This window comes from Reyranella sp. (genome assembly GCF_965229815.1).
Lineage (GTDB): Bacteria > Pseudomonadota > Alphaproteobacteria > Reyranellales > Reyranellaceae > Reyranella.
The window spans coordinates 671,746-727,003 of sequence record NZ_CBDDJN010000006.1; the positions used below are offsets into that span (position 1 = coordinate 671,746).

The 55,258-nt window shown below is 69.1% G+C and carries 55 protein-coding genes and 1 tRNA gene (2 of these 56 running past the window's edge); 28 read left to right on the top strand and 28 right to left on the bottom strand.

Features of this window, described 5'->3' with window-relative positions; genetic code table 11:
* From plsX to ACO073_RS14635, 5 genes are all read left to right on the top strand, one after another.
* Positions 1-681 carry the 3' portion of a phosphate acyltransferase PlsX gene (gene plsX / locus ACO073_RS14615; RefSeq protein ID WP_422002145.1) on the top strand. 375 nt of this gene lie to the left of the window's left edge, so the window shows 681 of its 1,056 coding nt (coding positions 376-1,056); its start codon lies beyond the left edge, outside the window; its stop codon occupies positions 679-681.
* On the top strand, positions 678-1,649 hold the full coding sequence (locus ACO073_RS14620) for a beta-ketoacyl-ACP synthase III (RefSeq protein ID WP_421998291.1): 972 nt from the start codon (positions 678-680) through the stop codon (positions 1,647-1,649). The genes plsX and ACO073_RS14620 overlap by 4 nt, the downstream gene beginning before the upstream one ends.
* Positions 1,650-1,777: 128 nt before the next feature.
* Entirely contained in the window at positions 1,778-2,089 is a 312-nt protein-coding gene (locus ACO073_RS14625; protein ID WP_421998293.1) for an integration host factor subunit alpha, read from the top strand.
* Between the two features lie 22 nt (positions 2,090-2,111).
* A complete protein-coding gene (locus ACO073_RS14630; RefSeq protein WP_421998294.1) occupies positions 2,112-2,645 on the top strand; it encodes a MerR family transcriptional regulator in 534 nt (177 codons plus the stop codon).
* 282 nt (positions 2,646-2,927) lie between these two features.
* Positions 2,928-3,140: a hypothetical protein gene (locus tag ACO073_RS14635; protein ID WP_421998295.1), complete on the top strand. Its 213-nt coding sequence runs from the start codon at positions 2,928-2,930 to the stop codon at positions 3,138-3,140.
* Here the strand turns inward: ACO073_RS14635 and ACO073_RS14640 are convergent.
* Together ACO073_RS14640 and ACO073_RS14645 are read right to left on the bottom strand one after the other, a co-directional pair.
* Positions 3,103-4,332, bottom strand: a complete 1,230-nt coding sequence (locus ACO073_RS14640; protein ID WP_421998296.1) for a TCR/Tet family MFS transporter — start codon at positions 4,330-4,332, stop codon at positions 3,103-3,105. The two genes, ACO073_RS14635 and ACO073_RS14640, sit on opposite strands and share 38 nt — an antisense overlap.
* 31 nt (positions 4,333-4,363) lie before the next feature.
* Positions 4,364-4,440, bottom strand: a tRNA-Pro gene (locus ACO073_RS14645).
* Positions 4,441-4,542: 102 nt separating this feature from the next.
* Here ACO073_RS14645 and ACO073_RS14650 point away from each other — a divergent pair.
* Complete coding sequence (locus ACO073_RS14650; protein WP_421998297.1) at positions 4,543-5,829, top strand: MFS transporter; 1,287 nt, start codon at positions 4,543-4,545, stop codon at positions 5,827-5,829.
* 3 nt (positions 5,830-5,832) lie between these two features.
* Here ACO073_RS14650 and ACO073_RS14655 read toward each other — a convergent pair whose 3' ends face one another.
* The 9 genes from ACO073_RS14655 to ACO073_RS14695 all read right to left on the bottom strand — a co-directional run bounded on the left by ACO073_RS14655 (position 5,833) and on the right by ACO073_RS14695 (position 14,782).
* Positions 5,833-6,441: a glutathione S-transferase family protein gene (locus ACO073_RS14655; RefSeq protein WP_421998298.1), complete on the bottom strand. Its 609-nt coding sequence runs from the start codon at positions 6,439-6,441 to the stop codon at positions 5,833-5,835.
* A 60-nt stretch (positions 6,442-6,501) separates the two neighbouring features.
* Positions 6,502-7,839 carry a Rieske 2Fe-2S domain-containing protein gene (locus ACO073_RS14660; protein ID WP_421998300.1) on the bottom strand — a complete coding sequence of 446 codons (1,338 nt, stop codon included), beginning with the start codon at positions 7,837-7,839 and terminating at the stop codon, positions 6,502-6,504.
* A complete protein-coding gene (locus ACO073_RS14665; RefSeq protein WP_421998301.1) occupies positions 7,839-9,173 on the bottom strand; it encodes a Rieske 2Fe-2S domain-containing protein in 1,335 nt (444 codons plus the stop codon). The genes ACO073_RS14660 and ACO073_RS14665 overlap by 1 nt, the downstream gene beginning before the upstream one ends.
* Before the next feature lie 18 nt (positions 9,174-9,191).
* Positions 9,192-10,484, bottom strand: coding sequence for an O-acetylhomoserine aminocarboxypropyltransferase (locus ACO073_RS14670; RefSeq protein WP_421998302.1), 1,293 nt, complete (start codon positions 10,482-10,484; stop codon positions 9,192-9,194).
* Positions 10,485-10,547: 63 nt separating this feature from the next.
* The gene (locus ACO073_RS14675; protein WP_421998304.1) at positions 10,548-11,090 is read right to left on the bottom strand and encodes a TetR/AcrR family transcriptional regulator; all 543 of its coding nucleotides are present in this window, start codon (positions 11,088-11,090) and stop codon (positions 10,548-10,550) included.
* Between the two features lie 2 nt (positions 11,091-11,092).
* The gene (locus tag ACO073_RS14680; protein WP_421998305.1) at positions 11,093-11,542 is read right to left on the bottom strand and encodes a DUF4442 domain-containing protein; all 450 of its coding nucleotides are present in this window, start codon (positions 11,540-11,542) and stop codon (positions 11,093-11,095) included.
* Positions 11,543-11,616: 74 nt separating this feature from the next.
* The gene (locus tag ACO073_RS14685) at positions 11,617-12,678 is read right to left on the bottom strand and encodes a lactonase family protein (protein WP_421998306.1); all 1,062 of its coding nucleotides are present in this window, start codon (positions 12,676-12,678) and stop codon (positions 11,617-11,619) included.
* A gap of 69 nt (positions 12,679-12,747) precedes the next feature.
* Positions 12,748-14,130, bottom strand: coding sequence for an ATP-binding protein (locus ACO073_RS14690; RefSeq protein ID WP_421998307.1), 1,383 nt, complete (start codon positions 14,128-14,130; stop codon positions 12,748-12,750).
* Complete coding sequence (locus tag ACO073_RS14695) at positions 14,108-14,782, bottom strand: winged helix-turn-helix domain-containing protein (RefSeq protein ID WP_421998309.1); 675 nt, start codon at positions 14,780-14,782, stop codon at positions 14,108-14,110. The genes ACO073_RS14690 and ACO073_RS14695 overlap by 23 nt, the downstream gene beginning before the upstream one ends.
* A 170-nt stretch (positions 14,783-14,952) precedes the next feature.
* On the opposite strand from ACO073_RS14695, the gene ACO073_RS14700 reads away from it, so the two are divergent.
* Positions 14,953-16,464, top strand: coding sequence for a DegQ family serine endoprotease (locus ACO073_RS14700; protein ID WP_421998310.1), 1,512 nt, complete (start codon positions 14,953-14,955; stop codon positions 16,462-16,464).
* A gap of 205 nt (positions 16,465-16,669) precedes the next feature.
* Here ACO073_RS14700 and ACO073_RS14705 read toward each other — a convergent pair whose 3' ends face one another.
* Together ACO073_RS14705 and ACO073_RS14710 are read right to left on the bottom strand one after the other, a co-directional pair.
* Positions 16,670-17,674: an LLM class flavin-dependent oxidoreductase gene (locus ACO073_RS14705; RefSeq protein WP_421998311.1), complete on the bottom strand. Its 1,005-nt coding sequence runs from the start codon at positions 17,672-17,674 to the stop codon at positions 16,670-16,672.
* A 67-nt stretch (positions 17,675-17,741) separates the two neighbouring features.
* A complete protein-coding gene (locus ACO073_RS14710; RefSeq protein WP_421998312.1) occupies positions 17,742-18,230 on the bottom strand; it encodes a CoA-binding protein in 489 nt (162 codons plus the stop codon).
* A 13-nt stretch (positions 18,231-18,243) separates the two neighbouring features.
* Between ACO073_RS14710 and ACO073_RS14715 the strand changes: the two genes are divergently transcribed.
* Both ACO073_RS14715 and ACO073_RS14720 read left to right on the top strand, forming a co-directional pair.
* Entirely contained in the window at positions 18,244-19,401 is a 1,158-nt protein-coding gene (locus ACO073_RS14715; RefSeq protein ID WP_421998313.1) for an NADH:flavin oxidoreductase/NADH oxidase, read from the top strand.
* Between the two features lie 112 nt (positions 19,402-19,513).
* Positions 19,514-22,417: a DUF4114 domain-containing protein gene (locus ACO073_RS14720; protein ID WP_421998315.1), complete on the top strand. Its 2,904-nt coding sequence runs from the start codon at positions 19,514-19,516 to the stop codon at positions 22,415-22,417.
* A 6-nt stretch (positions 22,418-22,423) separates the two neighbouring features.
* Here the strand turns inward: ACO073_RS14720 and ACO073_RS14725 are convergent, their stop codons facing one another.
* From ACO073_RS14725 to ACO073_RS14745, 5 genes are read right to left on the bottom strand one after another with little or no spacing between them, the layout of a single operon-like run.
* Positions 22,424-23,257, bottom strand: coding sequence for an ABC transporter permease (locus tag ACO073_RS14725; protein WP_421998316.1), 834 nt, complete (start codon positions 23,255-23,257; stop codon positions 22,424-22,426).
* A complete protein-coding gene (locus tag ACO073_RS14730; protein WP_421998317.1) occupies positions 23,254-24,168 on the bottom strand; it encodes an ABC transporter permease in 915 nt (304 codons plus the stop codon). The genes ACO073_RS14725 and ACO073_RS14730 overlap by 4 nt, the downstream gene beginning before the upstream one ends.
* Positions 24,161-25,246 (bottom strand): ABC transporter ATP-binding protein, encoded by a 1,086-nt coding sequence (locus ACO073_RS14735; RefSeq protein WP_422002147.1) that lies wholly within the window; start codon positions 25,244-25,246, stop codon positions 24,161-24,163. Before ACO073_RS14735 ends, ACO073_RS14730 begins: the two co-directional genes overlap by 8 nt.
* A gap of 29 nt (positions 25,247-25,275) precedes the next feature.
* Positions 25,276-26,388: an ABC transporter substrate-binding protein gene (locus ACO073_RS14740; RefSeq protein ID WP_421998318.1), complete on the bottom strand. Its 1,113-nt coding sequence runs from the start codon at positions 26,386-26,388 to the stop codon at positions 25,276-25,278.
* 31 nt (positions 26,389-26,419) lie between these two features.
* Positions 26,420-27,736, bottom strand: a complete 1,317-nt coding sequence (locus tag ACO073_RS14745) for an NtaA/DmoA family FMN-dependent monooxygenase (protein WP_421998319.1) — start codon at positions 27,734-27,736, stop codon at positions 26,420-26,422.
* Positions 27,737-27,881: 145 nt separating this feature from the next.
* Here ACO073_RS14745 and ACO073_RS14750 point away from each other — a divergent pair, with 145 nt between their 5' ends.
* Positions 27,882-28,643 (top strand): class II aldolase/adducin family protein, encoded by a 762-nt coding sequence (locus tag ACO073_RS14750; RefSeq protein WP_421998320.1) that lies wholly within the window; start codon positions 27,882-27,884, stop codon positions 28,641-28,643.
* Between the two features lie 42 nt (positions 28,644-28,685).
* Here the strand turns inward: ACO073_RS14750 and ACO073_RS14755 are convergent, their stop codons facing one another.
* The 4 genes from ACO073_RS14755 to ACO073_RS14770 all read right to left on the bottom strand — a co-directional run bounded on the left by ACO073_RS14755 (position 28,686) and on the right by ACO073_RS14770 (position 31,435).
* Positions 28,686-29,855, bottom strand: coding sequence for a multidrug effflux MFS transporter (locus tag ACO073_RS14755; protein WP_421998321.1), 1,170 nt, complete (start codon positions 29,853-29,855; stop codon positions 28,686-28,688).
* Positions 29,852-30,310: a MarR family winged helix-turn-helix transcriptional regulator gene (locus ACO073_RS14760; protein WP_421998322.1), complete on the bottom strand. Its 459-nt coding sequence runs from the start codon at positions 30,308-30,310 to the stop codon at positions 29,852-29,854. The genes ACO073_RS14755 and ACO073_RS14760 overlap by 4 nt, the downstream gene beginning before the upstream one ends.
* An 86-nt stretch (positions 30,311-30,396) precedes the next feature.
* Positions 30,397-30,573 carry a hypothetical protein gene (locus tag ACO073_RS14765; RefSeq protein WP_421998324.1) on the bottom strand — a complete coding sequence of 59 codons (177 nt, stop codon included), beginning with the start codon at positions 30,571-30,573 and terminating at the stop codon, positions 30,397-30,399.
* Positions 30,574-30,640: 67 nt separating this feature from the next.
* Entirely contained in the window at positions 30,641-31,435 is a 795-nt protein-coding gene (locus ACO073_RS14770; RefSeq protein ID WP_421998326.1) for an enoyl-CoA hydratase, read from the bottom strand.
* Positions 31,436-31,540: 105 nt separating this feature from the next.
* On the opposite strand from ACO073_RS14770, the gene ACO073_RS14775 reads away from it, so the two are divergent.
* From ACO073_RS14775 to ACO073_RS14800, 6 genes are all read left to right on the top strand, one after another.
* Positions 31,541-32,485: a class I SAM-dependent methyltransferase gene (locus ACO073_RS14775; RefSeq protein WP_421998327.1), complete on the top strand. Its 945-nt coding sequence runs from the start codon at positions 31,541-31,543 to the stop codon at positions 32,483-32,485.
* A 37-nt stretch (positions 32,486-32,522) separates the two neighbouring features.
* Entirely contained in the window at positions 32,523-32,936 is a 414-nt protein-coding gene (locus ACO073_RS14780; RefSeq protein WP_421998328.1) for a PaaI family thioesterase, read from the top strand.
* A 115-nt stretch (positions 32,937-33,051) separates the two neighbouring features.
* Positions 33,052-33,516, top strand: coding sequence for a 50S ribosomal protein L13 (rplM, locus tag ACO073_RS14785; RefSeq protein ID WP_421998330.1), 465 nt, complete (start codon positions 33,052-33,054; stop codon positions 33,514-33,516).
* Position 33,517: 1 nt separating this feature from the next.
* Positions 33,518-34,000, top strand: coding sequence for a 30S ribosomal protein S9 (rpsI, locus tag ACO073_RS14790; RefSeq protein ID WP_421998331.1), 483 nt, complete (start codon positions 33,518-33,520; stop codon positions 33,998-34,000).
* A 106-nt stretch (positions 34,001-34,106) separates the two neighbouring features.
* Positions 34,107-34,643: a gamma carbonic anhydrase family protein gene (locus ACO073_RS14795; protein ID WP_421998332.1), complete on the top strand. Its 537-nt coding sequence runs from the start codon at positions 34,107-34,109 to the stop codon at positions 34,641-34,643.
* 71 nt (positions 34,644-34,714) lie between these two features.
* On the top strand, positions 34,715-35,905 hold the full coding sequence (locus ACO073_RS14800; RefSeq protein WP_421998333.1) for an acyl-CoA dehydrogenase family protein: 1,191 nt from the start codon (positions 34,715-34,717) through the stop codon (positions 35,903-35,905).
* On the opposite strand, the gene ACO073_RS14805 is transcribed toward ACO073_RS14800, so the two are convergent.
* Positions 35,844-36,380 (bottom strand): MarR family winged helix-turn-helix transcriptional regulator, encoded by a 537-nt coding sequence (locus ACO073_RS14805; RefSeq protein WP_421998334.1) that lies wholly within the window; start codon positions 36,378-36,380, stop codon positions 35,844-35,846. The two genes, ACO073_RS14800 and ACO073_RS14805, sit on opposite strands and share 62 nt — an antisense overlap.
* Before the next feature lie 58 nt (positions 36,381-36,438).
* Between ACO073_RS14805 and ACO073_RS14810 the strand changes: the two genes are divergently transcribed.
* Positions 36,439-37,956, top strand: a complete 1,518-nt coding sequence (locus ACO073_RS14810; protein WP_421998336.1) for an FAD-dependent oxidoreductase — start codon at positions 36,439-36,441, stop codon at positions 37,954-37,956.
* A 560-nt stretch (positions 37,957-38,516) separates the two neighbouring features.
* Here the strand turns inward: ACO073_RS14810 and ACO073_RS14815 are convergent.
* The gene (locus ACO073_RS14815; RefSeq protein ID WP_421998337.1) at positions 38,517-40,331 is read right to left on the bottom strand and encodes a PHA/PHB synthase family protein; all 1,815 of its coding nucleotides are present in this window, start codon (positions 40,329-40,331) and stop codon (positions 38,517-38,519) included.
* A 201-nt stretch (positions 40,332-40,532) separates the two neighbouring features.
* Here ACO073_RS14815 and ACO073_RS14820 point away from each other — a divergent pair, with 201 nt between their 5' ends.
* The 7 genes from ACO073_RS14820 (at position 40,533) to clcA (ending at position 47,715) form a co-directional block, all read left to right on the top strand.
* Positions 40,533-41,198 carry a hypothetical protein gene (locus ACO073_RS14820; protein ID WP_421998338.1) on the top strand — a complete coding sequence of 222 codons (666 nt, stop codon included), beginning with the start codon at positions 40,533-40,535 and terminating at the stop codon, positions 41,196-41,198.
* Positions 41,199-41,218: 20 nt separating this feature from the next.
* Positions 41,219-42,475 carry an LL-diaminopimelate aminotransferase gene (locus tag ACO073_RS14825; RefSeq protein ID WP_421998339.1) on the top strand — a complete coding sequence of 419 codons (1,257 nt, stop codon included), beginning with the start codon at positions 41,219-41,221 and terminating at the stop codon, positions 42,473-42,475.
* A gap of 26 nt (positions 42,476-42,501) precedes the next feature.
* Positions 42,502-43,794 carry a homoserine dehydrogenase gene (locus tag ACO073_RS14830; RefSeq protein ID WP_421998340.1) on the top strand — a complete coding sequence of 431 codons (1,293 nt, stop codon included), beginning with the start codon at positions 42,502-42,504 and terminating at the stop codon, positions 43,792-43,794.
* A gap of 39 nt (positions 43,795-43,833) precedes the next feature.
* Entirely contained in the window at positions 43,834-44,826 is a 993-nt protein-coding gene (gene glpX, locus ACO073_RS14835; protein WP_421998342.1) for a class II fructose-bisphosphatase, read from the top strand.
* A 13-nt stretch (positions 44,827-44,839) separates the two neighbouring features.
* The gene (locus ACO073_RS14840; protein WP_421998343.1) at positions 44,840-45,331 is read left to right on the top strand and encodes a hypothetical protein; all 492 of its coding nucleotides are present in this window, start codon (positions 44,840-44,842) and stop codon (positions 45,329-45,331) included.
* Positions 45,332-45,425: 94 nt separating this feature from the next.
* A complete protein-coding gene (locus ACO073_RS14845; protein ID WP_421998345.1) occupies positions 45,426-46,301 on the top strand; it encodes a dienelactone hydrolase family protein in 876 nt (291 codons plus the stop codon).
* A 55-nt stretch (positions 46,302-46,356) separates the two neighbouring features.
* Positions 46,357-47,715 carry a H(+)/Cl(-) exchange transporter ClcA gene (gene clcA, locus ACO073_RS14850; protein ID WP_421998346.1) on the top strand — a complete coding sequence of 453 codons (1,359 nt, stop codon included), beginning with the start codon at positions 46,357-46,359 and terminating at the stop codon, positions 47,713-47,715.
* Between the two features lie 13 nt (positions 47,716-47,728).
* Here clcA and ACO073_RS14855 read toward each other — a convergent pair whose 3' ends face one another.
* Genes ACO073_RS14855 through ACO073_RS14870 form a run of 4 tightly spaced genes read right to left on the bottom strand, consistent with a single transcriptional unit; the run spans position 47,729 to position 52,437 of the window.
* The gene (locus ACO073_RS14855; RefSeq protein WP_421998347.1) at positions 47,729-48,691 is read right to left on the bottom strand and encodes an NAD(P)-dependent oxidoreductase; all 963 of its coding nucleotides are present in this window, start codon (positions 48,689-48,691) and stop codon (positions 47,729-47,731) included.
* Positions 48,691-49,734, bottom strand: a complete 1,044-nt coding sequence (locus tag ACO073_RS14860) for a hypothetical protein (RefSeq protein WP_421998348.1) — start codon at positions 49,732-49,734, stop codon at positions 48,691-48,693. Before ACO073_RS14860 ends, ACO073_RS14855 begins: the two co-directional genes overlap by 1 nt.
* Positions 49,734-50,702: a peptidyl-alpha-hydroxyglycine alpha-amidating lyase family protein gene (locus ACO073_RS14865; RefSeq protein WP_421998349.1), complete on the bottom strand. Its 969-nt coding sequence runs from the start codon at positions 50,700-50,702 to the stop codon at positions 49,734-49,736. Before ACO073_RS14865 ends, ACO073_RS14860 begins: the two co-directional genes overlap by 1 nt.
* A gap of 31 nt (positions 50,703-50,733) precedes the next feature.
* The gene (locus tag ACO073_RS14870; RefSeq protein ID WP_421998350.1) at positions 50,734-52,437 is read right to left on the bottom strand and encodes a GMC family oxidoreductase; all 1,704 of its coding nucleotides are present in this window, start codon (positions 52,435-52,437) and stop codon (positions 50,734-50,736) included.
* Positions 52,438-52,605: 168 nt separating this feature from the next.
* Here ACO073_RS14870 and ACO073_RS14875 point away from each other — a divergent pair, with 168 nt between their 5' ends.
* The 4 genes from ACO073_RS14875 to ACO073_RS14890 all read left to right on the top strand — a co-directional run.
* The gene (locus ACO073_RS14875; protein ID WP_421998351.1) at positions 52,606-53,016 is read left to right on the top strand and encodes a nuclear transport factor 2 family protein; all 411 of its coding nucleotides are present in this window, start codon (positions 52,606-52,608) and stop codon (positions 53,014-53,016) included.
* Positions 53,016-54,734: an N-acyl-D-amino-acid deacylase family protein gene (locus ACO073_RS14880; RefSeq protein WP_421998352.1), complete on the top strand. Its 1,719-nt coding sequence runs from the start codon at positions 53,016-53,018 to the stop codon at positions 54,732-54,734. Before ACO073_RS14875 ends, ACO073_RS14880 begins: the two co-directional genes overlap by 1 nt.
* On the top strand, positions 54,731-54,976 hold the full coding sequence (locus ACO073_RS14885; protein WP_421998354.1) for a hypothetical protein: 246 nt from the start codon (positions 54,731-54,733) through the stop codon (positions 54,974-54,976). Before ACO073_RS14880 ends, ACO073_RS14885 begins: the two co-directional genes overlap by 4 nt.
* A gap of 125 nt (positions 54,977-55,101) precedes the next feature.
* Positions 55,102-55,258 carry the 5' portion of a GIY-YIG nuclease family protein gene (locus ACO073_RS14890; RefSeq protein WP_421998355.1) on the top strand. 137 nt of this gene lie beyond the right edge of the window, so only the first 157 of its 294 coding nucleotides appear in the window; the start codon lies at positions 55,102-55,104; the stop codon falls past the right edge of the window.

Below are 55,258 nucleotides of genomic sequence, written 5' to 3' on the forward strand. Positions count from 1 at the left end.
CTCGCCTCGTTCCTGCCGACGGCGCGCGGCGAGACCGTGATGCTGGACCTCGGCGCCAACCTCGAATGCGATGCGGACAATCTCGCCGAGTTCGCCGTCATGGGCAGCGTGTTCGCGCAGGTGCTGCTGGGCCTCGACCGGCCGCGCGTCGGCCTCCTGAATGTCGGTTCCGAGGAGCTGAAGGGACACGAGGAGCTGCGCCTTGCCGCCGCCCTGCTGCGCCGCGAGGGTTCGCCGATCGCCTTCGAGGGCTTCGTCGAGGGCAACGGCATCACATCCGGCACCTTCGACGTCGTGGTGACCGACGGCTTCACCGGGAACGTCGCGCTGAAGTCGATCGAGGGCACGGCCAAGCTCTACACACAGTTCGTGCGCGATGCGTTCCGGACCTCGACTTTCGCCAAGATCGGCTACCTGTTCGCTTCGGGCGCCTGGGTGAAGCTGCGCAAGCGGGTCGATCCAAGACGCTACAATGGCGGCGTGTTCCTCGGTCTTGACGGTGTCTGCGTGAAGAGCCACGGCGGCACGGATGCGCTGGGCTTCGCCTACGCGATCGGCGTGGCGGTCGACCTCGTCCGCTACGAATACAAGAACAAGCTCGTCGAGGGGCTGGGCCGGCTGCGGCAGCTCTCCTCGACGGCCGAGGCGCCGGCGCTGCAGGCGACCGGAGGGGCCGAGTGATACGTTCCGTGGTTCAGGGGTGCGGCGCCTATCTGCCGGACAGGGTCGTTACCAACGAGGAGCTCGCGAAGAAGGTCGACACGTCGGACGAGTGGATCCGTCAGCGCACGGGCATCCGCCAGCGCTACATCGCCGCCGAGGGCGAGTTCACCTCGCATCTCGCGATCAAGGCCTCGGAGCGCGCGCTCGAGCATGCCGGCCTCAAGGCTGCCGACGTCGACCTGATCGTGCTGGCCACCGCGACGCCCGACGAGACCTTCCCCGCGACGGCCACCCGCGTCCAGGCCTCGCTCGGCATGACGCGCGGCGCCGCCTTCGACGTCCAGGCCGTGTGCGCGGGCTTCGTCTACGGCGTATCGGTCGCCGACAGCATGCTGCGCACCGGCCTCGCCTCGACCGCCCTGGTGATCGGCGCCGAGACCTTCTCCCGGATCCTGGACTGGAACGACCGCGGCACCTGCGTGCTGTTCGGCGACGGTGCCGGGGCGATCGTGCTGCGGGCCGAGGAGGGCAAGGGCACCGCGGAGGATCGCGGCATCCTCGGCAATGCGCTGCATTCGGACGGCCGCCAGCACGACATCCTCTACGTCGACGGCGGCCCGTCCTCGACCCGGACGACCGGCTTCCTGCGCATGGAAGGCAAGGAAGTCTTCAAACATGCCGTCGTCAACATGGCGGCAGTGGTGGGCGAGGTCCTGGAGAAGGTCGGCCTGACGCCCGCCGACATCGACTGGCTCGTGCCGCACCAGGCCAACAAGCGGATCATCGACGGCACCGGACGCAAGCTCGGCCTGCCGCCGGAGCGGGTGGTGGTCACCGTCGACCAGCACGCCAACACGTCGGCGGCCTCGATCCCGCTGGCCCTCGACACGGCCGTCAAGGACGGCCGGATCAGCAGGGGCGACCTGCTGCTTCTCGAGGGAATCGGCGGCGGACTGGCCTGGGGCGCCTCGCTGGTCCGCTGGTAGACCGGCGGCCCCTGCGCGCCGCAACGGAACAGGAACAGGTCCTGATTCAAGGCCACGCTCTATCCCACTGATATTGACCGCTTTCCCACCTTAGAGTAAGGATTAACTGGGGGAAGGAAGGGTACCGGATGGAAGGCCGGACTATCACGCGCGCTGATCTGAGCGAGTCGGTGTTCCAGGAAGTGGGCCTGTCTCGCAACGAATCCAGCGATCTGGTCGAGACGATCCTCTCGGAGGTCGTCGAGGCTTTGGCGCGTGGTGAATCGGTGAAGATCTCCTCGTTCGGGAGCTTCACCGTCCGCGACAAGGGACAGCGGGTCGGCCGCAATCCGAAGACGGGCCAGGAAGTACCGATCCTGCCGCGTCGCGTACTCGTCTTTCGCGCGTCGAACGTTCTCAAGACACTGATCAACGGGGCACCCGAAGAGGATCAGGGGTAGTCGGCAATGAGGGGGACAAGTCATGGCCGCATCGGTTCAGGCGTCGGACAGGCGCGTTGAGAAGTCCGCACAGGCCTTTCGCACGATCAGCGAGGTCGCGACCGAGCTCGACGTGCCGCAGCACGTCCTGCGCTTCTGGGAAAGCAAGTTCAGCCAGGTAAGGCCGCTGAAGCGCGGCGGCGGCCGGCGCTACTATCGCCCCGAGGACGTCGATCTGTTGCGCCGCATCCGGACGCTCCTCTACGAGGACGGCTACACGATCAAGGGCGTGCAGCGCCTCCTGAAGGAGGGGCGCGGTCGTCTGCCCCAGCAGCAGCGCCTCGACATCGCCGCGGAGAGCGCGCTCGAGAGCCTGCGCATCGTGTCGGCGCGGGCGGAGGCCATGGCCGCGCAGGGCGCCCGGCAGCCGCTGCCGCGCACCGGCCCGCAGCCCTCCACGACGACGCCCCGGGCGGCGATGCTGGACCTCCACAAGCGCCGCGAGATCGAATCGGTGCTCGAGGACCTGGAACAGGCGCTGACCCAGCTTCGGAGCACGCTGAAGGCCGGAAATTAGGCGGCGTCAAGATTCGGGCTTCGCGCGTTCGCACAAGAGCTTGGCGGCTGACGAGCAGACAGCCACCAGATCGGGTGTGAATTTCAGCAAGATACAATAACTACCTGATTTATCTTTGTTTTTTGTTCGGCAAAGGTATCCTCTGCATTGAGGGACCGTTAACCGGCATCGTCAGAGGGGGACGCCGCCGTGTTTGCCAGTAGCAAGATTGCGCGTCGGCGAGGCAAAGCCGCCGCGCCCATTCCAAGCAACGACAATGAGTTGGAGGTCATCCTTCCAACTTTGCAGGAGCTGCTTTACCTGCGGCGGGGCGTTTCCCAGGCCGGCGGCAAGCTGCCCCTGTTCGATCTCGACGGCCAGGCGGTGGCGCCGGCGATCGTGCGTCACTGCCTGAAGCGCGGATGGGCAGAGCCATGGTTCGCCAATCCGCTGAAGCCCGACTGGCTGGTGTGCAAGCTCACTGACGAGGGTCGGCGGCTGGCGACGTCGTCGTAGACCCGTCCGCGCCGGCGGCGATCCGCCAGGCCAGGCCGGCCGCCATCACCAGCAGCGCTGCCGCCAGCAGGAAGGCCGCTCCCGGCAGCCAGCCGATCAGGTGGGCGAAGGTCATGGTGAACAGCGGCGGCCCGAGCAGGGCGGCAATGCTGCGCGCCGCGCTGTTGGCCCCCTGCAACTGCCCCTGCTCGGACTCGCCGACCCGCCGGGTCATGAGATCCTGGATGGCGGGTCCGACGACGCCCCACAGCGCCATGATCGGCACGCCGAGGAGGAACCAGGCACCGGTCGGGGCCAGGCCATAGATCGTCATGCCGAGGGCGCCGCACAGGAGGCCTGCGAGAAGCGCCCACCGCGTCCCGAGCCGGGCCACAGCCGGCCCGATCACCAGGCCCTGGACGACGGCGCTGCAGAGGCCGACCAGCGCAAGGGCTAGTCCTACCGCGGTCTCGTCCCAGCCGTAGCGATAGCCGGCGTAGAGGACGGCCACCGCCGGCAGGACCTGGTGGGCAAGGTTGACGATGAAATCGACCGCCGCCAGCCCGATCAGCTGGCGATGGGACAGCAGCAATCGCAGCGCGCCCACGGGATTGGCGCGCGACCAGGCGAAGGCCATGCGCCGCTCCGGCGGCAGCGATTCCGGCAGGACGAACCAGCCGAAGGCGGCGTTGAGAAGGCTGGCGGCTGCGGATACCCAGAAGGGCAGGCGCGGCTCGACGCCGCCCAGCAGCCCGCCGATCGCCGGCCCGAGGACGAAACCCAGGCCGAAGGCCATGCCGATCAGGCCGAACGACCGGGCGCGTTCCTCCGGTCGGGTGACGTCGGCGATGTAGGCCAGGGCGGTGCCGATCGTGGCCGCGGTGATGCCGGAGATGATCCGCCCGACGAACAGCAGCGCCAGGGAGGGCGCCAGGGCCATGAAGATGTAGTCGAGGCCCATGCCCAGGCACGAGACCAGGATCACCGGGCGGCGCCCGAAGCGGTCGGACAGCATGCCGAGGAACGGCGAGCAGATGAACTGCATCAACGCCCAGACCGCGGCGAAGGCCCCGAAGACATTGGCCGCTTCGGCGGTGTCGCCGCCCATGAACGCGAGCACGATGGACGGCAGGACCGGGATCATGATCCCGAGCGCCAGCACGTCGAGCGACACGGTGCAGAAGATGAAGGCCAGCGCGCGGCGGGAGGTCATGGCGACGGCGCGGCCTTCCAAGGAAAGCGAATGGTCGGGGCGACAGGATTTGAACCTGCGACCCCCAGTCCCCCAGACTGATGCGCTACCAGGCTGCGCTACGCCCCGACCGGTGCCGCGGTCGCCCGCGGCAGAGGGGCTTTAGCGCGAATGGCAGCGATGCCGCAAGCCGGGCTTGCGCCGTCCCGGGGCGGGGACGATACAGGCGCCATGACGATTCTCCCCGGCGATCCGGCCGACACGGCGATGGGCCGGCGTGTCCTGGTCTTCTCCTCGATCGGACATGCCCTGATGCACATGATGACCGCCTTCTATGCGGTGATCGTGCTTACCCTCGCGGTGGCCTGGAAGCTGCCGGCCGAGCGCCTGCTGGAGCTCTATGCGCCGGCGGCGGTCCTGCTGGGCGTCATGTCCCTGCCGGCGGGCTGGGCATCCGACCGGTTCGGCGCGCCGCGCATGATGGTGGTGATGTTCGCGGGCCTCGGCCTGTCGTCGATCGCCTGCGGCCTGGTGCCGGAGGGCGACACGGTCGCGCTCATGCTGGCGCTGTGCGGCATCGGCACGTTCGGCGCCTTCTACCATTCGGTGGGGATCGGCTGGATCATCCGCACGGCGCGCGAGCAGGGCCACGCCATGGGCGTGAACGGGCTGTGGGGCAGCGCCGGCCTCGCGCTGTACGGCATCGTGCCGGGCGTGCTGATCACGCTCGCGTCCTGGCGTGCAGCCTTCATCGTCCCGGGACTCGTCTGCCTCGTGGTGGGCGCGGTGCTTGCCTGGGAGATCCGGCGCGGCCGGGTCGGTGACCGGCCGATGCCGGCGACCCCCGGGCTGCGCGCCGGACGGCGCGAGTTCTGGCGGGTCTTCTCGGTGCTGTCCGTGACCATGGCGTTCGAGGGCGTCATCTGGGCCGCCGTCATGTTCGGCGCCGCCCTGGTGTTCGAGACGCGGCTGGCCGGCGACATCGCCAGCGTGCGGGCGCAGGTGGCCTCGTGGGGCTTCGCGACCGAGGCGGTGCTGTGGGTCGGCCTCGCCACCTCGATGATCTACGTCGTGTCGGGCGTCGCCCAGTACGTCATGGGGCGCACCATCATCGACCGCTATCCGCTGAAGTCGACCTACGTGACGGCATCGGCGCTGCAGGTGTTCGCCATGCTGGCCCTGGCGATGGGCAACGGCTACCTGGCGCTGGCCGGCGCGATCGGCTCGGCGGTTCTGAGCGCGGCCTCGGGGCCGATCGAGAACATCCTGATCGCCCGCTACACGCCCTCGCGCTTCCACGGGCTGGGCTTCGGCGCCAAGTTCGTGGTCGCGCTGGGCGCGAGCCCGATCGCCATCATGCTCATCGCCTGGGTGCGCGAGACGACCGGCAGCCTGGAGCCGCTGTTCCTCGGCCTGACGGGGCTGGCCGCCGCCATCACCCTGGTCGCGCTGCTGCTGCCCGGCGGCGAGCGCTCGCTCCGGGTCGAGGCGCCCGTCCAGCCGGCGCCGGCCGAGTAGTCTCTACTTGTTGCCGCGCGCCGCCTTGTAGGCCGGACGCGACAGGCAGCGGTCGAGCCAGGCCGCGACGTTGGGGAAGGGCGCGAAGTCGTACTTGATCGGCTTGGCCCAGCTGCAGATCGAGGCGAGGTTGAGGTCGGCCACCGTGAAGGCCGGGCCGAGCAGGTACTCGCGTCCCGCCAGCGCCTCGTTCAGCACGCCGAACGGCTTGGGAAGCGCCTTCTGCGCCTCGGCGACGGCGTCGGGCTTGCGCTTGTCGGGGGCCGTCATGAACATGTCGATCAGGATCGTGAGCAGCGACTTCTCGACTTCCGTCATGCCCCAGAAGCTCCACTGGTTGACCAGCGCCTGGTCCTCCAGCCCCGACGGGTAGAAGCCGTCCTTGCCGTACTTGGCCGCGAGGTAGATGTTGATCGCCATCGATTCGAAGAGCTTGAAGTCGCCGTCGACCAGCGCCGGCACCTTGCCGTTCGGATTGACCTTGAGGTAGTCGGCGCTCTTGATGTCCTTCATCTCCACGGGAACGTGCTCGAAGGGAATGCCGAGCTCGTGCACGATCCACAACGCGCGCGAGGCGCGGGAGGCGGTCGGCCCATAGATCTTGACGGTCACGTTGGTCTCCCCAGTCTCGAAAGCGTCGCGACGATAGAGCAGGGCGCCGTCACGGTCTAACTATTCTCCCAGCCCGTGCTCGTGGCCGACATAGCCATGACGGTGGCCGAAGCGTTCGGTCATCACGGCGGCGAGATCCTTGGCTGGATCGGCGACCCAGCCGCCGGAGCGGACGGCGTAGCGTTTCGCAGCGCGCGTCGCGCGCGGCTCCTCGCCGCGCTGCAGGGCGCGGGCGGCGCCCATCACCAGCTTGCGGAACTCGACGATGCCGATGTCGGTGGGACCGAGATGCTCGCGGGTACGGTCCTGGACCGGGCCCTGGCTGTCCTGGATGGCGGCATCCTGCTCGGACACGCCCTGGATGCCGGTGAAGGTCTCGCGCTTCTGGATCTGGCGGTCGAGCAGGTAGTCGTTGCGCAGGTTCCGCAGCGGCATGTAGTCGGAGTCGACCTCGGCATGAACGCCGAAGCCGCCCGCGAACTGCGTGCGCTCGGCGTTGGTGAAGGGCCGGTCGGGACGCCAGCTGTAGGTGTAGATCCAGCAGTCGGTGTCGCTGACGGGCACCCAGCATTGCCCGTAGTAGACCTCGCCGGGCATCGCCGCGGGGGCGAAGGCGTGGTTGGGCATGAGGAACTGGGCGATGCGCCAGTAGAGATCGGTCGTGTCGGTCCTGCGGGCGCCGCCGATCACCAGGCCGGTCTCGTGGCCCAGCACGCTGAACTTCGGACGCGGATCGTTGCGCACCCAGCGGATGCGGTCGTCGGGCCTCGACTGGTCGCCCAGCGCCGCCGAGCGGCTGTAGAGGGCGAGCGCCTCCTTCTCGTCCCGGGTGAGGACGGCGTGCAGGAACGAGAAGTGCGCCGTGTCGATGCCGCCTTCCAGGCTCTGCACCCAGTTGCAGTCCTGCCACTTCTTCGTGACATAGCGGCTGGCGGCGGGCACCAGGCCGAACTCGAGCTGCGGCAGCTCCGGCATGTGCTCGCGCGGCCCCATGTAGGCCCAGACGATGTCGCCCCATTCGCGCGTCGGATAGGCGAGCAGCTTGATCGTGTCCTTGTACGAGGACTCCGGCGGCGAGGTTGGCAGGTCGATGCAGTTGCCGTCGACGTCGAACTTCCAGCCATGGAAGGCGCAGCGCAGGCCGCATTCCTCGTTGCGCCCGTAGTAGAGGTTGGCGCCGCGATGCGGGCAGTGCGGCTCGACGATGCCGACGCGGCCATCGCTGGCGCGGAAGGCGAGAAGATCCTCCCCCAGCAGCCGGATCTTCTTGGGCGGGCCGTCGCGCTCGGGCAGTTCGGCGCCGAGCAGCGCCGGCATCCAGAAGCGGCGCATCAGGGCGCCCATCGGCGTCCCGGGTCCGCTTTGCGTCAGGAAGTCGTTGTCCTCCCGGCTGAGCATCAGTCGCCCAGCCCGTAGTGGTTGCCGACATAGCCGTGGCGATGGCCGAAGCGCTCGGTCATCACCGTGGCAAGGTCCTTCGCCGGATCGGCGACCCAGCCGCCCGAGCGCACGGCGTAGCGACCGGCGGCAGCGGCCGCCTTCGGCGCCTCGCCGCGCTGCAGGCCTCGCGCCGCGCCCATCAGCAGCTTGCGGAACTCGACGATGCCGATGTCGGTGGGACCGAGATGCTCCTTCGTGCGGTCCTGGACCGGGCCCTGGCTGTCCTGGATGGCGGCGTCCTGCTCGGACACGCCCTGGATGCCCGTGAAGGTGTCGTGCTTCTGCGCCGCTCGGTCGATCAGGTAGTCGTTGCGACGGTTGCGCAGCGGCATGTACGTGTCGTCGACCTCGGCGTGGACATTGAAGCCGCCGTCGAACTTGGTGCGTTCGGAATTGGTGAAGGGCCGGTCGGGATGCCAGCTGTAGGTGTAGATCCAGCAGTTGGTGTCGTCGACCGGGACCCAGCTCTGGCCATAGTAGATCTCGCCCGGGAACGCGGTCGGCGTATAGGCGTGGTTGGGCATGAGGAACTGGGAGATTCGCCAGTAGAGGTCGGCCGTGTCGGTCTTGCGGGCGCCGCCGATCACCAGCCCGGTCTCGTGGCCCAGGACGCTGAACTTGGGCCGCGGGTCGTTCTGCACCCAGCGGATGCGATCGTCGGGCTTGGTCTGGTCGGCGATGGCCGCCTTGGCCATGGCGGCACGCGCGGCTTCATGGTCCTTGGTCAGCACCATGTGCAGGAAGGAGAAATGCGAGGTGTCGATCGCGCCCTCGAGGCTCTGCACCCAGTTGCAGTCCTGCCACTTCTTGGTGACGTAGCGGCTGGTGGCGGGCACCAGGCCGAATTCGAGCTGCGGCAGCTCGGGCATGTGCTCGCGCGGCCCCATGTAGGCCCAGACGATGTCGCCCCATTCGCGCGTCGGGTAGGCGAGCAGCTTGATCGTATCCTTGTAGGAGGATTCCGGCGGCGAGGTCGGCAGGTCGACGCAGTTGCCGTCGACGTCGAACTTCCAGCCGTGGAAGGCGCAGCGCAGGCCGCATTCCTCGTTGCGCCCGTAGTAGAGGTTGGCACCGCGATGCGGGCAGTGCGGCTCGACGATGCCGACGCGGCCGTCGCTGGCACGGAAGGCGAGGAGATCCTCCCCCAGCAGCCTGATCTTCTTCGGCGGGCCGTCGCGCTCGGGCAGTTCGGCGCTGAGCAGCGCCGGCATCCAGAAGCGGCGCATCAGGGCGCCCATCGGCGTCCCGGGTCCGCTTTGCGTCAGGAAGTCATTGTCGGCCTTGCTCAGCATGGTGCCCTTGTTCCTCGCCTATGATTTCGTTGCTTTCTCCAGAGCTTGCGCCAGATCGGCGATGATGTCGTCCACGGTTTCGATTCCGATCGACAGGCGGAGCACGTCCGGGCCGGCGCCGGCGGCGACGCGCTGCTCGTCGGCGAGCTGGCGATGCGTCGTCGAGGCGGGGTGGATGATGAGGCTCTTGGCATCGCCGATGTTGGCGAGATGCGAGAACAGGTCGACGGCATCGACGACCTTCACGCCGACCTCGTAGCCGCCCCTGACCCCGAAGGTGAAGACCGAGCCAGCGCCGCGCGGCAGATACCGCTTCGCGAGCTGGTGGTACCGGTTGCCCGGCAGGCCGGCATAGTTCACCCAGGCGACGGCCGGATGGCGCTCGAGGAACTCGGCGACCTTCTGCGCATTGGCGCAGTGGCGCTCCATGCGCAGGCCGAGCGTTTCCATGCCGAGCATCGTGATCCAGGCGTTGAAGGGCGCCTGGGTCGGGCCGAGGTCGCGCAGTCCCACGGCGTGGCCGTGGAACGTGTAGGCCATGTCGCCGAACGTCTCGAAGAAATTGAGGCCGTGGTAGGCGGGCTCCGGGCCGGCCAGGCTGGGGAAGCGGCCGTCGCGCGACCAGTCGAAGCGGCCGGAATCCACCACCGCCCCGCCCATCGCGGTGCCCGTGCCGCTCAGGAACTTGGTGGTCGAGTGCACGACCAGCGTGGCGCCGAAGTCGATCGGCTTGCACAGGTAGGGCGTGGCCATCGTGTTGTCGACCAGCAGCGGCACGCCCGCCGACTCGGCGATGCGGGCGATCGCCTCGATGTCGCTGACGACACCGCCGGGATTGGCCAGGCTCTCGATGAAGAAGGCCTTGGTGTTCGCGGTGACCGCCCGGGCGAAGTTCTCCGGCTCGTCGGCGTCGACGATCTTCGCCGTCCAGCCGAACTTCGGGTAGGTGTTCCGCATCTGCTGGAGCGAGCCGCCGTAGAGCCGCGAGGAGGCGACGATCTCGGCGCCGGGCGACATCAGGGGAAACAGCGCCAGCACCTGTGCGGCGTGGCCGGAGGCGGTGACGGTGCAGCCGCGGCCGCCCTCGAGCGTCGCGAGGCGTGTCTCGAGCGCGGCGTTGGTCGGGTTGGTGAGCCGCGAGTAGATGAAGCCCACGGTCTGCAGGTTGAACAGGGCGGCGGCGTGGTCGGCGTCGTCGAAGGCGTAGGCGGTGGTCTGGTAGATCGGCAGCGCGCGCGCCCCGGTCGCGGGATCCGGTGCGGCACCGGCGTGGATGGACAGGGTCTCGAAACCATACGTCTTGTCGCTCACCGGAACGCTCCGTCGGTGGTCGGGGAGGGCGAGCCTCATTCCGACCACAGCGCGTGCGTGCCGTCAAACCAGCGAGGCGATGAAGGTCACGGCCTGTCTCGTCGACTGCGCCCGCCACGCGCCGGTCCGATAGAGTCCGACCAGCCCGTGGACGAGCCCCCAGAGACGGAAGACGCGGGTTTCGGCGTGCGAGTGGCCGACCACGGAAGCGGCGGCGGCCACGACGCGGCGCAGCGCCGGGCCGATCGGATGGTCGGTGCCGTACCAGCGCCGCAAGGGCAGGGAGAACATGAGGTCGTAGAGATGCGGCTCTCCCAGCGCGAAGCCGCCATAGGCGCGGGCCAGGGCACGCTCGTCGCGCGGCGCGACGCGCTCGATCCGCGCGGCGAGGCGCGTGAACCCCTCGGCGGCGACCTCGATCTTCAGCGCCTCGAGGGACGGGAAGTGGCGATAGAGGGCGCGGTGGTTGACGCCGATCCGCTCGGCGACGGCGCGCAGGCCGAGGGCTTGCGAGCCTTCCTCGGTCAGCAGGGCGAGGGCCGCGTCCCGGGCGGCGCGGCGCGTATCGCCGTGATGGAACGTGCTTCGGGGCCGGCGGGCGGCCACGGTCAGGTGCGCTTGCGCGAGACGTGCCAGTCCACGGTCATCTCGCCGACCTCTATACCGTCCTCGCCTTTCAGCTGGACGACGATCGGGAAGCGCACGATGCCTTCGGTCCGGATGGCGTCGAGCAGGGCGTCCGGCTCGGCCTCGACCCTCGCGTCGGCCGTCACCTCGCCCTTGGCGAGGCGGAAGTAGCGGATCGACGCTTCTGCCGCGACGGGCCGGACGTCGAGCAGCACCGGGGCAAAGGTGCCCGCCATGGCGGCGCCGGACGCGGTCTCGCCGAGCGCGAACAGGGCGGCGGCGTGCTGGCTCCCGACATGGTTCAGCCCCTCCGGGCGGAAGGGCAGGCGCGCCGAGGCGCGGCCCTTGTCGATGCGGTCGATCTCGACGCCGGCGTGGCGGGCGAAGGGAACGCCTTGCCCGAGCTGCTGGCGGATCATGTCGTAGATCATGGCGACCTCCAATGTCTCCAGTGGAGACATATAGGCCGGTCCGTCGCTTCCGTCGAGTCCCCCGTTGTGGACGATCAGGGCGAGAAGACGATGCAGGCCGGGCTGCCGACCCGCACGCGGATGCGGGTGGGCGCGAGCCGGCCGTCGGACGCCACCCGGTAGCCGACGATCGACCGGCTGTCCTGGTTGGCGACGTAGAGGAAGCGCTCGTCGGGATCGACGGTGAAGAAGCGCGGCGTGCGGCCGTGCGTCGGCACCCACTGGCGCGGCGCCAGCAGGCCGCTGCGCGGGTCGATGCCGAACACGCCGATACTGTCGTGGCCGCGGTTCGAGACGTAGAGGTTGCGGCCGGCCCGATCGACCGCGATCTCGGCGCCGGTGCTGTAGGCGGTGAAGGTCGCGGGCGTCGACGGGATGGTCTGCAGCGGCACGAGCGCGCCGCTGCGCGGGTTCTGGCGGTAGGTCGTGATCGTGGAATCGAGCTCGTTGATCACCCAGGCGAGCGGCTTGCGCGGATGGAAATCGATATGGCGGGGCGCGGCGCCGGGCCGGGCTGCGACGCGGGCCGCCTCGACGAGGATGCGCCGGCGGGGATCGAGGCGGTAGGCCACGACGGCGTCGGAGCCCTTGCAGGGCACGTAGAAGAACCGGCCCTGGCGGTCGAGCGGGATGTGGTGCACGCACATCGTCTTCTGCTGGAAGCGATGGGGCCCGAGCGTGCCCGTGACGGTGGTGAGCGTCCGGTAGGGCTTCAGGCTTCCGTCGGCGGCGAGGGGAAAGACGGCCAGCGTATCGGTGCCGTAGTTGCACACGGCGAGGAAGCGGCCGGTCGCGTCGAAGGCGAGGTGGACGGGGTTGTAGCCGCCGGTGGGCTGACGGTTCACCGGGGCGAGACGGCCGGTCGCGGGATCGATCGTGAAGGAGTTGATCTCGCTGCGATCGCCGTGCACCGAGTAGAGCCGCGTGCCGTCCGCGTTGATGGCGAGGAAGGACGGATTCTCCAGGCCGCCGACCCGCTGGACATGCGCGAAGGCGCCGGTGCGACGGTCGACGCGATAGACGTTGATGCCGTTGCCCTGGCCGTTGCGCTCGGGCGTGGTGTAGCTGCCGACATAGGCGAAGCGGGTGCTGCTCATCGCGCGATTGTGGCCGCGGGCGGTGGTGCCGACAATCGCACCGTCCGCAGGGCGGTCTCCGCGCGCGGCTCAGCCGGTGACGACGACGCCCAGTCCGGGATTGCGGTCGCGGAGCTCGATGGTGAGCCCGTGCAGGCCGGCGATCGCCTTCACCATGGCGAGGCCGAGGCCACTGCCGGCCGTCGAGCGGCTGCGGTCCAGCCGGTAGAAGCGGTCGAACACCTTGGCGCGCTCGGCCTCGGGGATGCCCGGCCCGTTGTCGGCGACCTCGATCGCGATTCCCGTGCCGGCCTTTCCGACGGCGAGGGTCACGGTCGACCCGGCCGGCGTGTGGTGCAGCGCGTTCTCGACCAGGTTGGAGAGCATCTGGGCCAGGAGCTGGCGATCGCCGGTCAGGCGCACCCCGTCCTCGATGCGGATGTCGAGCGTGTGGCCGGAATCCTCGGCGGCCGGCTGATAGGCCTCGCCGACGCTGCGCGCCAGCTCCGACAGATCGACCTCGGTGAAGGCCCGCCGCTGGGCGCCGGCCTCGACCTGGGCGATGCGCAGCAGCGCCGAGAAGGTCTCCAGCAGCTCGTCGGCCTCGGCGATGGCGGCGTCCGTCGCGGCGTCGTACGCCTCGGTGGTCGTCGCGCGCTCGCGTGCGTCCTCGAGGTGCTGGCGCAGCCGGCCGAGCGGGGTGCGCAGGTCGTGGGCGATGTCGCTGGAGACCTGCCGCAGCCCGTCCATGAGCTGCTGGATGCGGCCCAGCATGGCGTTGAGGCTGGCGATCAGCTGGTCGATCTCGTCGTGCGTGCCATGCGCCGGGATGCGGGCGGAGAGGTCGCCTTCCATGATGGCGCGCGAGGTCCGCGTGATCGTGTCGATGCGGCGCAGGAACGAGCTGCTGAGGAAGGCGCCGCCGGCGATCGCCAGCAGCAGCGTGAGGCCGCTCGCCCAGGCGAAGGCCCGCACGATCGCATGCTGCATGTCGGTGAGCCGGGCCGCGTCCTGGGCCACCAGCAGGAACGAGCCGTCGGGGAGGGTGAGGCCGAAGCCGGTCAGCTTGGCGCGCTCGCCGTCGGCCTCGGGCACCGCGGCATCGGGCTGGGGAACGAAGTCGACCACGCCGTCGACCGGCGGCATGCCGGGCAGGTTGCCGACCACGACGCGGCGGTTGGGCGCCTGCAGCAGGTAGAAGATCGGGCCGCGGGTGCGGAAGTTGATGCGCCGGGCGATCTGGTCGGCGAGGCCGCCCAGCCCGCTGCGACGGTGGACCTCGGCGAGCTGGTAGGCCTCGGAGCGCAGGACCGCCGCCATGTCGGTCTGCATGGCCGCCGTCGCCGTCCAGTAGACGGCTCCGAACAGGGCGCCGGCCGAGGCCATGAACAGCACGGCGTAGAACAGGGTCAGGCGGAAGCTCGCCGACCGCAGCAGGCGGGCGAGGCGGCTAGTCGGGCGCGCGGATGACATAGCCTGCCCCCCGCACGGTGTGGAGGAGCGGACGGCCGAATCCCTTGTCGATCTTCGAGCGCAGCCGGCTGATGTGGGTCTCGACGATGTTGGTCTTGGGATCGAAGTGGAAGTCCCAGACCTTCTCGAGCAGCATCGTGCGCGTCACCACCTCGCCGGCATGGCGCAGCAGGTACTCCAGGATCTTGAACTCCTGGGCCAGCAGCTCGATGCGCTTGCCCGCCCGCGTGACGGTGCGGGCCAGCAGGTCCATCTCGAGATCGCCGGCGGTGAGCGAGGTGGCGGCGACGATCGGCGGGCGGCGGGCGAGGGCGCCGACGCGGGCCAGCAGCTCGGCGAAGGCGAAGGGCTTGACGAGATAGTCGTCGCCCCCGGCGTCGAAGCCGGCGACCCGGTCGTCGATGCCGCCCATGGTGGTGAGGAAGAGGGCGGGCGTGCGCACGTTCGAGGTGCGGGCTGCCTTGACCAGCGACAGGCCGTCCATCTTCGGCAGCATGCGGTCGACGATCATGACGTCGTACTTCTCGCCGGTCGCCAGGTAGAGGCCGTCCCGGCCGTTGTCGGCGTGGTCGACGACGTGACCGTGCTCGCGCAGCCCCTTGGCGATGTAGTCGGCGGTCTGCTTGTCGTCTTCGACGAGGAGGATCTTCACGGCTTACCTGTCAGGGAACGCCCCTGGCGAGGGCGTTTGGCCGGTTTCTCGGCCGAAAACAACGGTCCCCAACTATACAAACATTCAATACTGGAGCCATCCGGTCGCCATGGGGGGCCCCCCATATTCGTCGCGTGGAAAAGCCCCACCCCCAGAAGGAGGTTGCTCTCATGACGAAGACGAAGACCCGCATTCTCACCGCCCTGGCGCTGACGACGGCCCTGACGGCCCCGGTGCTGGTCGCGCCCATGCTGACGGCGCCGGCGGCCATCGCTGCCGCCCCGACCGGCTCGATGGTCGTTCAGGACTTCTCCGATCTCGCCGCCAAGGTCAGCCCGGCCGTCGTGAATGTCGCGGTGACGATGAAGGGCGGCGCCGACGACGACGACAAGCAGATGTCGGGCCGCACGGACAAGCAGCAGCAGCAGATGGAAGAGTTCATGCAGCGCTTCGCCGAGCGGTTCGGGCAGAAGGGCATGCCGCAGATCAAGCCGCAGCATCCGTCGCCGAAGGCGCAGGGTGTCGGCACCGGCTTCATCGTCGATCCGAAGGGCTGGATCGTCACCAACTACCATGTCGCCGGCAAGGCCGACGAGATCACCGTGACGCTGACGGACGGCCGCAAGCTGCCGGCCAAGATGGTGGGCGGCGACGAGAAGACCGACCTCGCCCTGCTCAAGGTCGAGAGCGACAAGCCGCTGCCCTACGTCTCGTTCGGCGACGCCACCAAGGTGCGCGTCGGCCAGGCGGTGATGGCGGTCGGCAACCCGTTCGGCCTCGGCGGCACCGTGACGACCGGCATCGTGTCGGCGCGCGGCCGTGACATCCACTCCGGCCCGTTCGACGACTACATCCAGACCGACGCCGCCATCAACCGCGGCAACTCGGGCGGCCCGCTGTTCGACATGGACGGCAACGTCATCGGCATCAACACGGCGATCTTCTCGCCGAGCGGCGGCAACATCGGGCTGGGCTTCGCCATCCCGTCGAGCCTGGCCGAGCCGGTGATCGCCCAGCTCAAGGAGCACGGTCGGGTCGAGCGTGGCCTGCTGGGTGTGCAGATCCAGCCGATGACCGAGCAGCTGGCCCAGAGCATGTCTCTGAAGAGCGACAAGGGTGCCCTGGTGGCCCAGGTCACGCCGGACAGCGCGGCCAAGGCGGCCGGCATCGAGGCGGGTGACGTGATCCGGAGCGTGGACGGTAAGGACGTCGACACGATCAAGGACCTGACCCGCATGATCTCGGGCACCAAGCCCGGCACCTCGGTCAAGATCGGCCTGTGGCGCGACGGCAAGGACATGACGGTCACCGCCAAGGTCGGCAACGACCAGAAGGACGGCGGCTTCATCAAGGCGAGCGCCGACAAGGCCGACGTCAAGAAGGAGCCCCTGTCCTACGGCGTGTCCCTGGCGCCGATCTCCAACGAGGTCCGCCAGGAGCTGAAGCTGGACGACTCGGTCAAGGGCGCGCTGATCGCCGGTGTCGAGCCGGGCAGCCCGGCCGATGAAATGGGCCTCAAGCAGGGCGACGTCCTGCAGCAGGTCGGCCGAGAGGCCGTCGACAGCCCGAAGGCGGCGGTCGAGCAGCTCAAGGAAGCCAAGAAGACCGGCAAGCCGGTCCTGATGAAAGTGTATCGAGAGGGGATGACCAGGTTCGTCGCTATCTCTCCCCGGGCGGCGTAGCTGATCCTCTCGACGAGCCGGCGGTGGCCCTACCACCGCCGGCTTTGTTTTACCTGACGGACGCTTTTCCACGGCGAGCCCATGTCAGGAGGGGGGCGCGCCCGATCGTGAGAGCAACCTCGACGGGCGTGTTCACGGAGGGAGGGAGGTCCGCGGTTCGCGTGTATGTGGAACCGCGGGCCTCTTCTTGTTTGGGCCTCTGTCGTCAGAGCGCCGGCATGACCTCTGCGGAAAACAGGTCGACCGAGCGGGCCGACTCCTCGAGCGACAGGTCGCCGAACGCCATCCGGCAGAGGCAGTAGTTGATCCCGGCCACGTCGTTGTCCCGCTTCAGCCGGTCGCGCACCGTCGCAGGCGACCCGGCCACGATGTAGCCCTGGGACAGGGCCTCTTCGAACTCGGCGGGGATGAGCTGGCGCGGCAGGCCCACCCCATGGGCCCGCCACAGGTGGATCAGCGCGTCGTACCACAGCACGAAGGCGCGGCGGGCCATAGAGCGGGCCTCCCGGTCGGTGTCGGCGACCACGATGTGGCGGCTCAGCCCGAGCATCGGCAGGTCGCTCTCGTCGCGACCCAGCGCCCGCCAGGCGGCGCGATAGCGGGCGGTGAACTGGCCGACGCCGTCGGCCCGCATCCCGACCACCGCGTTGCAGGCCTGCTGCGCCAGCCGGTCGGCGCTCTCCAGCGAATTGGCGCCGTACCAGAGCGGCGGATGCGGCCGCTGGGCCGGCTGCATCTCCATCGGCACGTCCTTGAAGGAGAAGTAGCGGCCCTCGTGGGTCAGGCGCTTCTCCGTCAGGCCCTTCAGGACGACCTCCAGCGCCTCGGCGAAGCGTTCCGGTCCCGTCGCGGGATCGACGCCGTAGTAGCCCACCTCGTAGGGGGAGATGCCGCGGCCGACGCCGAGCTCGAGGCGGCCCCCGCTCATCTGGTCGAGCATGCAGATCTCGTCGATCAGGCGCAGCGGGTGATAGAGGTTCACGGTGTAGACCAGCGGCCCGAATCGCAGCGTCTTCGTGCGCTGGGCGACGGCGGCGAGGAAGACGCTGGGCGAGGGCGCCATGCCGAGCGGCGTCGCGTGGTGCTCGGCCAGGTGATAGGCGTGGAAGCCCGCCCGTTCGTAGCGCTCGATGAGGCACAGCCGTTCCTCGAACTGCCGTCCGAGATCGGCCCCGGCCCGGTCCATGTGGTCGAAGACCCCGAACTTCATGCGTTTCTCCCCTTTTGGGGAGGATGCTACAGCCGGAGAGGCCGCCTGCACACCGCGCGGGGAGGCGTCAGAGCCGTCGCTTGCGGCTGGAGATCACGCCGCTGGCGATGCCATGCCATTCGATGGTGCCGGCCAGCCGCGAGTGCTCGATCTTGGGGCAGCGATTCATCACCACCCGCAACCCGGCCTTCTCGGCCCGCTCCGCGGCCGCGTCGTTGCGCACCGCGATCTGCATCCACACGACCTTGGCGCCGTGCGCGATCGCCTCGTCGGTGATCGGCCCGGCCGCCTCGGAATTGCGGAAGATGTCGACCATGTCGACCTTCTGCGGCAGCTCGGCGATCGAGCCGTAGACCTTCTGGCCGAGGATTTCCTGGCCGGCGGCGGCGGGGTTGACCGGGATCACCGTGTAGCCGCGGTCGAGCAGGTACTTCATGGCGAAATAACTGGGACGATTCCAGTTGGCCGAAGCGCCGACCATGGCGATGGTCTTGCACTCGCGCAGGATGCCGCGCAGGTAGGCATCGTCGTAGCGATCGTGAATCACGGCAGGCATGGGGGGATTATACATGGCGCGGCCGCTGCTGTTCGAACCGATTTCCATCCGGGACGTCACGCTGAAGAACCGCGTGGTCGTGGCGCCCATGCACCAGTATGCGGCGGAGAAGGGCTTCGCGACGGACTGGCACCTGATGAATGCCGGCCGCTTCGCCGCCGGCGGCGCCGGGCTGGTGATCATGGAATCGACCAAGGTCGAGCGGCGCGGCTGCGGCACGGTCGGCGATCTCGGCATCTGGGACGACGCGTTCGTCCCAGGTCTCAGGCGGTGCGTCGACTTCATCCGCCAGCACAATGCGGTGCCGGGGATCCAGCTCGGCCATTCGGGCCGCAAGGCGCGGCGCTTCCGGCCGTGGGAGGGCGGGGCGCCGCTCACGCCCGACGGAATCGACGACTGGGACCAGTGGGAGCTCGTTTCGTCGAGCGCCCGCAATTCACCGGACACCGACCCGACGCCGCGCGCGCTCACCCGCGAGGAGATCCCGCAGGTGATCGAGCGCTGGGGCCAGGCGGCGCGCCGCGCCCATGAGGCGGGCTTCGACGTGCTCGATATCCACGCCGCGCACGGCTACCTGATCCACCAGTTCCTCTCGCCGTTCTCAAACCTGCGCAACGACGAGTATGGCGGCAGCGAGCTGAACCGCATGCGCTTCTGCATCGAGGTCGTCGAATGCGTCCGCACCTACTGGCCGGCCGGCAAGCCTCTGTTCGTGCGCTTCTCGGTCGAGGACGATGCCGGCTGGGGGCCCGACCAGAGCGTCGCGCTGGCGAAGATCCTGAAGCCCAAGGGCGTCGACGTGATCGACTGCAGCTCGGGCGGCATGCGCGGCTCGCCGGTGGTGAGCGCCGGCCCCGTGACCTACGGCTACCAGGTCCCCTATGCCGAGCGGCTGAGGAAGGACGCCGACATACTGAGCATGGCGGTCGGCCTGATCGTCCATGCCGACCAGGCCGAGAAGATCCTGCAGGAGGGCCGCGCCGACCTGATCGCGCTGGCGCGCGAGCTGCTCTACAACCCGAACTGGCCGATGGATGCCGCGCAGAAGCTGGGCGTCGACCCGCAGTTCGCCTCGGTGCCGCCGCCCCAGGCCTACTGGCTGGCCAAGCGGGCCCAGTCGGTGAAGACCGTCGTGCCGTCCACCTACATGAAGGGCATGACGGCCGGATGACACGGGCGGGAGCGGGGCGCGTCGGGTCCTGCCGATGGCTCCCGTCGCCCGAACCGTCTAGAATCGCCGCAGGGCGCACGCCGAAGTCCGGTGCGTCCGGAGTTCCGCTGCGATGCCGCCGATCGACTACCAGAGCCTGACCAACGCCAGTTTCGGCGACTTCATGAGCTATCGCAGCGGCGCCGTCATGCCGAGCGGCGGCGCCCTCGCCACGGACGCGAAGTTCAATGTCGCGCTGATCTTCGAACGGGCATCGGATCCGACGGCGCTGCTGGCCTCGAACTGGGGGTCGCGGCAGCTGCAGCTCCAGGCGTTGAACGACTCTGGCACGCTGTGGACGACCTACGGCGCCGACCGGGCGAGCTACGACGCGGCCCTGTCCTATCTCGGACCGGGCGCCGGCAATCTCGGCCTGGTGACCCTGGACGGCACCAACAGCGGCTACGTGTCGTCGGCCGAGTCGCGCACGATCTGGGTGCAGCTCGACGAGCATGCCTTCGAGACATTGTTCGGCACGGCGCTGCGCACCGACGGTTCGACCCTGTACTGGGAGGGCAACCTCGCCCTGCCGACGACGCTCACCGACCTCGGCGTCAACGCCCTGTGGTTCGACACCAAGGATACTCAGTTCAGCCCGGTGCTCCCGCCGCACGGCAAGGGCGTCACGGCCGACCTGCCGCAGGGATGGCAGAGCCCGGGCAACGCCGCGAGCGAGGGCCATGCCGTCGCCACCCTGTTCCCCAACCAGATCGCCTTCGAACACTACAACTTTCCGCTGTCCGGCGAGCTGTGGGGCACCGTGCCCACGGGCGCGATCGGCCTCGTCGAGCCGGGGGTGGGCACCGCCCTGCCGAGCGGCGCCACGGCGGATTTCGCGACGCTGGTCGACGCCTATCGGGCGCTGCTGGGCATCACCACCCCGGTGACGGTGGTCGACGTCGCCGGCGGCGGGCAGACCTATCCCACGGCCGAGGGCTTCACGTCGGCCGGCGAACGCTCGCTGGACGTCGGCGTGGTGACCGGCATCAATCCCCTGAGCCCGTTGGTCCTCTATGCCGGCTCCGGGCACGAGGCCAACGCGAACGGCCAGTCCTTCACCGCCTACCAGTCGGCGATCTGGGATCTGGTCAACAACCCCCGGGTCATCACCTCGTCCTTCGCCTTCCCGGCGTCGACGGCGCCCAACTCGCCGTTCTACATCGCCATGCAGGAGCTGTTCATCGACGCGGCCCTGCGCAACATCACGGTCTTCTCCGACGATGGCGACCTGGGCTCCGGCGACCGCTACGGCAACGGGCTGACGAACGTCACGCGCGAAAGCCCGTTCACCGTCATGGTCGGCGGCACCTCGCTCAGCACGGTCGATGCCGCCCTGGGCGATCCCACGATCGCCGACATCGTCCAGCTGGCCCTGGCCGGCGACCAGGCGACGCTCTGGCAGCTCGTCGCGGGCGGTCTGACCGTGCTGCCGAGTCCCTCGGTGGGCTTCGCCGACCTGATCGAGACGGTGTGGAACCAGTACTATCTCGACGGCAACGCCTTCGCGACGCCGGGCTCGGCCAGGAACGGCGCCGCTCCGACGGGGTATTTCGCCAACCACGCCAGCGCCGGCGGCGTCGACTTCAACACGCCGGTGCCGTGGTACCAGGCGGCCTTCGGCCTTTCGCCCACCACGGCCGACCCCGACCATCTCGTGGGACGCGGCATTCCCGACGTATCGGCCAATGCCGGCGGCAACATGCTCTATCGGCTGCCGGCGAGCGATCTGGTCGGCCTCGAGAACATGGACGGTACCAGCGCGGCGACGCCGCTCTGGGCGTCGCTCGCGGTGCGGATCAACGCCATCTTCGCGGACCAGGGCCTGCCCAACCTGGGCTATGCCAGCGACCTCCTCTACACCGCCGCGGCGATCGCGCCGGCCTCGTTCAACGACATCACGATCGGCAACAACATCTCGTCCTTCGTCCTGGGCGGCGATTTCCACAGCGACGGCCACGCCATCAGGCCCACCGGCTTCGGCTACCACGCGGTGCCGGGCTACGACCTCACGACGGGCCTGGGCTCGCCCAACGGCACGCTGCTGGCGCGCGCCCTGTCGACGATCGCCCATTCGCAGATGTACTTCAGCACCAGCCCCGCCATGCTCGACGAGGACGGCGCGGGCGGCTGGCTGAGCAGCGGCGACCAGAGCCTGATGTTCCAGATGATGTCGGGCTCGCCGCTCGGCATCACGCTCGATCTCGGCGCGAAGAGCCTGGGTTTCGCCAACAGCGCCTCGGGGACCTACGCCTGGACGGCGCGCATGGCGCAGCAGGCGCTGCAGCCCGATTTCGACCCGCGTCTCGTCACGATGTTCGACAAGCAGGCCCAGGGCTTCGTCGGCCATTCCGTCGTCGAACAGGGTGAGGGCGTGGCGGTGACGGTGGGCGGGATCTCGGCCGACGCCATCCAGGCGACGCTCTCCAGCACATTCGGCTTCGCCGACTTCGTCACAGCCCAGGGCGTGGTGCGCGTCGCCCGTCCGGTGGCGGTCGCCGAGACGGCGGGCGGCGCCGACGACACGACGGCGATCGTGCGCGTGCGCCAGAACGGCGAGGACAGCCTGTCGCTCACATTCTACCGGGTCGACGACCATACCGGCACGATCGACGGCGTGCGGCCCGACCACGCAGCCTATGCGGGCGTGGCCGCCGGACGGGCGTACCAGCTCGGCAGCGGCGGGACCTCGCTCGGCGGGCCGGGCTACGGCAACTTCGAGCAGGCGGGCCTGCTCGACGTCGATGCCGGCGACCTGATCGCCATGAAGCTGGTCAACAACACGACGGGCGCCACTTACTGGGCCTTCGCCTCCGCCAACGAGACGGCGGGCGGCCAGCATGTCGGCCACCTCTGGAACTACGGCCTGAACGTGTGGGGCTGGGAGGACACCTACGGCGGCGGCGACCGCGACTACAACGACCTGATCGTCCAGCTCGACTTCACCAGCAGCGCGGGCCACGGCTGGCTGGTGTCGTAGCGCCCGTCAACCGGACCGGCCGCGCGCCACTTGCTTCTCGGCATGCCTGCGCAGCGCGTGGGCGCCCCACATCAGCGCCACCGTAAGCACGATCGTGAGCGTCGAGACGGCGGCGATCGTGGGATCGATCTGGAAGCGCAGGTCGTCCCACATGCGCCGCGGCAGCGTGACGGCGCCGGAGCCCGAGATGAACAGGGCGACGATCAGCTCGTCGAACGAAGTGATGAAGGCGAACAGCGCGCCGACCAGCACGCCCGGGCGGATCAGCGGCAACGCCACCTGGAAGAAGGTCGCGCGCGGCGTGGCGCCGAGGCTGAGCGCCGCCTGCTCGAGGCGCGGGTCGATGCCGCTCAGGCTGGCCGTGACGCTGGTGACCACGAAGGGCACGGCGAGGCAGGTATGGGCGATGATCAGCCCGATCGGCGTGCCCACCAGCCCGTAATGGGCGAAGGCGTAGTAGATGCCGATCGCCACGACGATGCCGGGCACGATCAGCGGCGACAGGACGAGGCCCGCCACCAGCACGCGCAGCGTGCGTGGCAGGCGCGTGATGCCGAGCGCCGCCACGGTGCCGAGCAGCGTCGCCAGCACCACCGTCGCCGCGGCGACCCAGAGGCTCAGCCAGGTCGGGCGCAGCCAGTCGGCGCTGCTGAAATAGGCCTCGTACCAGCGCAGCCCGAAGGCCGGCGGCGGGAAGGTGAGGTAGGTCGCCGAGGAGAAGGAGACGACCACCACGACCAGGATCGGAAAGGCCAGGAACAGCAGGATCAGCCCGACGATGCCGGCCGGCAGCAGGCGGGCCGCCATCGCGCGGACGGCCAGGGCGCGAGCGGTCGTCATCGCGCGCTCATGCGGAAGGCGTTGCCGACGCCGGGCAGCCGGTAGAAGGCGCCGATGATGGCGAGCGCGGTGGCCAGCAGCACCGCCGACAGGGTCGCGGCGTAGGCCCATTCGAGGTTGTCGACCTGCTGGGCGATCAGCATCGAGATGGTGATCTCGCGCGGGCCGCCGACCATCGCCGGCGTGATGTAGAAGCCGAGCGCCAGCACGAACACCAGCAGCACGCCGGCCGCGACGCCCGGCATGGAGAGCGGCAGCGTCACCTGCAGGAAGGTGCGCCAGGGCGGCGAGCCGAGGCCCGAGGCCGCGCGCAGCAGCGACGGATCGATCTGCCGCAGCGCGTTGGCGATCGGCAGGATCATGTAGGGCAGCAGGATGTGGCTCATCGCGATCTGGGTCGCGAGCGGCGTGTTCAGGATGCGCAGCGGCCGGTCGAGCAGCCCGGCCGCCAGCAGCGCCTCGTTGATCAGCCCGTGCCGGCCGAGCAGCACCATCCAGGCGTAGCTGCGCACCAGCACGCTGGTCCAGAAGGGCAGCAGGATCAGCACCAGGATGAGCGGCGCCCAGCGCGGCGCGCGCACCAGGGCCAGCGCCACCGGGTATCCCAGGAGCAGCGAGGCGAGGGTGACGATCAGCGAGGTGTAGAAGGTGTTGGAGAAGGTCTTGAGGAAGACCGCATCGCCGGCGAGCGCGGCGTAGTGCGCCAGGCTCCAGACGGGATCGGACACGCTGCGCATCAGCATCGCCGCCACCGGCAGGACGTAGAAGGCCAGCATGAAGAGCACGAGCGGCGCCGCCAGCAGCATGGCAATCACGGCTGGGCGCGCGCGGCTCCAGTCGCGCGTCTTCGCCGAGGCGAGAGATGATCGCGGCACCGGAGTGACGCGCCCCCAGCGGACGGCCTCAGACAAGGATCGTATCCGCCACGGACCAGGCGATCTCGGCCTGCTCGCCGACCGCGCGTCGGCGGATCGCCGCGCTCGACGGCTCCTTCAGCACCACCGAGGTTCCGTCGGCCACGCGCAGCATGTAGCGGCAGCGCTCGCCCGCGAACACGGCCTCGGTCACGGTGACGCTCATCCGGTTGAGCGGGGCCGCGCCGTTGGCGGGACCGTTGGTGTCGGCGAAGCGCAGGCGTTCGGGCCGGGTCGTCAGCGTCACGGTGGCGCCGCTCGCCGGACGGCCGGGACAAAGCGCGCGGATCAGCACGCCCTCGCACTCGGCCACCACGACGTCGTCCTCCACGCCGCGCACGACGGCCGGCAGGAAGTTCGACTCGCCGATGAAGCCCGCGACGAAGCGGCTGCTCGGCCGGTCGTAGAGGTCTTCGGGCGCGCCGACCTGGGCGACCTTGCCGTCGTTCATGACGGCGATGCGGTCGGACATGGTGAGCGCCTCCTCCTGGTCGTGCGTCACGTAGATGAACGTGATGCCGAGGTCGGCGTGCAGGCGGCGCATCTCGAGCTGCAGGTTCTCCCGCAGCTGCTTGTCGAGGGCGCCCAGCGGCTCGTCCATCAGCAGCAGGCGCGGCTGGAAGACGATGGCGCGGGCGAGCGCCACGCGCTGCTGCTGGCCGCCCGAGAGCTGGCGCGGATAGCGGGCGCCGTAGCCGGGAAGCTGGACCAGCTCGAGCGCCTGGCCGACCAGCCGGACGCGCTCGGCCTTCGGGACCCCGCGCTGCTTCAGGGGAAAGCCGATATTCTCCTCGACCGTGAGATGGGGAAAGAGGGCGTAGTTCTGGAACACCATGCCGATGTTGCGGCGGTAGGGCGGCATGGCGACCACGGACGTGCCGTCGATGGCGATGTCGCCGGCGCTCGGCGTCTCGAAGCCGGCGATCATCATCAGCGTGGTCGTCTTGCCCGAGCCGCTGGGGCCCAGCAGGGTCAGGAACTCGCCCGACCGGATGTCGAGCGAGACCCCGTCGACCGCGTTGGTTCGGTCGTACTTCTTCTCCAGGCCGGTCAGCGCGACGGAGGCGCCGCGCACCGCGCCGCCGGCCGCTCCGGTCACGGCTGTCAGCTCAGCAGCCATTTGTTGAAGCGCGTGACCACGGTGTCCTTGTTGTCGATCCACCAGTCGTAATTGTAGTTCACGAGCTGCGACTTGATGGCGGGCGCGCTGGGCAGGACCTTGAGACGCTCGGCCGGGATGTACTCGTTCGACTTGCTGTTGACCGAGCCGTAGGGGATGCCGAGCGAGACGCGCGCCTGCGGGATCGCCATCGTCGAGTAGGCGGCGAACTTCATCGCGTTGACCTTGTTCTTGGCGCCCTTGGGGATGCCCCAGGCATCGCGCTTCAGCAGGCCCTGGCTCCACGAGATCTCGCCCGGGACGCCGGCCGCCTGCAGCGCCGCCATGCGGCCGTTCCAGACCGTCGTCATCGTGACCTCGCGGTCGGTCAGCAGCTGGATCGGCACCGCGCCGGTGTCCCACCACTTGATGACGTCCTTCTTGATCTTGTCGTAGCTCGCGAAGCCCTTGTCGATGTCGAGCGGGTAGAGCTTGTCGGGCGGCACGCCGGCCGCCATCAGGGCGAACTCGAGCTCGGGCCAGCCGCCGGCGCTGGTGCCGACCATGGCGCGCTCGCCCGGGAACTTCTTGGTGTCCCAGAAGTCGGCCCAGCCCTTGGGGGCCGCGCCCTTGAAGGCGTCGGTCCGGTAGGCCAGCACCTGCGCCCAGACCAGCATCTCGAGCCCGTATTCGAAGCGATAGGCTTCGTCGACGCCGGAATCGACCAGGCTGTAGTCGATCTTCTCGAAATAGTCGCCCTGCTTCTGCAGGTTCATGATCGAGCCGCGGCTGAGCTGGGCCATGTCCCATTCGACGTTGCCGGTCTCGACCATGGCCTTGATCTTGGTCGGGTTGGAGCCGGGGAAGGCGCGCACCTTGATGCCCGAGATCTTCTCGAAGGGCTCGAAGTAGGCCTTCATCTGCGTCTCTTGCATCGTGCCGCCGAAGGTCGCGATGCGCACCTCGCCCGTGCCCTTGAGCGCATCGGGGATGGTCGTCTGCTCGGGCCACGCCGCCTGCGCCGCCGCCGGCCGGATGAACGGAGCCGCCAGCCCGGCACCGAGAAGGCCGAGGGTCGCGCGGCGACTGAAGCCCGACGATGAACGATCTTTAGCCATGATGCCTGCCTGCCTTCCTTCCTGTTATTGATCAGTACGCCAGGAGATTGTCGCGGAAGTGCTTGTGCTCGTATGCCGTGCGCATCAGGCCGCGATCCTGGAGCGCCGGCACCAGCCCGTCCTCGATCTCCGCCAGGGTGCGGCGGTTGACGTTGGGCATGGAGAGCAGGAAGCCGTCGCCGCCGACCTCGTCCATCACCTCGCCCATCCGGGCGGCGATGTGGTCGGGCGTGCCCACCAGCTCGACCGACAGGTCGACGGCGTTGTAGCTCGCCATGGTCTCGCGGATCGACCGGCCGTTGGCCATCTTGCGGAACTGCTCGAGGTTCTGCTGGTGGCCGTTGGTCGTGACGTGGTCGGGCAGGGGCTTGTCGAGGTCGAACTTGCCGAAGTCGATATTGGTGACCTTGCCGAAGTGCGCCAGCCGCTCGTCGATCTTCTCGAAGGCGATCGCCTCGCGCTTCTTCTTGCGCGCCTGAGCCTCCTCCATGGTCTCGCCGATGATCGGGTTGACCAGGTAGAGGACCTTGCACTCCGACGGCTTGCGGCCCTGGGCGACCATGTGCTTGTGCACGTCGTCGCGATAGGCCTTCATCGCCTCGACGCCCTTGGCGTGCACGACGATCGTGTCGGCATGGGCGGCGGCGAACTTGCGGCCGCGCGGCGAGCCGCCGGCCTGGGCGATCACCGGCTGGCCCTGCGGCGCGGGTCCGGAGTTGAGCGGGCCGCGGGTGCTGAAGTACTTGCCCTGGTAGTTCACCGCGTGGACCTTGGTCGGATCGACCAGCACGCCGGACTTGCGGTCGGCGATCAGGGCGCCGGGCTCCCACGAGCCCCACAGGCCGCGGCAGACCTCCATGTACTCGTCGGCCATGTCGTAGCGCAGGTCGTGGTCGGGCATGCCCTGCATGCCGAAGTTCATGGCCGCGAAGTCCGAGCTGCCGGTGACGGCGTTCCAGCCGATGCGTCCGCCGGAGACCTGGTCCAGCGTCGCCACCAGGCGGGCCAGCAGATAGGGGTGGTAGGCATAGGTCCCGAAGGTCGGGACGATGCCGATCTTCGAGGTCACCTGGGTCATCAGCGCCGCCACCACGGACGGGTCCTGGCGCGGCACGGCGATGGCGTTCTTGAGGTAGATGTCGGTCGAGCCGCCGAAGCTCTCGCCGACATAGGATGAATCTTCGAGCAGGATGTAGTCGAAGCAGGCGCGCTCGAGCGTGCGCGCCATGTTGAGGAACAGCTCGGGCTCCATCCAGGTCGTCCCGATATGGCCGGTCCACGGCTCGCCCCAGGCCTGCGCGCTCGAGCCCTGGAGGAACCAAGCGAGATGAAACGGTTTGCCGGCCACGGTCGGGCTCTCCCCTGGGTTCGCGTTGCTGCAGGGGAGGTACGCAAATAGTGTGCCGAGGGCCGGAATTTCGCCGGCTCGCGCTGGCGCGGGAGTTGCTTTAGAATCCCGTCATCTTTCCGCGCCCCGGTTACGGAGAATTGCGATGAATGCGCCGCCGCAAGTCGATCGTCCCAACATGACAGATGCCGAGTGGCAGGCCCGCTGCGACCTCGCCGCCCTGTACCGCATCACCGACCTGTACGGATGGACCGACACGATCGACACGCACATGTCGGTGCGAATCCCGGGCGAGCCCAACTGCTTCCTGATCAACAACTACGGCGATCTGTTCGAGGAGATCACCGCGTCCAGCCTCGTGAAGATGGACATCGACGGCAACGTCTACAGCGAGGGCGGCAAGTTCAACGCCGCCGGCTTCACCATCCACAGCGGCGTCTACAAGGCGCGGCCCGACGCCAACTGCGTCATGCACACCCATACCCGCGCCGGCACCGGGATCTCCGTGTTGAAGGAAGGCATCCGGCCGATCAGCCAGGATGCGCTCTCGGTCTATGACGACCTCGTCTACCACGAGTACGGCATGCCGACCTCGCAGGAGGAATGCGATGCGCTGGGCGTGACCTGCCAGAAGGGCAACTCGGTGGTGCTGCGCAACCACGGCCTGCTGACCGTCGGCGCCAACATCCCGGGCGCGCTTCGCCGGCTCTACATGCTGGAGCGCGCCTGCGAGGTCGAGGTCATCGCCCGCGGCCTCGACGAGCCGCCGGCGCCGATCGATCCCGAGGTCGTCCGCCAGTATGGCGAGCGTGCCAAGCAGCAGCGCGCCAGCCCGGGCTACGGCCTGACCTACTGGAACGCCGCCCTGCGCCAGATCGAGGGCAAGGGCATCGACTGGCGGCAGTAGTAGCCGCCATTGGAGCGGCCGGAGGGCTGAGCGGCGGCGCCTTCAGCCGGGGCGGCCGCGATAACGCAGCGCCAGCCAGAAGGCCGCCTGGCCGATCACGCCGGCGCCCACGAGGATGATGGCGGCGGTCAGGGCCGGGTCCTGGCCGGTCCCGACCAGCGCGGTGCAGATCGCGCCCACGCCCATCTGCGAGAAGCCGTAGAGGCCCGACGCCGAGCCGATGACCTCGGGGTTGACGCTGATCGCCTGGGTGAGCGCGGCCGGCGAGGCGATGCCCGCACCCATGCCGAAGACGAACATCGGGGCGATCGCCAGCAGCACCGTCAGGTGGCCGGACAGGACGGCGGCCAGGAAGGCGAACGAGGCCGCGACGCTCACGAGGTTGGCCCAGACCGCGAGCCGGTCGATCGGCACAAGCGGGATCAGGCGCGTCGCCGCGACGCTGCCCAGCCACACGCCCGCCAGCACGATCGCCGGATAGATGCCGACCTCGTAGGCCGGTCGGTGGAGCTGGTGGGCGAAGATGAAGGGCGAGGCGCCGATGAAGGCGTACATCGAGGTGGTGGCGCAGCCGCCGCCAATGGCGTAACCGACGAAGGCCGGCGAGACGAGCAGCCTTCCGTAGTTGCGGGCGAGGCTCGAGCGGCGGCCGGCGGGAGCGGGATCGCGGCTCTCGGGCAGCAGCCGCCAGCTGAACAGCAGATTGACCACGCCGAGCAGGGCGAGCGCGAGGAAGATCGAGCGCCATCCGAGGCTGGCGGCCAGCGCGCCGCCGATCAGCGGCGCGGCGCCCGGGCCCAGCGCCACCATGAGGTTCATCAGGGCGAGGCGGCGTGCGGCTTCCTGCGGCTGCGCCGTGTCGCGCACGATGGCGCGGCCGATCACGAGCCCGGCACAGCCGCCCAGCGCCTGGAGCAGGCGGGCGACGATCAGGCTTTGCACGTCGGGCACCAGGGCGGCCGCCAGCCCGGCCGAGGCGTAGAGCACCAGGCCCGCCATCAGGACCGGCCGGCGGCCGAACCTGTCGGACAGCGGGCCGTAGGCGAGCTGGCCGACGGCGAGGCCGAGGATGTAGACGCTGAGCGTCACCTGCATGGACGCCATGCTGGCGCCGAGGTCGCGCGCCGCCTCGGGCAGGGCGGGCACGAAGATGTGCATGGCCAGCGTGCCGCTGAAGGTGATCAGCGTCAGCAGCCAGAGCGGAGCGGTCACGCCGGGTCCTCACCGGTGATGGCGTCGAGGGCGCGGCAGACCTTCTGCAAGACCCGGACCGTCGTCTCGACCTCGCGGTCGGAGAGGCCGGCCAGCGCCTCGCGGCGGATGCGCCGCGCCACGGTCTCGACCTTGTCGGCGATGGCGCGGCCGCGCGGCGTCAGGGTGATGATCTTGGCCCGCCGGTCGGCGCCTTCCCTGCGCTGGATGAGGCCGGCCTTCTCGAGATTGTCGAGCAGGCGGACGACCGACGATCCGTCGAGTGACAGGGAGGCTGCAAGATCCTTCTGGCGCGGCGGCTCGGGCGCGCGGGCGATGTGGATCAGCGGCAGCCAGGTCGCCTCGGTGAGGTCGAAGGGCCTGAGCCTGAGGTCGGCTGCGCGCCGCCACTGGCGAGCGCCGCGCGAGAGAAGGGCGCCGAAGGAATCGCGGCTCGCGGGATCGCGCGGGGGCATGCTGAGATAGTCATTGCTGTACCAATAAATGACAAGTCATCTAATTGGATGCCGCCATGCGCCCGCGGCATGTCGGTGGTGATCTCCTACCGGCCCGTCCAGTCGGGCTTGGGCTTCTTGCCGGTGAAGGCCTCGATGCCGGCCTGTGCCGCCTCGCGCTGCAGGGCGCCCGACATGTAGCCGGTGGCGTAGGCGTAGGCCTGCTCGAGAGATCTGTCGTCCTGAGCGAAGCGAAGGACCTCATCGCCGCTCGCAACCGGCATGAGATCCTTCGCTGCGCTCAGGATGACAATCGGCGGGCCTGGAGGTACCTGTGGTGCGAGGAGAGGCCTACCGACCCTTCCAGTCCGGCTTCGGTCTCTTGCCGGTGAAGGCCTCGATGCCGGCCTGCGCGTCCTCGCGCTGCAGGGCGCCGGCCATGAAGTCGGTGGCGTAGGCGTAGGCCTGCTCGAGCCCCATCGCCATGTGGGCATGGAACATTGCCTTGCCCGAGGCGATCTGCTGCGGCGGCTGGTCGGCGATGTGACGGGCGAAGGCCATGGTCTCGGCGTCGAGCCGGTCCGGCGGGGCGAGGCGGCTCACGAGCCCGTCGCGCAGCGCCGCCGCGGCATCGATCGGCTGGCCGGTGAACAGCATGTCGAGCGCGCGCTTGGACCCGACGTTGCGGCCGACCGCGACCGAGGGCGTGCCGCAGAACAGGCCGTTGTTGATGCCCGACGTCGCGAAGGTGGCCTCGGTCGAGGCGACGGCGAGGTCGCAGGCGGCGACGAGCTGGCAGCCGGCCGCCGTGGCGATCGCATGGACCTTGGCGATCACCGGCTGCGGCAACCGCTTGATCGACATCATCATCGCCGAGCAGCGCGTCAGCAGGTCGTGGTGGACGGCATAGTCCCGGGTCGCGGCGACCTCGCGCAGGTCGTGGCCGGTCGAGAAGGCGCGCCCGGTCGCCTCGATGATCACGCAGCGGATGGTGCGGTCCGCCGCCAGCCGGTCGAATTCCGCCTGCAGCGCGTCGATGAGCTCGCCCGACAGCGCATTCATCGCCTTCGGGCGGTTGAGCGTGAGGATGGCGACGCGGCCGTCGTCGCGCCGCAGCAGGACCGGTTCGTTGGGGGCGATGGTCATGGGCCCATTGTAGGGGAACCGGGGAGGGGCGTCATGGGTTCGCGGCGACCGCTTGCGGTTCCACCGCCCGGGAAAACGCATTAGTTTCGCCCGATCGAGGTGGGAATGATTGCAAAGACGTTGGCGAAGCTCGAGGGCGTCGCGCCGGGCACCTACCTGGGCCCGGAGTCGGACTGCTACGACGAGGACGAGATCGCGACGCTCGCCGCTGCGCTGCGACGATTGCTGTACAGCCCGTCGGAGTTGCGGCGGCGTCTCCAGGCGCATGGCGTCAACGTCGTTCCGGCCAACTTCTATTCCGAAGTCCCGCTGATCGACGATCTCCAGCGCTTCCCGCCGCCGACCTACGACCGCGTCTTCGAGGCCGATGTCCTGGCCGCCTGGCTGCGCGACCTGACGCCTCTCACCGCCGACTTCGACGCGCCGCTCCAGGCCGGCGAGAACGAGCCCGTCTATCGCTGGAAGTGCCAGTTCTCGTACAGCGACGCGCCGGCCTACCACGCCTTCGTCCGCAAGGTGCGGCCGCGCACCATCGTCGAGGTCGGCTCGGGCTACTCGACCCTGATCGCGCGGGCGGCGGGCGACGGGCGGATCGTCTGCGTCGAACCCCTGCCGCGACCCTTCCTGCGCGAGCTCGCGGGCGTCGAGGTGGTGCAGGAGCCGGTCCAGAAGATCGAGCCCGACTATTTCAACGACACGCTGTCCGACGGCGACATTCTCTTCATCGATTCCACGCATACGGTGAAGCACGGATCGGACTGCCTGCACCTCTACCTGAAGGTGCTGCCCGAGATCCGGCGCGACATCTATGTGCATGCGCACGACATCCACCTGCCCGGGACGATGCCGCTCTACTATGCGCGCGACCTGCAAATCTACTGGACGGAGCAGTATCTCCTCTACGCCTACCTGCTGGAGAACCCCCGCACCGAGGTGCTGTTCAGCAGCAGCTACAGCCATCAGCGCGATCGCGACGCGCTGACGGCCTTCATGCACGGGCGGCACCCGCCGGGCGGCGGCAGCCTCTGGTTCCGGCAGCGCCCCCGCTAGAAATGTCCCGATCGCACGACAAGGGGGGAGAGGCGCGATGCCGGTGATGACGCCGGACGAGCTGCACCGCTTCCTGGCGGAGGAGTTCCCCCAGGCGCCGTCCGGGCTGCGGATCGAGGCGCTGGAGGATGCGCGGATCCGCCTGCGCCTCCCGACCGGCCATCGCAACCTGCGGCCGGGCGGGACGGTGTCGGGCCCGACCCTGATGACCCTGGTCGATTGCGGCTTCTATCTCCTGCTGCTGGGGCGGCTCGGACCCGTGGCACTGGCCGTGACCACCAACCTCAACATCAACTTCATGCGCAAGCCGGCGCCCGCCGACCTGCTGGGGGAGGGACGGCTGCTCAAGCTCGGGAGGAGCCTGGCGGTCGGCGACTTCACGATCTGGAGCGACGGGACGCCCGATCCGGTGGCCCACGCCACCGTGACCTACTCGATTCCGCCGCGCTAGAGCTGTGGTAAAATAATACCACAACGTCAACCAACTGATTCAATGGGATAATTTCCGGAGAGTTGACAAGTCCGGCGCGTCTGCCCATAAGCGCCGCCTCACGGAAGAAAGACCCATGAAGACCTTCAATCTCAAGACTGCCGACGTGCAGAAGAAGTGGGTGCTGATCGACGCCGACGGGCTGGTGCTCGGCCGGCTCGCCTCGATCATCGCCATGCGTCTGCGCGGCAAGCACAAGCCGACCTTCACCCCCCACATCGACTGCGGCGACAACATCGTCGTGATCAACGCCGAGAAGGTGCGCCTGACCGGCCGCAAGGCCGAGCGGGAGTACTTCTACTGGCACACCGGCCATCCCGGCGGCATCAAGGGCGAGACCCTGGGCAAGCGCCTGGAAGGCCGTTTCCCCGAGCGCGTCATCGTCAAGGCCGTCGAGCGCATGATCACGCGCGGCCCGCTCGGCCGCCAGCAGATGAAGAACCTGCGCGTCTTCAAGGGCCCGAACCACGAGCACGAGGCGCAGCAGCCCGAGAAGCTGGACGTGGCCGCACTGAACCGCAAGAACTCGAGGATCGGCTGACATGGCTACCGAACTTTCGTCGTTTGCCGAGCTGAAGAAGGCGCCGGTCGCCGGCATCCAGGCTCCTGCCGCGATCCGCGAGAAGGAAGTCGACGCCCAGGGCCGCGCCTATGCCACCGGCCGCCGCAAGAACGCCGTCGCCCGCGTCTGGGTGAAGCCCGGCACCGGCAAGATCACCATCAACGGCCGCGACCAGAAGATCTACTTCGCGCGCCCGACCCAGCAGATGGTCATCCAGCAGCCGTTCGAGGTCTCGCAGCGCCGCGACCAGTTCGACGTGATCGCCACCGTCTCGGGCGGCGGACTGTCGGGCCAGGCCGGCGCGGTGCGCCACGGCATCGCCCAGGCGCTGGCCAAGTTCGAGCCGGGCCTGCGCGGCGCCATGAAGGGCAACGGCTTCCTGACCCGCGACCCGCGCGTGGTCGAGCGCAAGAAGTACGGCCGCGCCGGTGCGCGTCGCCGCTTCCAGTTCTCGAAGCGCTGAGCCCCAAGCTCCATTATCCTCGAAGGGCGCCGCAAGGCGCCCTTCGTCTTTCGGGCCTCGAAGGGCGCCGCAGCGCGCCCTTCGTCTTTCCGGGGAGTTGCATGCCATGTCCGGTCTGATCGTCCCGCACAAGGGCTTCGTCCCCAGGGTCGCGCGCTCGGCCTTCATCGCCCCCAACGCCACGCTGGTGGGCGACGTCGAGATCGGCGAGAACGCCAGCATCTGGTTCGGCGTCATCCTGCGCGGCGACGGTCCGGGCATCCGCGTCGGCGAGAACTCCAACCTGCAGGACGGCACGGTGGTGCACGTCGCGGCGCGCGGCCTGATGACCGTGGTCGGCCGCAACGTCACGGTCGGCCACATGGTGCTGCTGCATGCCTGCGAGATCCAGGACGGCGCCTTCGTCGGCATGCACTCGACGGTGCTCGACGGTGCGGTGGTCGAGACCGAGGCCATGGTCGCGGCCGGCGCCGTGGTGACGCCGCGCAAGGTCGTGCGCCGCGGCGAGCTGTGGGCCGGCAATCCGGCGAAGAAGCTGCGCGACCTGACCGAGAAGGACTACGAAGGCTTCCGCCGCATCGCTGCCGGCTACGTGACCCTGGCGCGCTCCTACGACACGCCGCAGCAGAAGGCGGCGGAGTAGGCGCCCGTCGCGTCCATGGCATGGACGTTGCTCGCCGCGGAGCGTGATCCGCCGCAGCGAGTGAGGCCGCCATGCTTTCCGCCCCTCGACCGGCCGCCGGCAGCGCGGCCGAGGTCGTCGCCCGCACCGAGGCGCTGATCCCCGCCTTGCGCGCTCGCGCGGCCGCCGCTGACGAGCAGCGCCAGATGCCGCCCGAGAGCGTGGCCGAGCTCAAGGCGGCGGGGACGGCGCGGCTCTACCAGCCCAGACGCTTCGGCGGCTGCGAGGCCGACATGCGGAGCGGCGTACTGGCGCTGTCGGCCGTCGGCCGCGGCTGCGGATCCACGGCCTGGAGCCTGGTCCAGCACCTCACGCACAATTTCATGCTGTCGCAGTGGCCCGACCAGGGACAGCACGACATCTGGGACGCCGATCCGGCCTGCTTCATCAGCGGCATCTTCATCCCCGGCTGCGGCCGCGCGCAGAGCGTCGAGGGCGGCTACCGGCTGTCGGGACGCTGGCCGCTGGTGAGCGGCGTCAACACGGCGGACTGGTGCCTGTTCGCCGCCCTGGTCGACGGCGGCGGCGTGGAGACGCACCGCTACTTCGCGCTGCCGCGCGCCGGGATCGAGATCGTCGACACCTGGCATGCCGTCGGCCTGAAGGGCTCGGCCAGCAACGACGTCGTGGTCGCCGACGCCTTCGTGCCCGGCCATCGCACCCTGTCGATCGCCGAGCTCAAGGGCGGGCCGACGCCGGGCAACGCCGTCAACCGCGGCCCGCTCTACCGCACGCCGAGCTACAGCATCTTCGGCGTCTACATCAGTGCCGCGGTGCTGGGCATCGCCGAAGCCGGGCTGGAGCTCTACCTCGAGGGCGCCCGCCGTCGTCTCGCGCTCACCTCCGGGCAGAAGGTCGGCGGCTATCCGACCCAGCAGGTCAAGGTTGCGGAAGCCTCGGCGGCGATTGCGGCGGCACGCCAGCTCCTGTTCGGAGTCTGCGACGAGGCCTCGGCGATCGCCGCGGGCGACGGGCTGCCCGACGACGAGCAGCGCGCGCGCTTCCGCTCGCACGCCGCCTTCGCCGGCCGGCTCGCGGCCCGCGCCGTCGAGCAGCTCTGGGACGCCGGCGCCAGCAGCAGCATCTACGCCAGCAACCCGATGTCGCGAATCTTCCGCGACATGAGCGTCGCGGGTCGCCACTTCACGCAGAACTGGGACGTCAACGGCTCGACGCACGGCCGCGTGCTGATGGGCTTCGATCTGGGCGACCCGACGCTCTAGGGGGAGGCGGCGACTTCTCGTCGGACGCGGCGGCCGTGCCCACCGCGAGGTCGGCGACGAGACGCTGCAGCAGGCGGATCAGCGCCTCGCGATCGCGCGCGCTCCACCTGGCGAGGCGCGGGGCCATCATGCGCTCGCGAGCCGAATCGAGCGCCGCCGTCATCGCCTTGCCCTTGGCCGTGATGGCCACCTCGCGGACCCGCTGGTCGCTGCGGCCCGGGCGGCGCGCGACCAGGCCCGAGCGCGCGAGGACGGCGACCTGCCGGCTGACCGTCGAATGGTCGCGCCCGACCGTCTCGGCCAGCTCGACGATCCCGAGCGGGCCGCGGCGCTCGATGCGCACGAGCAGCGGGAAGAGGGCTCGGTCGAGCGTGATCCCGGCCTCCTGGATCAGCGTGCGGTCGGGCTGCGGGCGGCTCAGGAACGCCATCAGGTCGAGCAGGGCTTCGTGCAGGCGGCGCAGGTCGGACTTCATCGGTGCATTATGCACATTTCGCCTTGACGCCGTCGAGCGTGGCACCAATATGTGCGTTATGCACATAAAAAGCCCTTCGCCGGCACCGAGCGCGCCGGTGGTGCTGATCAGCGGGGCGGGCGCCGCCGGTCTCACCCTGGCGATCGACCTGGCCCGCCGGGGCGTCGCGTTCCGGCTGATCGACAAGGCCGCGGAGCCTTTCCCGGGCTCGCGCGGCAAGGGCATCCAGCCGCGCAGCCAGGAAGTCTTCGAGGACCTGGGGGTGCTCGACCGCATGGTCGCCGTCGGCGGCCGCTATCCGATGCTGCGGACCTATGCCGGCGACAGGGTCGAGGACGTGGCGATGATGGAGGAGCGCCCGGTGACGCCGGCCGAGCCCTATGTCACGCCGCTGATGCTGCCCCAGGCGAGGACGGAGGCGGTGCTGCGCGAGCGGCTGGCCGAGCTCGGCCACCACGCCGAGTTCGCCTGCGAGCTGCTGGGCTTCGAGCAGGACGGAGAGGGCGTGACGGCCCGGCTTTCCGCCGGCGGCCGCGAGGAGACGCTGCGCGTCGCGTATCTCGTCGGCGCCGACGGTGGCCGCAGCTTCGCGCGGCATGCGCTCGACATCGGCTTTCCCGGCGAGACCTTGCCGGTTCGCGCGCTGGTCGCCGACCTCGACCTCGAGGGCCTGTCGCGCGACCGCTGGCATCGCTGGAACATCACCCGGGGCGACCAGCTCTCGCTCTGTCCGCTCGGCGGCACGGACCTCTTCCAGCTCCAGGCCGGCCTCGTGCAGCCGGGCGAGCCGGATCTTTCGGCCCCGGCCATCGAGCGCCTGATCGCCGAGCGGACGGGACGGACCGACCTCACGGTGCACGCCGTCCGCTGGGCGTCGGGCTACGGCATGAACGTGCGGCTGGCCGACCGCTACCGGGTCGGGCGCGTGTTCCTGGCCGGCGATGCCGCCCATGTCCATCCGCCGACCGGCGGGCAGGGCCTCAACACTTCCGTGCAGGACGCCTACAATCTCGGCTGGAAGCTCGCGGCGGTGCTGGCCGGCGCGCCCGAGTCTCTGCTCGCCACCTACGAGGCCGAGCGGCGGCCCGTCGCCGCCCATGTGCTGGGCCTCGCCAGGTCGCTGCTGCAGGCCGCCCGCGAGCGCGGCGAGATGCGGCGCGGCCGCGAGACGCACGAGCTCGACATCGGCTATTTCGACTCGAGCCTGGCGCTCGACGCGCGCGGACGGTCCGGCACGCTGGCCGCCGGCGGTCGCGCGCCGGACGCGCCGTGCCGCGGCGCCGCCGGCCAGCCCCTGCGCCTGTTCAACCTGCTGCTCGGACCGCAATGGACGCTGCTGGGCTACGAGGTCGAGCGGGCCTCGCTCGGCCCGGCGCGCGCCGGCCTGGCCATCCACACGGTGGGCGTGCGCGGCGACATCGTCGATGCCGATGGCCACATCCGCACCGCCTACGACCTGACACCGGGCGATCGCGTGCTCATCCGGCCGGACGGCTACGTCGGCGCCTTCGTCGATGGCGACGGCCAGACGGCGCTGGAGGACTACCTCGCCAAAGTCGGTCTGACGGGTGGCTGATCGGGGAGCCGCCGGTGTCGGGCGATGATCACAGCCTGAGAGTGGGCTGACCATCAGCATCACGGCAATTGTCGCCGGTTTGCCTGGCCGACGCTGCGCAGTGCGCAGTTGCTGGTCACGGCACGAGTGACGGCAGTGACGGCAAGTAGGCGCGGCAGACAAGGGCTGGTAGGGCGCAGGGGCAGGCGGCCATCTGTGGGGTCTTCTGGAGCCCAGAAAGTCGCAACAAAGTTGCGTCGTTCGAATAGAACGCCGGTCACCGACTGGAAAAATATGTTACTTGAGTTATCATCGCGGTTGCCCGTCAGCATGAACGGTCGACGGCCGCGTGTGCGAGCACCGCAAGCGCGGCGGCCCCCGACTCTTTCGAAGCCCAGCAGCGAAACTTGCGAAACTATCCGAATAGCTTCGCCGCCCCGGCGAAGACCCGGGAAACAACTCGGCGGCCGACGGCCATTTGTAGGCGCGCGGCGGCGGTGGCATGCCACATGTCGTGGCAGCCGCCGAATCGCCGGGTCGTACGGTGCGCAAAAACGTCGAGGATCGGCCGCCGCCTCGGCTCAGTCGAGCGTCCGGACCTTGACGTAGCTGCCCGGCGCATCCTCGATCGCCGGCAGGGCGCCCTGGCCGGGGATGCGGGCCGGCACCTTCGGACCCGACTTGGCCGACAGCCACTTGTCCCAGTCGTTCCACCACGAGCCGGGGAACTCCTGGGCGCCCGCCCGCCATTCATCCAGCGTCGGCGGGTTCTTGTCGGTCTCGTTCAGCCAGTGCTGGTACTTCTTGTTGCGCGGCGGGTTGACCACGCCGGCGATGTGACCAGACCCCGCCAGCATGAAGCGGACCGGTCCGCTGAACAGCTGGGTCGCCTTGTAGACGGAGCGCGCCGGCGCGATGTGGTCCTCCTTGCCGGCCTGCAGGTAGACCGGGATGGAGATCTTGCGCAGGTCGATCGGCACGTTGTCGACGATCAGGCCGCCCGGCTGCATCAGCAGGTTCTTCTGGTACATGTTGCGCAGGTAGTAGCTGTGCATCGCCCCGGGCATGCGCGTGGCGTCGGCATTCCAGAACAGCAGGTCGAAGGGGAAGGGGTCCTTGCCCATCAGGTAGTTGTTCACGACGAACGACCAGATGAGGTCGTTGGCGCGCAGCATGTTGAAGGTCGTGGCCATCTCGCTGCCCTCGAGATAGCCCTTCTTGCTCATCATCTCCTCGACGCTGGCGAGCTGGTCCTCGTCGATGAAGACGCCGAGCTCGCCGGGCTCGCTGAAGTCGACCTGGGCCGTGAAGAAGGTGCAGGCGGCGATCCGGTCGTCGCCGCGCGCCGCCATGTAGGCCAGCGTCGCCGCCATCAGCGTGCCGCCGATGCAGTAGCCGATCGCCGAGACCTTGCGCTCGCCGGTCGCCTGCTCGATCGCGCCCAGCGCCGCCAGCGGGCCGAGCTTCATGTAGTCCTCGAAGGTGAGCTTGGCGAGCTGCTCGTCGGGATTGACCCACGAGATCACGAACACCGTGTAGCCGTGCTCGGTCGCCCACTTGATGAACGAGTTCTCGGGCTTGAGGTCCAGGATGTAGAACTTGTTGATCCAGGGCGGCACGATCAGCAGCGGCATGGCGTAGACCTCGTCGGTCGCCGGCGCGTACTGCAGGAGCTGCATGACCTCGTTCTGGTAGACGACCTTGCCCGGCGACGTCGCGACGTTCTCGCCGACCTTGAAGGCGTTCATGTCGGTCTGGCGGATGGCCAGCCGTCCCTTGCCGCGCTCGAGGTCGGTCAGCAGGTTCTGCAGGCCCTTCAGCAGGTTCTCGCCCTTGGATTCGACTGTCGCCTTGACGACCTGCGGGTTGGTCATGGCGAAGTTGGAGGGCGACATCGCGTCGATGAACTGCCGCGTGTAGAAGTCGACCTTGCGCGCCGTCTTGTCGTCGACGCCCTCGACCTCCTTGACCGTGTGCTGCAGCCAGCGCGCCGTCAGCAGATAGGACTGCTTGAGGTAGTCGAACACCACCTCGTCCTTCCAGGCCGGGTCGTTGAACCGCTTGTCTCCCTTGGCCGGCTCGGCGACCGGTTCCACCGTCTGGCCCATCATGCGCTGGGCGGTAACCTGCCAGAGCTTCATGTACTCCTGCCAGAGCTCCATCTGGGCCTGGAGGAGGCGGTTCGGGTCGGCCAGCATCTTGGCCGTGAAGTCCATGAAGGTACGGGTGAGGTTGAGCGGATCGACCGGCTGCGGTCCGTCCTGCCTGTAGCGCTCGGCGAATTCCTGGAGCAGCTTCTGGCTGCGCTCGGCGATGTCCTTGAAGGCCGTCTGGAGACGCTCCGATTCGGCCGCCGACAGGCCGGAGGGGCTGGCTGGCGTGGACGGGTCCGACATCGGTTTCCCCTTCTGATTCATTGCCTTTGGGGCGTTTCTTGCGGTACCTTGCGCGGCCCGGTACCATCCCTAGTATTGAGCGTCCCGGACGGCCGATTCAATCTTCCTTCTAGGTAGGCTGCGACAACAGACGGGTCAATTTTGCTCTCGACCTCCGCTATGAGGGGGCCGCACAGCAGGAAAGGAAATCGGGTGAGGGGAATGCCGAGATCGCAGGAGAGCAGGAGCACGGGCCCGTGGCTGCGTGCGCTCGGCCTGTCGGCGTTCGCGCTCCTGGCGGGCTGTGGATGGTTCAGCAGCGATCCGATCCATACCCAGAAGGCACGTCCGGGGGCCGACCGCGAGGTGCAGGCGACGGGCGCGCTGCCGGCGCCCGCGTCGACGCGGGGCTATGACCAGGGAATCGTCGCCGGCGACGAGACGCGGGGCGGTGCCCAGATCGGCTCGGTCGTCCCGGCCAGCGGCGGGCAGAAGGCCCAGATCGAGGCCGCCGAGAAGGAAGCGGCCGAGCGCGACGCCAAGGCCCGCGAGGAACGCGAGAAGCGCGACGCCGCCGAGAAGGAGGCCAAGGCCAACGAGCCGCAGGAGCCGGCCAAGCCGCCGCCGACCCCCGGCCTGCCGGGCATGCCGGCCGCCGCGGTCCGCGGCGGCGAATCGGCCGACACGCCCCACCAGGCCGGTGGCCTGAAGGCGCCGGGCGCTGCGCCCGCCGAGCCCGGTCCGACCGGTCCCGTGCCGGCGCCTGCCGCCAGCCCGCCGGGCCAGCCGGCCGCGACCACCGCGCCGCCGCCGGCCCCCGTCGATTCGCAGCAGCTCCCGCCGCCGACCGCACCAGCCTCGGAGACACAGACGCCGCCTCGCACCTGAGGGGGCCAAGGATAACGACAATGGACGACTCCGAATTCCACCGACTGAAGCGCCTGCCGCCTTACGTGTTCGCGGAGGTGAACGCCATGAAGGCCCGCGCGCGCGGTGCCGGCCAGGACGTCATCGACCTCGGCATGGGCAATCCCGACCTGCCGACGGCGCCGCACATCGTGGCCAAGCTCGCCGAGGCGGCGGCCAACCCGCGCGCCCACGGCTACTCGGCCTCGCGCGGCATTCCCGGGCTGCGCAAGGCGCAGGCGGCGTACTATGCGCGGCGCTTCGGCGTCGAGCTCGATCCCGAGAGCGAGATCATCGTCACGCTGGGGTCGAAGGAGGGGCTGGCCAACCTCGCCCAGGCGATCACCTCGCCGGGCGACATCGTGCTGGTGCCCAACCCCAGCTATCCGATCCATCCCTACGGCTTCATCATCGCCGGCGGCTCGGTGCGCCACATCCCGGTCCCGGGCAGCACCTCGATCGAGGAGTTCATGCCGGCGCTCGAGCGGGCGGTGCGGCACACCGTGCCCAAGCCGATCGCGCTGGTGCTCAACTACCCGTCCAACCCGACGGCCCAGGTCGTCGACCTCGACTTCTACGGCACGGTCGTCGACTTCTGCCGCCGCCACGACATCTGGATCCTGTCGGATCTCGCCTATTCCGAGATCTACTTCGACGGCGTGCCGCCGCCGTCGGTGCTGCAGGTCCCGGGCGCCCGCGACATCGCCGTCGAGTTCACCTCGATGAGCAAGACCTACTCGATGGCGGGCTGGCGCATCGGCTTCGCCGCCGGCAACAAGACGCTGATCCAGGCGCTGACGCGCATAAAGTCCTACCTCGACTACGGCGCCTTCACGCCCATCCAGGTGGCGGCCACGGCGGCGCTGAACGGTCCGCAGGACTGCATCGTCGAGGCGCGCAACACCTACAAGGAACGGCGCGACGTGTTGATCGAGGGTCTGTCGGCGGCCGGATGGAACCTGCCGGCGCCGTCGGCCAGCATGTTCGCCTGGGCGCCCATTCCCAGGGAGTTCGCCGAGCTGGGCTCGCTCGCCTTCTCGAAGCTTCTGCTCACCCAGGCCCATGTCGCGGTGTCGCCGGGCATCGGCTTCGGCGAGCATGGCGACGCCCATGTGCGCATCGCCCTGGTCGAGAACAGGCATCGGATCCGGCAGGCCATCCGCAACATCCGGCAGGTTATGGCCGATCCCGGTCGTGCCATCGACCTCTACCTGCGCGGCGTGGGCGACAACATCACGCCTCTGAAGGCGCGCGCCTGAAATCCATCCTGTCATAGCTGGCGGTCATGACTTCCCCTCTCAGAATCGGCATCGCCGGCCTCGGCACCGTGGGCTCCGGCGTGGTGAAGCTGCTGGCCGAGCACGGCCGGCTGCTCTCGGTGCGCGGCGGGCGGCCGATGAAGGTCGTCGCCGTGAGCGCGCGCCGGAAGGCGCGAAAGCGCGACATCGACCTCGCGGCGATGCGATGGGAGAGCGATCCCATGGCGCTGGCCGAGGCCCCGGACATCGACGTCGTCGTCGAGCTCATCGGCGGCTCGGGCGGCATCGCGCGGCGCCTGGTCCAGAAGGCGCTGCGCTCGGGCAAGCACGTCGTCACCGCGAACAAGGCGCTGCTCGCCATGCACGGCGCCGAGCTGGCGGCGCTGGCCGAGCGGCACGGGCGCATCCTGGCCTTCGAGGCGGCGGTCGCCGGCGGCATCCCGATCATCAAGGCGCTGCGCGAGGGGCTGGTCGGCAACCGGGTTCGCCGCCTCTACGGCATCCTGAACGGCACCTGCAACTACATCCTCACGACCATGCGCGAGACCGGCCGCGACTTCGACGTCGTGCTGGCCGAGGCGCAGGCGGCGGGCTACGCCGAGGCCGATCCCAGCTTCGACGTCGACGGCATCGACGCCGCGCACAAGCTCGCGGTGCTGACCGGCGCGGCGTTCGGCGCCCGGGTCGACTTCCCCGGCGTCTATGTCGAGGGCATCCGCCGGGTCACGGCCCAGGACATCCAGTTCGCCGAGGAGCTCGGCTTCCGCATCAAGCTGCTCGGCCTGGCGCGCGAGACGCGCTACGGCATCGAGCAGCGCGTGCATCCCTGCATGGTGCCGCTCAGCGCGCCGATCGCCCACATCGAAGGCGTGTTCAACGCCGTGGTCGTCGAGGGCGACTTCGTCGGCACCACGATGTTCCAGGGCCGCGGCGCGGGGCAGGGGCCGACAGCCTCGGCCGTGGTGGCCGACCTGGTCGACGTGGCGCGCGGCCGCGACATGCCGGCCTTCGTGATCCCGGCGGCGAAGCTGGCGGCCAAGAAGGCCGCGCCGATGGAGCGTCACAGTGGCGCCTACTACATGAGGCTGATGGTGCAGGATCGGCCGGGCGTGATCGCCGCGGTCTCCGGAGCGCTCGCGAAGGAGCGCATTTCGCTCGAGGCGATGCTGCAGCGCGGCCGCTCGCAGTCGGGCGAGGTGCCGGTGGTCCTGACCACGCACGAGACCGAGGAGGCCGCGATGCAGCGTGCGGTGGCACGGATCGCCAAGCTCGGCGCGGTCGCGGAAGAACCCTGCCTGATCAGGATCGAGACTTTCTAGCCAGATGGATCGCGCCCCACGGGCGCTACGGAGGAAACGATGGCTGACGACGTGAAGCTGGATCGCAATCTGGCGCTCGAGGTGGTGCGCGTCACGGAGGCGGCGGCGCTCGCCGCGTCGAAGCTCATGGGGCGCGGCGACGAGAAGAAGGCCGACCAGGCCGCCGTCGACGCCATGCGCACCTCGCTGAACTCTCTGGCGATCGACGGCACCGTGGTGATCGGCGAGGGCGAGCGCGACGAGGCGCCGATGCTCTACATCGGCGAGAAGGTCGGGCTCGCCCAGTCCGGCGCGCCCAAGATCGACATCGCGCTCGACCCGCTCGAGGGCACCACCATCACCGCCAAGGGACTTCCCAATGCGCTGGCGGTGATCGCGATGGCCGAGCATGGCGGCTTCCTCAACGCGCCGGACGTCTACATGGACAAGATCGCGGTCGGCGGCGGCCTGCCCGACGGCATCGTCGACCTCGACAAGAGCCCGGCCGACAACCTGAAGGACGTTGCCCGGGCCAAGAAGGTCGAGGTCGCCGACCTGGTCGTCTGCATCCTCGACCGGCCGCGCCATGCCGAGCTGATCGCCAAGGTCCGCGAGGCCGGCGCACGAATCATGCTGATCGGCGACGGCGACGTGTCCGGCGTGATCGCCACCTCGACCGGCGATTCCGGCATCGACATCTACATGGGCTCGGGCGGCGCGCCGGAGGGCGTGCTGGCGGCGGCCGCCCTGCGGGCGATCGGCGGCCAGATCCAGGGACGCCTGCTGTTCCGCAACGACGACGAGAAGGCGCGGGCCCGCAAGTGGGGCATCACCGACCTCAACCGCAAGTACTCGATGATGGACATGGCCCGGGGCGACGTCATGTTCGCCGCGACCGGCGTCACGTCCGGCTCGATGCTGAAGGGCGTTCGCCGCTTCGGCAACGGCGCGGAGACCCATTCGATCGTGATGCGCTCCAAGACCGGCACGGTCCGCTGGGTATCGGCGCATCACAATTTTTCGATCAAGACTGGCCTGCCGAGCTGGGCATGAGCATCATGGCGGGATGCGGGCTGCGTTAGTTGCCCTTGTCCTCCCCAGCCTCGCCGCGGCGACGGGCGTCGCGGCCGAGGATGGCTGCGGCCGCTTCGCCTGGCCGGTCGGCCGCGAGCGGGAGCTGTTCGCCGAAGGCTTCTTCGCGGACGTCGAGAGCCAGTCGGCCCTGCCCAAGGACGGCGTCTTCTCGATGGTGCTGGAGCCGGTCGAGCGCGTGATCTACATGGTCCCGCCGGATCGCGCCCGCGACACCGGCTATGGCGGCCTGGTCACCTTCGAATGGATCTCGTCGGGACGCTGGCAGGTGACGCTGTCGGACGACGCCTGGGTCGACGCCGTCCAGAACGGCAGGCGCCTTCAACCGATCGCCTCGACGCGGCGCGACGACTGCCCGGGCGTGCGCCTCAGCCTGCAGTTCGAGATCCAGAGCCTGCCGCTCACGCTGCAGTTCGGTGGCGTCACGGTGGATCGGCTGAACGTCTCCGTGCTGCGCCCGCGATGATGGTCCCGTCCCATCGCGGGTAGCGTCGCTGCGGCATCGCCGGGTACACTGCGGCTGAACCGGGCCTCAGCTGAAGCAATGGAAGGGTGAGCACGTGTCGACGCCGAACGGGATCGACCAACGGGTCTTCGACCTCTACGACGAATACTGCCACGGCCGCATCGACCGGCGGGCGTTCCTCGGTCAGGCCGCGGTCGTGACGGCGGGCGGCCTCGCCATGGCCCAGGCGCTGCTGCCGCGCTATGCCGAGGCGCAGACCATCGCCTTCACCGATCCGCGCATCAAGGCGCGCTACGTCACCTATCCGTCGCCCGGCGGCAACGGCGGCACGATGCGCGGCTACCTCGTGCAGCCGGCCGGTTCGGGCCCGTTCCCGGCGGTCCTGGTGATCCACGAGAATCGCGGTCTCAATCCCTACATCGAGGATGTCGCGCGCCGGCTCGCCGTCGAGGGCGTCCTGGCGCTGGCGCCGGACGGGCTGTTTCCGGCCGGCGGCTATCCGGGCAACGACGATGACGGCCGCGCGCTGCAGGCCTCGCTCGACCCGGCCAGGCTGCGTACCGACATGCTGAACAGCGCCCGCCATCTCAAGGCCCATGCGCTGTCGACCGGCAAGCTCGGCGTGACCGGCTTCTGCTGGGGCGGCGGCACGAGCAACTATCTGGCGGTCACGATGGGCGGCGACCTGCTGGCCGCCGTGCCCTATTACGGCGCGGCGCCGGAGGCGGCTTCGGTGCCGGGCATCCGGGCGGGACTGCTCATGCACTATGCCGAGAGGGACGAGCGCATCAACGCCATGTGGCCGGCCTTCGAGTCGGCGCTGAAGCAGGGCGGCGTGCCGTACGAGATGCACCTCTATCCCGGCACGCAGCACGGCTTCCACAACAACTCCACGCCGCGCTACGCGGAGCAGGCGGCGACCCTGTCCTGGCAACGCACGGTCGCGCATTTCAAGAAGCATCTGGCATGAACGGCCGCGGAGCGTCGTCGAGGTGAGCACGGAGCAGGGACCGCGGAAGCGGTCGATGTCCAACGGTCGGTTCTACTGGGTGGCGGGCGGCTGCGGCGCGGCCACCGGCGTGATCGGCGCCGCCTTCCACCTCGCGGTCGACGAGCTGCTGCACTGGCCGGACTGGCTGGCCGAGCGGCTGGGCACCGGACCTGTCGCGATCGCCGCCGCCGCGGCCGTGGCCGCGATCGGCATCACGCTGGCCTTCATCCTCACGCGCCGCTTCGCGCCGGAGGCCTCGGGCAGCGGCGTGCCGGAGGTCGAGGGGGCGCTGGAGGGCGTGCGCCACGTGCGCTGGCGCCGCGTCCTGCCGATCAAGTTCGTGGGCGGCGTGCTGGCGCTCTCCTCGGGCCTCGTGGCCGGCCGCGAGGGGCCGACCATCCACATGGGCGCCTCGATCGGCGCGGCGCTGGCCGAATGGCTGGGGCTCGACGAGGACGACCTGCATACGCTGCTGGCGGCGGGCGCGGCGGCCGGCCTGTCGGCGGCCTTCAACGCACCGCTGGCCGCCGTCCTGTTCGTGATCGAGGAGACTCGCAAGCAGTTCCGCTACACGTTCCGCTCCTATGTCGGCGTGATCGTCGCCTCGGCGGGAAGCGCCTTCGGCATGGAGCTGGTCGGCGGCACCGCGCCGCCGCTGCGCATCGTCACCGATTCCGTGCCGCTTCTCATGCTGCCGTGCTTCATGATCCTGGGCGTCGTGCTGGGCGTGCTGGGCTACGTCTTCAACGTGGTCCTGGTCGCCGCCGTCGAGTGGCGCGACCATGCCTTCCGGCGTGCGCCCTTCGTCTACGCGCTGCTCGTCGGCGCCGTGGTGGGGGCGCTCGCCCTCGTCCTGCCCATGGCGGTCGGCGGCGGCGAGACGCTGATTCCCCAGATGACGACGGCCAACCTGTCGATCCAGGCGCTGTTGCTGATCGCCGTGGTGCGCTTCATCGGCACGATGGCGAGCTATCCGGTGGGCGTCCCGGCCGGAATCTTCTCGCCGATGCTGACCTACGCCACGACCATCGGCCTGATCGGCGCGCTGCTCATGGAGATGGCGCTGCAAAGCGCCAACCTGCCGGTGCCGCCGCTGCTCGGGCCGGCGTTCGCGGTCGTCGCCATGGGCGGACTCTTCTCGGCGACCATCCGGGCGCCGCTGGTCGGCGTGGTGCTCGCCGTCGAGCTGACGGGCGGCTACGAGCTGATCCTGCCGCTCATCGTTGCGTCGGTAACCGCCCACGTCGTGGCCGAGGCGCTGGGCGGCCGGCCGATCTACGAGGTCCTGCTCGAGCGCACCTTGCGCCTGGCCGGGAGGCTGCCGCTGGTGCAGCCGGCGGCACCGTCGTCGCCGGTGGGATCCGACGAGCCGCGGCGGAGCGGGCCGGGCTGAGTCCCGAGCCGCTCTACTCGAGCAGTTCCGGGACCACCCAGAGAGCCGGCTCGCCGCGGGCGACCCGCTGCACGTTGTCGAAGCCGTTGCGAAGGCGCGTGATGTTGCTTTCGTAGGTCGGGCCGGCGAGATGGGCGGTCAGCACGACATTGTCGAGCTTGAGCAGCGGATTGTCCGGCGGCGTCGGCTCCTCGTCGAAGACGTCGAGCCCGGCGCCGAACAGCTTGCCGGCCGACAGCGCCGCGGTCATCGCCTTCTCGTCGATGACCGGGCCGCGCGAGGTGTTCACGATGATGGCCGAAGGCTTCATCACCGCCAGCTCGTCGGCGCCGATCATGCCCTGGGTCGAGGCGTTGAGCGGCACGTGCAGCGACAGGATGTCGGAGTGGCGCAGGATCTCCGGCAGCAGCCGGAAGCGCACGCCGAGCGCGTCCTCTTCCTCCTCCTTGAGCCGGACGATGTCGTAGTAGTGCACGACCATGCCGAAGGCGCGGGCGAGGCGGGCGACCTTCTTGCCGATCGTGCCAAGCCCGATGATGCCCAGCACCTTGTTGCGCACCTCGTGGACGGTCGGCGGCGCGTTGCCGTGCCAGCGGCCGGCCCTGACGTTGGCGTGCTGGGTGATCAGGCGGCGCGAGACGGACAGCATCAGGAGCAGCGCATGCTCGGACACGGCGACCGAGTTGGCGCCGCCGTTGTTGCACAGCGGGATGCCGCTCTTGCGCGCGGCGGCGAGGTCGGCGCGGTCGTAGCCCGCGCTCAGCATCTGGATCAGCTTGAGATGGGGCGCGTCCTTGAAGAGCTGCGGCGTCACGTACTGCTGGATGAAGCCGACGAAGTAGTGGGTGCCGGGCAGCGCCGCCTTCATCTCGGGGGAATTGTGCAGGGCCTTGACGATCTCGAAGCCCTTGGGGGCGAGATCGTCGACCATCGAGATGGTGTCCTTGGGTCCGACGACGAGTACGCGTTCAACCATTAGAGTGCCTCCGCAGCAACACGATGACCTTCGAGGAGAGCGGGCAGGCGGCCCGGCTCCGTGCGGCCCCAGCCGCACTCGGCCGACAGGCCGAATTCCGAGATGTGGCGGCGCGCGACCTCGATGCGCCGGCGGTCGCCCGAAGCATCGTCGTGGTGCAGCAGCCCGAGATAAAGCCTGGTGCCCGGCGGACGTCGGAAGTCCTTCAGCGGCGAATAGAAGGCATCGTCCGTGCGGGCCCGCGGCACCGGGATGTGCAGGAAGTCGATCGGCCGCTTCGTCGCCGCCACGATGCCGTTCATCATCTCCACCAGGATCGCCGCGTCCCTGGGCTGCACCAGGTGCTCGTCGCGCGGCGAGCCGTAGCACAGGTGATAGCCCATCTCGACATCCGGCGGCACGGCGTCGCCCAGCCGACCCAGCATGTCGAAGATCTGCCGCTTGTAGTGGGCCGGGCGGTCCTTGAAGTAGCCCTCGAAGGCCAGCACCTCCTGGCAGACATCCCACTGGATCACGAGATCCGAGGCCGGAATGGCCGCCACGATGTTGGCCAGCGCCGCCTTGAGCGCGCGCTCGTAGACGCCGAAGTAGGTCTCCCGCGCCGGCAGGCTGACATAGAGGTAGCCGCTGGCCTGCGGCGTCGGCAGGGAGACCTGGAACTTCATCGATGCCGGGATGGCGCCCGCCGAACGCAACCGCTTGAAGACCTGCCAGGAGGCCAACGCCGCCTTGTCGTAGCCTGTCTCGAACGTCACCGATGCCGGGTCGATGCCGGGCTTGAAGCGGACCTGCTCGATCTCGCGAACGACCTTCCCGTCCCACTGCACGAACTTGTAGGGCAGCACGGTCGGATCGATCTCCATCGCCGGATGGTCGAGCAGCATCTGCCGCTGGAAGTAGACCCAGCGCGAGCGCTCGCCCGTCTCGCCGTCTGGCATGCCGCGCAGGAAGGGGCCAAGCGACTGGCCCAGCCGGCGGAACACCTGCTCGCTGTCGTCGAGCGGGATGCTGCCGATCAGGTGCAGACGGTCGCGCGGCTCCATCAGGCCACCTTCTCGAGCTTCTGCAGCGAGCGCAGGAATTTCGGGACCGGCACGCCGGGATGGGTGCTGGGCCAGTTGGTGTAGCTGACCTCCCCGACATAGATGTCGCCGCGGCTGTCGACCGCGAGCCCGTGCGGCGACAGGAACTTGCCGGGCTCCTCGCCGGGGCCCTGCTCGCCGCCCAGCCGCGCGATCACGCCGCCCTTCTTGTCGACGACGGTGAGGCGGGGACCGAGGTTGGTGTGCTTGCTGTTGACCGGCATGCCGGGGCCGAGCTCGCCGATGATGAAGCGGGGGTTCTTGCCGCCGCCGGCGCAGCAGTACAGAGCGCAAGGCCGGTGCATGTTGTTCCACTGCATCTCGTACTTGCCGTTGCCGTCGAACACCTGCACGCGATGGTTCTCGCGGTCGGCGACATAGACCCAGCCGTCCTCGTCCGTGGCGATGTTGTGCGGGATGTTGAACTGGCCCGGATCGGTGCCGGTGGTGCCCCAGCACATGAGGTGCCGGCCGTCGGGCGCGTACTTGTGGACGCAGGAATTGCCGTAGCCGTCGGACACGTAGATCTCGCCCTTGGGCGAGAGCGCGGTATGCGTGCAGCGGTTGAACGGCCGGCCGCTCAGGAACGGCGCAGGCTGGTCGGGCACGCCGATGGTGAGCAGGACCTTCCCCTCGGTCGTGATCTTGCGCACCGTATGGTCGCCGTCGTCGGTGCAGTAGAGCGTATCGTCGGTGTCGATATGGATGCCATGCGCGCGGCTGAACAGGCCCTCGCCCCATGAGCGCACGAAGGTGCCGTCGCGCTCGAACACCATCATCGGGTGCTGGCCGCGGTTGAAGACGTAGACGCGGTCCTTGCTGTCCACCGCCACGGCGGCGACGTCGCGGAACTCCCAGCCGTCCGGAAGCCGTGCCCAGTTCTCGACCACGCGATAGCGATGTTCGCCGCTGCCCAGGATCACAGACATGTCCGAACTCCCGAATTGTCAGATGACATCGCTACTGCTGCGCCGTCATCGCCGCCGAGATCTTCTCCGCCGACATGAGCGTCGGGAAGTTCGTGTTGGCGCACGGCACGACGGGGAAGATCGAGGCGTCGACGACGCGCAGTCCCTGCACGCCCTTGACGCGGCCCTGGGTGTCGACCACCGACATGGGATCGTCCGGCCGCCCCATGCGGCAGGTACAGGAGGCATGCCAGACGCCGATCGCGGCCTTGCGAACAAAGGCCTCCAGCGCCTCGTCGTCGTTCATGACCTGATCGAAGGTGAAGCCTTCGACGACGTACTTCTCTACGAGGTAGCGACGCAGCGCCGCCGGACCGTCGAGGAACTGAGCGAAGATGCTGGTCAGGATCTTGTTCCTGTTGTTGACCACGCCAATCGCCCGCACCTTGTCGCTGTAGGCGGCGGGGAAGGGCGTGTCGGTGACCGCCTTCACGGCGTCGGTGAGCTGGACCGCCGCCATGAGCTTGAAGCCGCTCATCAGCCGGTCGAGATCGCGCTTGTCGGACAGGAGGTTGAACTCGACGATCGGCTCGCGGTTGAAGTCGCGCGAGGCGAGCTTGACCTGGCCGGTCTCCGAATAGGTCTTGTTGATGAAGGTGAGGAGGGAGGCGATCTGCTCGCCGACCGCATGCCAGGCCGACTTGCTGATCACCGCCACGAACATGTCGCCCCTGGGGATGCCGGGCAGGTTGGAGGAATAGCGCAGGCCCATGTGGATGTGCCGCCTTGTGTGGCCGTTCATGCGGCCGCCGCGGCGGATGAAAGAGGAGAGCGCGATGGAGGGATGGTCCATCAGGCGCTGGCCGACGCCGGGAAGCGCGGCGACGACGGGAATGCCGAGCTCGCTGAGCTGGCCGACCGGGCCGATGCCGGCGCGCATCAGGTGGGCCGGCGAGTGGATGGCGCCCGACGACAGGATCACCTCGCGGGCGCGGAACTCCTGCTCCTTGCCGTCGATCATGGCGGTGACCCCGACGCAGCGCGTGCCCTCGAAGAGGAGAGACTTCACCTGCGTGTTGGTCGAGATCGTCAGGTTCGAACGCTTGCGCGTCTCGGCATCGAGATAGCCCATCGCCGCCGAGACGCGGCGTTCCTCGGCGTTGGAATGGGTGACCGGAAAGTAGCCCTCGACGAACTCGCCGTTCTGGTCGGGCAGGAACTTGAATCCCTTGGCCTCGAACCCCTTGGCGACCGCCTTGGCGTGCCCGGTCCAGTGCTCGGGCGGGATGCGCCGCACGGGGATGCGGCCTTCCTTGCCGTGCCAGGGCCCGTCGAAGTCGAGGTCGCGCTCGACCTTCTTGAAGAAGGGCAGGACCTCGTCCCAGTTCCAGCCCTCGGCGCCGCGCGCGGCCCATTCGTCGTAGTCGGTCGGCGCGCCGCGATTGGCCATCTGGCCGTTGATCGACGAGCCGCCGCCGAGAACGCGCGCCTGCTCGTACTTGCGCAGCGGCGGCCGGTTCTCCTGCGGATTGTTGTGCGACACGACCTGGGTATGGACCTTGAGATCGGTCCAGTGGAAGCGCGGGTCGAAATAGGCCGTGCCCGAATAGCTGTCGGCGATCTCGGGCGGTTCCTGGCCGGGCGGCGTGTCCTGGCCGGCCTCGCACAGCAATACCCTGTTGGCGCTGCGGGCCGACAGCCGGTGCGCCATGACCGATCCCGCCGATCCGCCGCCCACGATGATGTAGTCGTACATCGTGCGTTTCCTCCGGTTCGTTGGGAGCGACGCTAACCCGTTGGCGAAAGAGGGGAAACGGGATTGTTTCGCCGGGCAGAGGCACGCGACCGCTGCCTGTGGCGTCCGGGCTTGCCGAGTGCGGGCCGGGCTGCAATCGTCTGGGTTGCGCAGCATGGGAGGTTTCGTATGCCGGACGTCAGTGCCGCAGATCCCGACATCGCCACGCCTGAGCTCATGAAGGCGATCTCGGCGTCCTTCAACAGCCGCGACGTCGATCGCATCGTTGCCCACTTCACCGACGACGCCACCTTCTGGCTGGCGCGCGGCCCCGAGCCCGTGGGGCGTACGCTCGCCGGCAAGGCGGCCATCCGGAAGGCCCTGGCCGACCGCTTCAAGGTGATCCCCGACATGCGCTGGGAGCACAAGGAGTACGTCTTCGCCGGGAACCGCGCGATCTCGGTGTGGACGGTGAAGGGCAAGGGCGCGGACGGCGAGTCTCTGAACTACCAGGGCTGCGACATCTACACGTTCCGCGGCGGGAAGATTTGCGCCAAGGACACCTACTGGAAGCAGGTCGAGCACAAGGACCGGCTGTGATGGGCCTCGACCTCGTCATCCGCGGCGGCACCGTCGTCGACGGTTCGGGCCAGCCGCGCGTCACCGCCGATGTCGGTGTGCGCGACGGGCGCATCGTCGAGATCGGCCGCATCTCGTCGCCCGCGGCGCGCACGCTGGACGCCGACGGGCTGGTCGTCGCGCCGGGCTTCATCGACGGTCACACCCACATGGATGCCCAGGTGGCCTGGGATCCGCTGGGCAGCTGCTCGTGCTGGCACGGCGTCACCTCGGTGGTGATGAGCAATTGCGGCTTCGCGCTGGCGCCCTGCAAGCCCGAGGACCGCGACTGGTATGCGCGCTGCCTGTCGGCGGTCGAGGACATCCCGACCGAGGCGATGGCTGCCGGCATCGACTGGAGCTGGGAGACGTTCCCTGACTACCTGGCGACCGTCGAGCGCCTGCCCAAGGCGATCAACTACGGCATGTACATCGGCCATTCGGCGCTCCGCATGTACGTGATGGGCCGGCGCGCGCTCACGGAGGTCGCCACCGAAGACGATCGCGCGCGCATGGCGTCGCTGGTGAAGGAGGCGCTGAAGGCCGGCGCGCTCGGCTTCTCGAGCTCGCGGGCCTCGACGCACGTGACGCCCGACGACACGCCGGTCGCCAGCCGCATCGCCGACTGGCAGGAGATCGACGAAATCCTGGCGGCGATGGCGGAGCTCGATGCCGGCATCTTCCAGGTCGGGCCCGACATCGCGAGCGGCGCCCGCCATCGCGCCTTCCTCGATCGGCTGCGCCGGCTGGCGCTCGACCACCGCCGGCCGATCATGTTCGGCGTGCTGGCGACGCGGCAGGGCGACGACCCGACCGGCTGGCGCTACCAGACGCAGTACATCGACGACACGGTTGCCGCGGGCGGGCGCATGTTCGGGCAGGGCACGACGCGGTCGATCAACGCCATCTTCTCGCTGAAATCCTACCTGCCGTTCGACGTGCTGCCGGCCTGGAAGCCGATCCGCGCCCTGCCGATCGCCGAGCAAGTGAAGAAGCTGCGCGAGCCGGCGGTGCGCCGCGCGCTGGTCGAGGCCGAGGCCAGGATGAAGCCGCGCGACAACGTCTTCCAGGGGGGCGGTGCGGCGACCACCGATCCGCGCAAGCCGGACTACGCCAACCTCTTCGCGCTGAAGGGCGTCGACTGGGACGATCCCACGGTCGAGCAACTCGCCCGGGCGCGCGGCCAGCATCCAGTGGAGGTCATGATCGACCTGTCGCTGGCGGACGCCGACCAGGTCTATGTCCAGCCGCTGGTCAACGAGACGCCCGACGACGTGCTGGGCATCCTCAAGCACGAGCGCACGCTGGCGACCTTCTCCGACTCCGGCGCCCATGTCTGCCAGGAGATGGGCTCGTCGCTGCAGACGCACCTGCTGAGCTACTGGGTGCGCAAGCGCGGCGCCTTCACGCTGGAGGAGGCGGTCAGGAAGCTGACGCACGACAATGCCGTGGCCTGGGAGCTCGACGACCGCGGGCTGGTGCGCGAGGGCTATCGTGCCGATCTCGTGCTGTTCGACGAGAAGGCGATCCGGCCCTGCCTGCCGACGGTCGAGAAGGACCTGCCCGGCGGTGCCCGGCGCCTGGTCCAGAAGGCCGAGGGCATCAAGGCGACGCTGGTCAACGGTGCCGTCGCTTTCGAGGACGGCGAGGCGACCGGCGCCTATGCCGGCACGGTGCTGAAGGGACGGCTCGCGTCGTGAGGCGCCTGTTGCTCGCTGCCGCCCTGGCCGGCATCGCCGGCGCCGCGGCGGCGCAGACCAGGCCGGCGACCACTCCGTCGCCGGGCAGCGCCAGCGTGCGCACCCAGCTCAACGCGCTGCACTACGGCAACGTCCGCGACCTCCGCCGCGGCCCCGACGGCCAATGGACCGGCCGCGCCACCCGGAACGGGATCGAGAAACAAGTGACCATCGGTCCCAAGGGGCAGGTCGTCGCGCGGTAGTTCTCCCATGGTGATCGGCATCAGATCCTTCGGTTGCGCTCAGGATGACAGAGGGGCGTTGATTGATGGCTTCCGGAAGGTTGCTGTCGTCCTGAGCGAAGCGAAGGACCTCATCGCCGTCTGCCATGGGTGACCGCCGATACTTCGTCTACATCATGACCAGCCAGTCGCTGAGCACGATGTACATCGGCGTGACCAACGACGTCGGCCGGCGGGTCCAAGAGCACCGGAACGGCATCGGGAGCGAGTTCGCCAGCAAGTATCGGGTGACGAGGCTCGTGT

What these genes read in the sequence shown, in the direction of transcription:
- ACO073_RS14625 (WP_421998293.1), top strand. Translation starts at nt 1,778, where the DNA reads ATGGAAGGCCGGACTATCACGCGCGCTGATCTGAGCGAGTCGGTGTTC.
- ACO073_RS14630 (WP_421998294.1), top strand. Translation starts at nt 2,112, where the DNA reads ATGGCCGCATCGGTTCAGGCGTCGGACAGGCGCGTTGAGAAGTCCGCA.
- ACO073_RS14640 (WP_421998296.1), bottom strand. Translation starts at nt 4,332, where the DNA reads ATGACCTCCCGCCGCGCGCTGGCCTTCATCTTCTGCACCGTGTCGCTC.
- ACO073_RS14650 (WP_421998297.1), top strand. Translation starts at nt 4,543, where the DNA reads ATGACGATTCTCCCCGGCGATCCGGCCGACACGGCGATGGGCCGGCGT.
- ACO073_RS14660 (WP_421998300.1), bottom strand. Translation starts at nt 7,839, where the DNA reads ATGCTCAGCCGGGAGGACAACGACTTCCTGACGCAAAGCGGACCCGGG.
- ACO073_RS14665 (WP_421998301.1), bottom strand. Translation starts at nt 9,173, where the DNA reads ATGCTGAGCAAGGCCGACAATGACTTCCTGACGCAAAGCGGACCCGGG.
- ACO073_RS14680 (WP_421998305.1), bottom strand. Translation starts at nt 11,542, where the DNA reads ATGATCTACGACATGATCCGCCAGCAGCTCGGGCAAGGCGTTCCCTTC.
- ACO073_RS14685 (WP_421998306.1), bottom strand. Translation starts at nt 12,678, where the DNA reads ATGAGCAGCACCCGCTTCGCCTATGTCGGCAGCTACACCACGCCCGAG.
- ACO073_RS14690 (WP_421998307.1), bottom strand. Translation starts at nt 14,130, where the DNA reads ATGTCATCCGCGCGCCCGACTAGCCGCCTCGCCCGCCTGCTGCGGTCG.
- ACO073_RS14700 (WP_421998310.1), top strand. Translation starts at nt 14,953, where the DNA reads ATGACGAAGACGAAGACCCGCATTCTCACCGCCCTGGCGCTGACGACG.
- ACO073_RS14705 (WP_421998311.1), bottom strand. Translation starts at nt 17,674, where the DNA reads ATGAAGTTCGGGGTCTTCGACCACATGGACCGGGCCGGGGCCGATCTC.
- ACO073_RS14710 (WP_421998312.1), bottom strand. Translation starts at nt 18,230, where the DNA reads ATGCCTGCCGTGATTCACGATCGCTACGACGATGCCTACCTGCGCGGC.
- ACO073_RS14715 (WP_421998313.1), top strand. Translation starts at nt 18,244, where the DNA reads ATGGCGCGGCCGCTGCTGTTCGAACCGATTTCCATCCGGGACGTCACG.
- ACO073_RS14720 (WP_421998315.1), top strand. Translation starts at nt 19,514, where the DNA reads ATGCCGCCGATCGACTACCAGAGCCTGACCAACGCCAGTTTCGGCGAC.
- ACO073_RS14725 (WP_421998316.1), bottom strand. Translation starts at nt 23,257, where the DNA reads ATGACGACCGCTCGCGCCCTGGCCGTCCGCGCGATGGCGGCCCGCCTG.
- ACO073_RS14740 (WP_421998318.1), bottom strand. Translation starts at nt 26,388, where the DNA reads ATGGCTAAAGATCGTTCATCGTCGGGCTTCAGTCGCCGCGCGACCCTC.
- ACO073_RS14750 (WP_421998320.1), top strand. Translation starts at nt 27,882, where the DNA reads ATGAATGCGCCGCCGCAAGTCGATCGTCCCAACATGACAGATGCCGAG.
- ACO073_RS14760 (WP_421998322.1), bottom strand. Translation starts at nt 30,310, where the DNA reads ATGCCCCCGCGCGATCCCGCGAGCCGCGATTCCTTCGGCGCCCTTCTC.
- ACO073_RS14765 (WP_421998324.1), bottom strand. Translation starts at nt 30,573, where the DNA reads ATGCCGGTTGCGAGCGGCGATGAGGTCCTTCGCTTCGCTCAGGACGAC.
- ACO073_RS14770 (WP_421998326.1), bottom strand. Translation starts at nt 31,435, where the DNA reads ATGACCATCGCCCCCAACGAACCGGTCCTGCTGCGGCGCGACGACGGC.
- ACO073_RS14775 (WP_421998327.1), top strand. Translation starts at nt 31,541, where the DNA reads ATGATTGCAAAGACGTTGGCGAAGCTCGAGGGCGTCGCGCCGGGCACC.
- ACO073_RS14780 (WP_421998328.1), top strand. Translation starts at nt 32,523, where the DNA reads ATGCCGGTGATGACGCCGGACGAGCTGCACCGCTTCCTGGCGGAGGAG.
- rplM (WP_421998330.1), top strand. Translation starts at nt 33,052, where the DNA reads ATGAAGACCTTCAATCTCAAGACTGCCGACGTGCAGAAGAAGTGGGTG.
- rpsI (WP_421998331.1), top strand. Translation starts at nt 33,518, where the DNA reads ATGGCTACCGAACTTTCGTCGTTTGCCGAGCTGAAGAAGGCGCCGGTC.
- ACO073_RS14795 (WP_421998332.1), top strand. Translation starts at nt 34,107, where the DNA reads ATGTCCGGTCTGATCGTCCCGCACAAGGGCTTCGTCCCCAGGGTCGCG.
- ACO073_RS14800 (WP_421998333.1), top strand. Translation starts at nt 34,715, where the DNA reads ATGCTTTCCGCCCCTCGACCGGCCGCCGGCAGCGCGGCCGAGGTCGTC.
- ACO073_RS14805 (WP_421998334.1), bottom strand. Translation starts at nt 36,380, where the DNA reads ATGAAGTCCGACCTGCGCCGCCTGCACGAAGCCCTGCTCGACCTGATG.
- ACO073_RS14810 (WP_421998336.1), top strand. Translation starts at nt 36,439, where the DNA reads ATGCACATAAAAAGCCCTTCGCCGGCACCGAGCGCGCCGGTGGTGCTG.
- ACO073_RS14815 (WP_421998337.1), bottom strand. Translation starts at nt 40,331, where the DNA reads ATGTCGGACCCGTCCACGCCAGCCAGCCCCTCCGGCCTGTCGGCGGCC.
- ACO073_RS14820 (WP_421998338.1), top strand. Translation starts at nt 40,533, where the DNA reads ATGCCGAGATCGCAGGAGAGCAGGAGCACGGGCCCGTGGCTGCGTGCG.
- ACO073_RS14825 (WP_421998339.1), top strand. Translation starts at nt 41,219, where the DNA reads ATGGACGACTCCGAATTCCACCGACTGAAGCGCCTGCCGCCTTACGTG.
- ACO073_RS14830 (WP_421998340.1), top strand. Translation starts at nt 42,502, where the DNA reads ATGACTTCCCCTCTCAGAATCGGCATCGCCGGCCTCGGCACCGTGGGC.
- glpX (WP_421998342.1), top strand. Translation starts at nt 43,834, where the DNA reads ATGGCTGACGACGTGAAGCTGGATCGCAATCTGGCGCTCGAGGTGGTG.
- ACO073_RS14840 (WP_421998343.1), top strand. Translation starts at nt 44,840, where the DNA reads ATGCGGGCTGCGTTAGTTGCCCTTGTCCTCCCCAGCCTCGCCGCGGCG.
- clcA (WP_421998346.1), top strand. Translation starts at nt 46,357, where the DNA reads ATGTCCAACGGTCGGTTCTACTGGGTGGCGGGCGGCTGCGGCGCGGCC.
- ACO073_RS14855 (WP_421998347.1), bottom strand. Translation starts at nt 48,691, where the DNA reads ATGGTTGAACGCGTACTCGTCGTCGGACCCAAGGACACCATCTCGATG.
- ACO073_RS14860 (WP_421998348.1), bottom strand. Translation starts at nt 49,734, where the DNA reads ATGGAGCCGCGCGACCGTCTGCACCTGATCGGCAGCATCCCGCTCGAC.
- ACO073_RS14865 (WP_421998349.1), bottom strand. Translation starts at nt 50,702, where the DNA reads ATGTCTGTGATCCTGGGCAGCGGCGAACATCGCTATCGCGTGGTCGAG.
- ACO073_RS14870 (WP_421998350.1), bottom strand. Translation starts at nt 52,437, where the DNA reads ATGTACGACTACATCATCGTGGGCGGCGGATCGGCGGGATCGGTCATG.
- ACO073_RS14875 (WP_421998351.1), top strand. Translation starts at nt 52,606, where the DNA reads ATGCCGGACGTCAGTGCCGCAGATCCCGACATCGCCACGCCTGAGCTC.
- ACO073_RS14880 (WP_421998352.1), top strand. Translation starts at nt 53,016, where the DNA reads ATGGGCCTCGACCTCGTCATCCGCGGCGGCACCGTCGTCGACGGTTCG.